General features: G+C 71.4%; 43 protein-coding genes and 3 pseudogenes (1 of these 46 running past the window's edge). 28 read left to right on the top strand and 18 right to left on the bottom strand.

Features of this window, described 5'->3' with window-relative positions:
- Positions 1-2319: the 5' end (the start) of a SpvB/TcaC N-terminal domain-containing protein gene (locus tag POF73_RS19735; RefSeq protein ID WP_272117141.1), read on the bottom strand. 5502 nt of this gene lie to the left of the window's left edge; only the first 2319 of its 7821 coding nucleotides appear in the window; the start codon lies at positions 2317-2319; its stop codon lies off the left edge, out of view.
- A 579-nt stretch (positions 2320-2898) separates the two neighbouring features.
- Between POF73_RS19735 and POF73_RS19730 the strand changes: the two genes are divergently transcribed.
- Together POF73_RS19730 and POF73_RS19725 are read left to right on the top strand one after the other, a co-directional pair.
- Entirely contained in the window at positions 2899-4014 is a 1116-nt protein-coding gene (locus POF73_RS19730) for an XdhC family protein (RefSeq protein ID WP_272117140.1), read from the top strand.
- A 19-nt stretch (positions 4015-4033) separates the two neighbouring features.
- Positions 4034-4642 carry an SRPBCC family protein gene (locus POF73_RS19725; RefSeq protein ID WP_272117138.1) on the top strand — a complete coding sequence of 203 codons (609 nt, stop codon included), beginning with the start codon at positions 4034-4036 and terminating at the stop codon, positions 4640-4642.
- A gap of 221 nt (positions 4643-4863) precedes the next feature.
- Here the strand turns inward: POF73_RS19725 and POF73_RS19720 are convergent, their stop codons facing one another.
- On the bottom strand, positions 4864-5364 hold the full coding sequence (locus tag POF73_RS19720; protein ID WP_272117135.1) for a metallophosphoesterase family protein: 501 nt from the start codon (positions 5362-5364) through the stop codon (positions 4864-4866).
- A gap of 145 nt (positions 5365-5509) precedes the next feature.
- Here POF73_RS19720 and POF73_RS19715 point away from each other — a divergent pair, with 145 nt between their 5' ends.
- Positions 5510-7456 (top strand): glycosyltransferase family 2 protein, encoded by a 1947-nt coding sequence (locus POF73_RS19715; protein ID WP_272117133.1) that lies wholly within the window; start codon positions 5510-5512, stop codon positions 7454-7456.
- A gap of 4 nt (positions 7457-7460) precedes the next feature.
- Positions 7461-8063, top strand: coding sequence for a dTDP-4-dehydrorhamnose 3,5-epimerase (rfbC, locus tag POF73_RS19710; RefSeq protein WP_272117130.1), 603 nt, complete (start codon positions 7461-7463; stop codon positions 8061-8063).
- A 114-nt stretch (positions 8064-8177) separates the two neighbouring features.
- On the opposite strand, the gene POF73_RS19705 is transcribed toward rfbC, so the two are convergent.
- The 5 genes from POF73_RS19705 to POF73_RS19685 all read right to left on the bottom strand — a co-directional run bounded on the left by POF73_RS19705 (position 8178) and on the right by POF73_RS19685 (position 14472).
- On the bottom strand, positions 8178-8984 hold the full coding sequence (locus POF73_RS19705; RefSeq protein WP_272117127.1) for a class I SAM-dependent methyltransferase: 807 nt from the start codon (positions 8982-8984) through the stop codon (positions 8178-8180).
- Positions 8971-9852 carry a dTDP-4-dehydrorhamnose reductase gene (gene rfbD, locus POF73_RS19700; RefSeq protein WP_272117124.1) on the bottom strand — a complete coding sequence of 294 codons (882 nt, stop codon included), beginning with the start codon at positions 9850-9852 and terminating at the stop codon, positions 8971-8973. Before rfbD ends, POF73_RS19705 begins: the two co-directional genes overlap by 14 nt.
- Entirely contained in the window at positions 9849-10838 is a 990-nt protein-coding gene (rfbB, locus tag POF73_RS19695; RefSeq protein WP_272117122.1) for a dTDP-glucose 4,6-dehydratase, read from the bottom strand. The genes rfbD and rfbB overlap by 4 nt, the downstream gene beginning before the upstream one ends.
- On the bottom strand, positions 10835-11902 hold the full coding sequence (locus POF73_RS19690; protein WP_272117119.1) for a glucose-1-phosphate thymidylyltransferase: 1068 nt from the start codon (positions 11900-11902) through the stop codon (positions 10835-10837). The genes rfbB and POF73_RS19690 overlap by 4 nt, the downstream gene beginning before the upstream one ends.
- 116 nt (positions 11903-12018) lie before the next feature.
- Positions 12019-14472, bottom strand: a complete 2454-nt coding sequence (locus POF73_RS19685; RefSeq protein ID WP_272117116.1) for a SpoIIE family protein phosphatase — start codon at positions 14470-14472, stop codon at positions 12019-12021.
- A gap of 200 nt (positions 14473-14672) precedes the next feature.
- On the opposite strand from POF73_RS19685, the gene lanKC reads away from it, so the two are divergent.
- From lanKC to POF73_RS19665, 4 genes and pseudogenes are all read left to right on the top strand, one after another.
- Positions 14673-17279: a class III lanthionine synthetase LanKC gene (gene lanKC, locus POF73_RS19680; RefSeq protein WP_272117114.1), complete on the top strand. Its 2607-nt coding sequence runs from the start codon at positions 14673-14675 to the stop codon at positions 17277-17279.
- Between the two features lie 57 nt (positions 17280-17336).
- Positions 17337-17453 carry a SapB/AmfS family lanthipeptide gene (locus POF73_RS19675; RefSeq protein ID WP_272117111.1) on the top strand — a complete coding sequence of 39 codons (117 nt, stop codon included), beginning with the start codon at positions 17337-17339 and terminating at the stop codon, positions 17451-17453.
- A gap of 185 nt (positions 17454-17638) precedes the next feature.
- Positions 17639-19330: an ABC transporter ATP-binding protein gene (locus POF73_RS19670; protein ID WP_272117108.1), complete on the top strand. Its 1692-nt coding sequence runs from the start codon at positions 17639-17641 to the stop codon at positions 19328-19330.
- A gap of 21 nt (positions 19331-19351) precedes the next feature.
- Positions 19352-21097, top strand: a pseudogene (locus tag POF73_RS19665) (ATP-binding cassette domain-containing protein); the annotation flags it as partial.
- A 279-nt stretch (positions 21098-21376) separates the two neighbouring features.
- Here the strand turns inward: POF73_RS19665 and POF73_RS19660 are convergent.
- The gene (locus POF73_RS19660) at positions 21377-21985 is read right to left on the bottom strand and encodes a response regulator transcription factor (RefSeq protein WP_272117105.1); all 609 of its coding nucleotides are present in this window, start codon (positions 21983-21985) and stop codon (positions 21377-21379) included.
- A 353-nt stretch (positions 21986-22338) separates the two neighbouring features.
- Between POF73_RS19660 and POF73_RS19655 the strand changes: the two genes are divergently transcribed.
- The gene (locus POF73_RS19655; protein WP_272117300.1) at positions 22339-24489 is read left to right on the top strand and encodes a SpoIIE family protein phosphatase; all 2151 of its coding nucleotides are present in this window, start codon (positions 22339-22341) and stop codon (positions 24487-24489) included.
- A 343-nt stretch (positions 24490-24832) separates the two neighbouring features.
- On the opposite strand, the gene POF73_RS19650 is transcribed toward POF73_RS19655, so the two are convergent.
- The gene (locus POF73_RS19650) at positions 24833-26176 is read right to left on the bottom strand and encodes a S1 family peptidase (RefSeq protein ID WP_272117103.1); all 1344 of its coding nucleotides are present in this window, start codon (positions 26174-26176) and stop codon (positions 24833-24835) included.
- Between the two features lie 188 nt (positions 26177-26364).
- Here POF73_RS19650 and POF73_RS19645 point away from each other — a divergent pair, with 188 nt between their 5' ends.
- From POF73_RS19645 to POF73_RS19620, 6 genes are all read left to right on the top strand, one after another.
- Positions 26365-26778: a PaaI family thioesterase gene (locus POF73_RS19645; protein ID WP_272117101.1), complete on the top strand. Its 414-nt coding sequence runs from the start codon at positions 26365-26367 to the stop codon at positions 26776-26778.
- 476 nt (positions 26779-27254) lie between these two features.
- The gene (locus POF73_RS19640) at positions 27255-27470 is read left to right on the top strand and encodes a hypothetical protein (protein WP_030052098.1); all 216 of its coding nucleotides are present in this window, start codon (positions 27255-27257) and stop codon (positions 27468-27470) included.
- A gap of 140 nt (positions 27471-27610) precedes the next feature.
- Positions 27611-28417 (top strand): HlyD family efflux transporter periplasmic adaptor subunit, encoded by an 807-nt coding sequence (locus POF73_RS19635; protein WP_272117096.1) that lies wholly within the window; start codon positions 27611-27613, stop codon positions 28415-28417.
- Entirely contained in the window at positions 28414-30636 is a 2223-nt protein-coding gene (locus tag POF73_RS19630; RefSeq protein ID WP_272117094.1) for an NHLP family bacteriocin export ABC transporter peptidase/permease/ATPase subunit, read from the top strand. The genes POF73_RS19635 and POF73_RS19630 overlap by 4 nt, the downstream gene beginning before the upstream one ends.
- A gap of 1 nt (position 30637) precedes the next feature.
- Positions 30638-33454: an NHLP bacteriocin export ABC transporter permease/ATPase subunit gene (locus POF73_RS19625; protein ID WP_272117092.1), complete on the top strand. Its 2817-nt coding sequence runs from the start codon at positions 30638-30640 to the stop codon at positions 33452-33454.
- Between the two features lie 245 nt (positions 33455-33699).
- Positions 33700-35208, top strand: a complete 1509-nt coding sequence (locus POF73_RS19620) for an alpha/beta fold hydrolase (protein WP_272117090.1) — start codon at positions 33700-33702, stop codon at positions 35206-35208.
- A 6-nt stretch (positions 35209-35214) separates the two neighbouring features.
- Here POF73_RS19620 and POF73_RS19615 read toward each other — a convergent pair whose 3' ends face one another.
- On the bottom strand, positions 35215-35745 hold the full coding sequence (locus tag POF73_RS19615) for an SRPBCC family protein (protein ID WP_272117087.1): 531 nt from the start codon (positions 35743-35745) through the stop codon (positions 35215-35217).
- 111 nt (positions 35746-35856) lie between these two features.
- A pseudogene (locus POF73_RS19610) lies at positions 35857-36168 on the bottom strand (ArsR/SmtB family transcription factor); the annotation flags it as partial.
- Positions 36169-36303: 135 nt separating this feature from the next.
- Between POF73_RS19610 and POF73_RS19605 the strand changes: the two are divergent.
- The 3 genes from POF73_RS19605 (at position 36304) to POF73_RS19600 (ending at position 37148) form a co-directional block, all read left to right on the top strand.
- Positions 36304-36558, top strand: coding sequence for a hypothetical protein (locus tag POF73_RS19605; protein ID WP_272117083.1), 255 nt, complete (start codon positions 36304-36306; stop codon positions 36556-36558).
- Entirely contained in the window at positions 36534-36614 is an 81-nt protein-coding gene (locus POF73_RS46265) for an aldehyde dehydrogenase family protein (RefSeq protein WP_443049563.1), read from the top strand. The genes POF73_RS19605 and POF73_RS46265 overlap by 25 nt, the downstream gene beginning before the upstream one ends.
- Before the next feature lie 123 nt (positions 36615-36737).
- Complete coding sequence (locus POF73_RS19600; protein WP_272117081.1) at positions 36738-37148, top strand: aldehyde dehydrogenase family protein; 411 nt, start codon at positions 36738-36740, stop codon at positions 37146-37148.
- Between the two features lie 27 nt (positions 37149-37175).
- Here the strand turns inward: POF73_RS19600 and POF73_RS19595 are convergent, their stop codons facing one another.
- Positions 37176-38813, bottom strand: a complete 1638-nt coding sequence (locus tag POF73_RS19595; RefSeq protein WP_272117079.1) for a sigma-70 family RNA polymerase sigma factor — start codon at positions 38811-38813, stop codon at positions 37176-37178.
- A gap of 298 nt (positions 38814-39111) precedes the next feature.
- On the opposite strand from POF73_RS19595, the gene POF73_RS19590 reads away from it, so the two are divergent.
- Positions 39112-39534, top strand: a complete 423-nt coding sequence (locus POF73_RS19590) for an STAS domain-containing protein (RefSeq protein ID WP_272117077.1) — start codon at positions 39112-39114, stop codon at positions 39532-39534.
- A 138-nt stretch (positions 39535-39672) separates the two neighbouring features.
- Here POF73_RS19590 and POF73_RS19585 read toward each other — a convergent pair whose 3' ends face one another.
- A complete protein-coding gene (locus POF73_RS19585) occupies positions 39673-40107 on the bottom strand; it encodes a protease inhibitor (protein WP_272117076.1) in 435 nt (144 codons plus the stop codon).
- 337 nt (positions 40108-40444) lie between these two features.
- Here POF73_RS19585 and POF73_RS19580 point away from each other — a divergent pair, with 337 nt between their 5' ends.
- The 5 genes and pseudogenes from POF73_RS19580 (at position 40445) to POF73_RS19560 (ending at position 44757) form a co-directional block, all read left to right on the top strand.
- A complete protein-coding gene (locus tag POF73_RS19580) occupies positions 40445-41014 on the top strand; it encodes a hypothetical protein (protein WP_272117074.1) in 570 nt (189 codons plus the stop codon).
- A 213-nt stretch (positions 41015-41227) separates the two neighbouring features.
- A pseudogene (locus POF73_RS19575) lies at positions 41228-41839 on the top strand (cytosine permease); the annotation flags it as partial.
- Positions 41836-42531 (top strand): alpha/beta fold hydrolase, encoded by a 696-nt coding sequence (locus POF73_RS19570; RefSeq protein WP_272117073.1) that lies wholly within the window; start codon positions 41836-41838, stop codon positions 42529-42531. The pseudogene POF73_RS19575 and the gene POF73_RS19570, both read left to right, overlap by 4 nt.
- A gap of 73 nt (positions 42532-42604) precedes the next feature.
- Positions 42605-43774 carry a lactate 2-monooxygenase gene (locus POF73_RS19565; protein WP_272117071.1) on the top strand — a complete coding sequence of 390 codons (1170 nt, stop codon included), beginning with the start codon at positions 42605-42607 and terminating at the stop codon, positions 43772-43774.
- Positions 43771-44757 carry a 2-hydroxyacid dehydrogenase gene (locus POF73_RS19560; protein WP_272117069.1) on the top strand — a complete coding sequence of 329 codons (987 nt, stop codon included), beginning with the start codon at positions 43771-43773 and terminating at the stop codon, positions 44755-44757. The genes POF73_RS19565 and POF73_RS19560 overlap by 4 nt, the downstream gene beginning before the upstream one ends.
- Positions 44758-44950: 193 nt before the next feature.
- On the opposite strand, the gene POF73_RS19555 is transcribed toward POF73_RS19560, so the two are convergent.
- The 3 genes from POF73_RS19555 to POF73_RS19545 form a co-directional block, all read right to left on the bottom strand.
- Positions 44951-46567, bottom strand: coding sequence for an RICIN domain-containing protein (locus POF73_RS19555; protein ID WP_272117067.1), 1617 nt, complete (start codon positions 46565-46567; stop codon positions 44951-44953).
- 494 nt (positions 46568-47061) lie between these two features.
- Complete coding sequence (locus tag POF73_RS19550; RefSeq protein ID WP_272117065.1) at positions 47062-47439, bottom strand: toxin Doc; 378 nt, start codon at positions 47437-47439, stop codon at positions 47062-47064.
- 3 nt (positions 47440-47442) lie between these two features.
- Positions 47443-47688 (bottom strand): hypothetical protein, encoded by a 246-nt coding sequence (locus POF73_RS19545; RefSeq protein ID WP_015655829.1) that lies wholly within the window; start codon positions 47686-47688, stop codon positions 47443-47445.
- Positions 47689-47897: 209 nt separating this feature from the next.
- Here POF73_RS19545 and POF73_RS19540 point away from each other — a divergent pair, with 209 nt between their 5' ends.
- The 3 genes from POF73_RS19540 to POF73_RS19530 all read left to right on the top strand — a co-directional run bounded on the left by POF73_RS19540 (position 47898) and on the right by POF73_RS19530 (position 51250).
- Positions 47898-48836, top strand: a complete 939-nt coding sequence (locus POF73_RS19540) for a sigma-70 family RNA polymerase sigma factor (RefSeq protein ID WP_272117054.1) — start codon at positions 47898-47900, stop codon at positions 48834-48836.
- On the top strand, positions 48833-50305 hold the full coding sequence (qcrB, locus tag POF73_RS19535) for a cytochrome bc1 complex cytochrome b subunit (RefSeq protein ID WP_272117051.1): 1473 nt from the start codon (positions 48833-48835) through the stop codon (positions 50303-50305). Before POF73_RS19540 ends, qcrB begins: the two co-directional genes overlap by 4 nt.
- A 156-nt stretch (positions 50306-50461) precedes the next feature.
- Entirely contained in the window at positions 50462-51250 is a 789-nt protein-coding gene (locus POF73_RS19530) for an acyl carrier protein (RefSeq protein WP_272117048.1), read from the top strand.
- A 79-nt stretch (positions 51251-51329) separates the two neighbouring features.
- On the opposite strand, the gene POF73_RS19525 is transcribed toward POF73_RS19530, so the two are convergent.
- Both POF73_RS19525 and POF73_RS19520 read right to left on the bottom strand, forming a co-directional pair.
- Positions 51330-53564 (bottom strand): glycoside hydrolase family 9 protein, encoded by a 2235-nt coding sequence (locus POF73_RS19525; protein WP_272117045.1) that lies wholly within the window; start codon positions 53562-53564, stop codon positions 51330-51332.
- A gap of 208 nt (positions 53565-53772) precedes the next feature.
- Positions 53773-56874 (bottom strand): glycoside hydrolase family 2 TIM barrel-domain containing protein, encoded by a 3102-nt coding sequence (locus tag POF73_RS19520; RefSeq protein ID WP_272117042.1) that lies wholly within the window; start codon positions 56872-56874, stop codon positions 53773-53775.
- A 190-nt stretch (positions 56875-57064) separates the two neighbouring features.
- Here POF73_RS19520 and POF73_RS19515 point away from each other — a divergent pair.
- Positions 57065-57671: PAS domain-containing protein (locus POF73_RS19515; RefSeq protein WP_272117040.1), on the top strand; the 607-nt coding region annotated here is incomplete at its 3' end.

Below are 57671 nucleotides of genomic sequence, written 5' to 3'. Positions count from 1 at the left end.
GATCCACGGTGTGCCGGCCGCCCGGTCCGCCAGATAGAACTTGGTGGAGGAGGCGTAGCTGACCACCGTCTCGGCGCCCAGGCTGTTGCGGATGCCGGTCAGCAGGTGGGGCTTGGTCCCCATCAGGTCGATGTAGCGGACCTGACGACGGGCGGCTGAGGGCAGCGGTGAGGACCAGACCAGGCAGGCCGTGCCGTGGCCGAGCAGGTCCACCACAGACACCGAGGCGAGGTCGTCGACGGGCGGTGCCGCCGGCAGCCGTCGGGGCGCGGCCCACCGGTTGCCCAGCTGGTTGAAGTGGAGCTCGATCCCTTCACAGCCCAGGTACAGGAGGTCGGTGGGACCCGTACCGTCCAGGTCGGCAAGCCTGAGGCGACTCGGATCGAACAGGTCCGGGCGGTCGAAGAAGGGCGAGTCGTCCATGACGACCCGGGCCCCGAAGCGCCCGTACCCCAGGTTCGGCCAGTAGCACACCTCGCCGTTGCGGACCCGGACCAGGTCGACCGGTCCATCCCCCGACATGTCCGCGAGGTGCACGGACGTCATGCCGTCGGCGAAGACGAGCCGTGGTCCCGCCGCCTCGTCGGCCGGAACCGGAATGCGGATCCCGGGACCGAATCCCTCCTCGCCGAGCGACGGATACCAGACGAACCCATCCCCGCGAGCGAGCAGCACATCCGCGTGCCCATCGCCGTTCAGGTCGGCGAACCGCAGGTTCGGGTCGGCCCAGTCCAGCGCGGGAAGCGAACGGAACGTACGCAGCGGCGCCCAGCCGCCGTCCGGCACCCCGCCGAGAGCCGCCTCGCCGGGAGAGCCGGCCCGGCCGGTGGTGCGCTCGAAGAAGCCGGGTACCGGGCCGTCGAAACTGACCAGGTCCACCTGGCCGTCGCCGGCCAGGTCGAGGAGCTGTGTCCGGCCGCCGGACAGGGCAGTGGACGGCGCCGACTCCATGGTGCGGACAGGGCCCAGCCGGCCCTCACCGAGGTTTGGGTGGTAGAACCAGGCGCCGTTCTGCTCACTCAGCACCCCGGCGATCGACTCGGCGTCCAAGTCCACCCAGCGGAAAGGCGGCACATCCAGTCCGACGGGAAGGTTGGCCACGCTCTTCGCATCCAGTTCGTGCACCTCGGATCCGAACTGCGCCGAGCTGTAGGTGAATTCCAGCGGTGGCATCGACTCGCAGACATAGCCGTTGGCTCCGTCGGGGCGGTAGCCCGTCAGCGTCGCCGATTCCAGCACCGCACCGGCCCGATCACCGGGCTGAAAGGTGCCGTCGACGCTCCTGCCACCGCGGTAGGTCAGGGCCAGTGAGCGCACCAGGCAGTCGGCGCCGACCTCCGGCTCGTCCTCGAAGTGATGGAACATCAAAATCCGTCGGCAGAGCCGGTAGGACCGCACTTCGAAGCCGGCCCGGTAGGTGGAGAACGGATCGTTGCGGCAGGGCCAGGGAAGCCTGGGCGCCGACGTCGGCCATTGCCGGCCGGGCTCGGGCGCCTCTCCCGGAGGTGGCAGCGCAGCATGGTCGCCGTAGTCGAAGACCAGCTCGAAGTGCCAGCCGCCCGCCGGGTCGCGCTCCGGCGGCGGATCGGCCAGCCTGCTGACCTTGTTGCCGTACCGGACGGACTTCAGATAGCGGTTCGCCGTACGTCCCGCATCCGGCCGGTCGCATTCGTGTGCCGCCGTCCGGTCGACGTTCCGGTCGTCCTCGGACACGTAGCCGTAGACGATGGCGTTGCCCAACGCGTCGTACGACTCGCAGATCAGCCAACTGAACACCCGGTGGTCGGGATCGGCGGGGTCGGCGATCCGGGAGGTGCGGTCCCTCCCGTAGACGGTGGTGATGTTGTCCCGGCTGATCGACCGCCAGTGACTGGTGCCGTCACCGGTGTGGGTCCATCGCTCGATCCTGGCGAACAGGCCCTCGATGCGGGGCCGGTAGCGGGTGACGCGGTACGCGATCCCGTCGACCATCCGCCTCCGGCGCTCCGGGAGGCCATCCCCGCCGAGGACCGGCACGAGGTCCTCGGCACCAGACAGCAGAAACACATCGGACTCACGGGCGTCGTCGTAGGTCGGCATCCCCTTGTCGGTCTTGCGGGTGACCGCCGGGAGCCCCACGCTCCAGCCCAGGCCGAACGGCCCGTGGCCCGCTCCCGAGTCGTAGGTCAGGGACAAGGACGGACCGAAGCCGGATCGTCCCGGGGTCGCGGGGAGGGGGACGGTCAGGGAGCCGGTGCCGGTGACTGGGTTGGCCGAGAACTTCTCCCCGATACCGCGCACCGCGCCACCGCCCTTGGGGAGCGTGATGGCAGGGGGCATCCGGGCGCTGCCGGAAGCGTCAGCATGCTCTGCCTCCCGGCCGACCCCCTGCACCGCGGGGCCGTCGGAAGCGGCAGAATCTGAGGCCTCCGCGCCACCCGTAAAGGCGCTACCGCCGTTCCGCCTCGGCACGCCGCGGCCTAGCCTGGACGCGGGATCGAGCGGCGGACCACGGCTGACGGACCAGGCACACCCAAGTCTCCGTTGCGGGCCGGTTCTGCACGAGGTTCTTTCATGGCGCGGCCTCCCCCTCATCGGCGATGCCGAGATTGAGGAGAGTATGGCGCCATAACTCTGATCATTTCCCCCGATGCGGCTTTTCTTGGTAAAGCCGACTCGATCGACTCAGGGCCAGTGCGCCAGGTGGCTTCAATCATCGATCGACAAGCGCCCCGGTACCTCGTCACAGCTGCGCAGGTGCTCTTCGCTTCCGCAAGGTCGATACTGCCGATAGCACCGTTCCCGCCGAACCGCCTCCGGCTCACCCTCCAAGATCGACCACCGACCTCACCTGGCCCGACCTGCTGAAACGCAGTTCATGAGCCCCTCGGCCAACCTCACCAGGAGGTGCCCACGAGTATGCGTGACATTCTCCCGGCGCTCGCCGGCTGGTACGCGGCCCGCGCGCCGTTCGGGCTCGCCACGGTGGTCGCCACCAGCCGCAGCGCCCCGCGCGATCCAGGGGCCGCGATGGCCGTCGGTCCCGACGACGAGGTCGTGGGGAGTGTGTCCGGCGGCTGTGTCGAAGGGGCCGTGTTCGAGCTCGCGCAGGAGGTGGTGGCGAGCGGGGAGGCGCGGCTTGAGACCTTCGGGTACAGCGACGAGGACGCGTTCGCGGTCGGGCTGACCTGCGGCGGCGAGATCACTTTGCTCGTGCGTCCGGTCACGGCCGCCTCGGATCCCTCCTTCGCCGAGGTCGCGGAGTCGGTCGCGGCGGGCCGTCCGGTGACCGTGGCGACGGTGACCGACGGGCCCGCGCCGCGCGGGGCGGCTCTCGCGGTGTGGCCGGAGCGGGTGGCTGGCACCCTCGGCACGCCCGGCCTGGACGTCGCGGTCACCGCCGACGCGCGCGGTGAACTCGCCCTCGGCGCCACCGGCCTCAGGCACTACGGCCCGCACGGTGAGCGCCGCGAGGACGCGGTCACCGTCTTCCTGCACTCCTTCGCGCCGCCGCCCCGCATGCTGGTCTTCGGCGCGATCGACTACGCGGCCGCCGTCGCCCGCATCGGCGCCTTCCTCGGCTACCGGGTCACGGTGTGCGACGCCCGCCCCGTCTTCGCCACGCCGAAGCGTTTCCCCGAGGGGGTGGAGGTGGTCGTGGACTGGCCGCACCGCTATCTGAGCGGCACCGACACCGACGAGCGCACGGTGATCTGCGTCCTCACCCACGACCCGAAGTTCGACGTGCCGCTGCTGGAGGAGGCCCTGCGGCGCCCGGCGGCGTACATCGGGGCCATGGGCAGCCGCCGTACGCACGACGACCGGATGCGGCGGCTGACCGAAGCCGGGCTCCGCGAGGGCGAGTTGGCCCGGCTGCGTTCCCCGGTCGGGCTCGACCTCGGGGCCCGTACGCCCGAGGAGGTCGCCGTGTCCGTCGCCGCGGAGATCGTCGCGCTGCGGTGGGGCGGCACGGGTGTCCCGCTGACGGCCACGGCGGGCGCGATCCATCCCTCCGCGATCCATCCATCGTCGTAGCAGCCGGTTGGAGGAAGCCATGGAGCTGCACCACGAGTTCACCGTCCCCGTCCCGGTCGACGAGGCCTGGCGCACGCTCCTCGACATCGAGCGCGTCGCGCCCTGTATGCCCGGGGCGAGCGTCGAGGAGTACGACGGCAAGACGGTGACCGGCGCCGTGAAGGTCAAGGTGGGTCCGATCACCGTGACGTACAAGGGCACCGCGGTCTTCGAGGAGCAGGACGAGACGGCGCACCGCCTGGTGCTGATCGCGAGCGGCCGGGAGACGCGCGGGCAGGGCACCGCACGAGCGACGGTGACCGGCACGCTCGGCGAGCACGACGGCGGTACGGCCGTGTCGGTGCGCACCGATCTGACGGTGACCGGGCGTCCGGCGCAATTCGGGCGCGGGGTGATGGCCGAGGTGGGTGACCGGCTGGTCGGGCAGTTCGCCACGTGTCTGTCGCAGCGGCTGGCCGAACCGGCCGGAAGTGCGATGGTGGCCGAGGCAGAGCCCGACGAGCCCCTCGACCTGGTCCGCACGGCCGGGATACCGCTGGCGAAGCGCGCCGCCGCGGTGGTGGCGGCCGTGCTGAGCGTGCTGGTGGTGGCCCGGGTGCTGCGGTGGCGGCGGGCCTGCCGGAAGTAGGCCGAAAGTGGTCGCGAGCAGGGTGCGTCACGGCGTGTAAGGCGGCCGCGACAGGGTAGTCGCCGCTACAGCGGAGGCCTACGTGCCTCCGAAGCAGAGCCTCAGAGCGGGAAGGAGGTCCATGACAGCGCATCGCAGCGCCCGGGCCGCTTCCCTATTCGCGGAGCGGCCCGGTTCTTGTTGCACGGCTTGTCCGGGGCTCTTCTACGGCTGGTACGCCGTCAGCGCGGCGGCAGCCGGTGCAGCTCCACGTCCGTGAGACGGCCCTCGCCGAGGGTGGCGGTCAGGTAGGTGCAGTGCGGCTGGCGCCGCCGGTCCGTCGGGGAGCCGGGGTTCAGCAGGCGCAGGCCTGAGGCGGCGGTGGTGTCCCAGGGGATGTGGCTGTGCCCGAAGACCAAGACGTCCAGGTCGGGGAAGCGGGCGGCGCAGCGTGCCTCGCGGCCCTGGGCGGCGCCGGTCTCGTGGACCACGCCGAAGCGCAGACCACCGAGTTCCACGTACGCCACCTCGGGGAGCCGCCCGCGCAGGTCCGGTCCGTCGTTGTTGCCGTACACGCCGACGAGCCGGGCGCAGCGGCTCTCCAGCAGGTCGAGCGTGGCCGTGTCGACCCAGTCCCCCGCGTGGAACACGACGTCGGCGCGCGGGAGTTCGGCGAGCAGCGCGGCCGGCAGTTCCTTGGCACGCTTGGGTAGATGGGTGTCGGACATCAGCAGCAGACGCACGCCGTCAGGCTAGCCGCGGGGAGTTCGCCGCGCCGGGCACGCCATGGTTGAGCGGTGGACAAATGCCGTGGCAGGGTTAGGATCACGCCACGGGCACCGTAATCTGGCGCAAACGCACAGCGACCCCTAGGGGGCTGGGACCCGCATGCCGGTCAAGGTCAGCGTCGTCGTCCCGGTGTACAACCCCGGGGTCTATATCGAGGGCTGTGTCGAGTCGCTGCTCGGGCAGTCGTTGCCGCCGGACGAGTACGAAGTGATCTTCGTGGACGACGGCTCCACCGACGACACGCCCGCGCTGCTGGACGCGCTCGCCACCGCGGACCCCCGGGTGGCCGTCGTCCACCAGGAGAACTCCGGCTGGTCCGGCAAGCCCCGCAACATCGGCATCGCCGCCGCCCGGGGCGAGTACGTGATGTTCGTCGACAACGACGACCACCTCGGTGACGAGGCCCTTGAGCGGATGTACGACTACGGCGTGGCCAACGGCGCCGACGTCGTGGTCGGCAAGATGGCGGGCAAGGGCCGCGCGGTGCCCGTCGAACTGTTCCGCCGCAACCACCCGCACGCCACCGTCGAGAACGCGCCGCTGATCGACAGCCTCACCCCGCACAAGATGTTCCGCCGCGCCTTCCTCGACGACATCGGCCTGCGCTTCCCCGAGGGCAGACGGCGGCTGGAGGACCACGTCTTCGTCACGGAGGCGTACCTGCGCGCGGCCAACGTCTCCGTGCTCAGCGACTACGTCTGCTACTACCACGTCCGACGCGACGACGCCTCGAACGCCGGTTTCCAGCGCTTCGACCCGAGCGGCTACTTCAAGAACCTCCGGGAGGCCCTGGACGTCGTCGAGCGGTACACCGAGCCGGGCCCCCTGCGTGACCGGCTGTTCCGGCGGTGGCTGCGCGTGGAGATGGTCGAGCGGATGCGCGGGCGGCGTTTCCTCGCGATGCCGGCGGACTGGCGCCGGGATCTGTTCGCGGAGATCCACCAGGTCGTCGTGGAGCGCTTCGGGCCCGGCGTGGCGGCCGGACTGCAGCCGACGCAGCAGGTCGTGGCCGCGCTGCTCACGGCGGACCGGTACGACGACGTCGAGGCGTTCGCCGAGTGGGAGGACGGCATCGCGCTCACGGCCGTCCCCGAGGGCGTGGTGTGGGAGGACGGCACGCTGCGGATCGGTTTCACCGCCGAGTACACGTGCGCCGGTGAGCCGATGACGTTCGCGGCCGACAAGGCCCGTACCCCCCTCGACGGCCCGCCCGAGGACCTGGCCGCGGCCATCGCCTGGGTCGGCGCCGACACCGTGGCCCGGTTCGACAAGGCCACCGCGGACCTCCTGCTGCGCGAGCGCGCCAGTGCCGCCCAGTACTTCCAGCAGGTGGAGTTCGCCCGGGAGGAGGTGCCGGAACCCGGCGCCGCCGGCCAGGTCCGGCTGGTGCTGCGCGCGACGGCGACCGTGGACCCGGCCGCGCTCACCCGTGCCGGCCTGTGGGACGCCCTCGTCCGCGTCAAGCTGGGCGGCTGGACCAAGGAGTGCCGCCTCGGCCCGGCTCCGGTGCAGGACCGGCCCTCGCCCCATGCCGGTCTCGCGGGCGGCCACGTGGTCCTGCCGTACTGGACCGCACCGCACGCCCATCTCGCCCTGGACGTCGACCGCGCGACCCACCGGGTCGGCCTGGGCGCCCTCAGCCCGGACGACGTCACGCTCACCGGCGACCGGCTGTGCGCCCCACTCCCCCTGCACGTCCCCGTCGGCGGCACCGAGGTGACACTCCGCCTCACCTCCTCCGGCATCGCCCAGGACGTGCCCGCCACGCTGTCCCCGCACGGCGCCGGGGCCCAGCTGGAGGCGGTGCTGCCCCTGGCCGACCTGCGGGCAGCGAGGACCTGGCGAGCGGCACTCGGCACACCCGGGCCCCGCTTCCTGGCGCTGCCGCTGGCCCTGCGCACGGGCGTCGGCGGAGTGCGCGTGGTGCGACAGCCCCGCGCCGGTGCGCTACGACACCTCGTCCGCAGGGCCCGACGCCTGCTCGGTACGACGCTGGGCCGCACGGCCACCCGGCTCCGCGCCCGGGTCCGCGCCTGGCGGAGGTGACGGCATGCGGTCCCTCGGCATCGAAGGCGCCTGGGCGCTGGAGCCCAAGGTCTTCCCGGACGACCGGGGCAGCTTCCACGAGTGGTACCGCGGCGAGGAGTTCCGCGAGGCCACCGGCTACGACCTGCCCCTCGCCCAGGCCAACTGCTCCGTCTCCCGCCGGGGCGTACTGCGCGGCGTGCACTTCTCGGACGTGCCGCCCGGCCAGGCCAAGTACGTGACCTGTCTGCGCGGCGCCGTCCTGGACGTCGTGGTCGACCTCCGCACCGGCTCCCCCACCTTCGCCCGCTGGGAGGCCCTGGGCCTCGACGACGACAGCCGTCACGCCCTGTTTCTGGCGGAGGGCCTCGGCCACGCCTTCATGGCCCTGACGGACGACGCCACGGTGACCTACCTGTGCTCGACGGCCTACGCCCCGCAGCGAGAGCACGGGGTGCACCCGCTCGACCCGGAGCTGGGCATCGCCTGGCCCGAGCACATCACGCCGGTCCTGTCCCCCAAGGACGCACAAGCGCCCTCATTGGCCGAGGCCGAACGGGCGGGCCTGCTGCCGTCGTACGAAACCTGCGCCGTCCGCTACGCCCAGGTGCGAAACGGTCGTGCTTAACGCCTGGTTTGGCAACGCCCTCAGGGGCGCGGGACCACATCGATTTTGCGGCTCCGCCGCGTGGACGCGACCAGCCACAACGGCGCCGCAGCCGAACAACAACCCATCGCGGCACTACATACGGCCGCCGACAACCCCCTCAACCGCCTTCCGCAACGGCCCCCACCCCCGAGACCGCCCAACCCGCAACCTCCGAGCTCGCGCCAACGGCCGCCAGAAACCCGCCCCCAGCAAATCCTCCGGCGCCACCGCCCCCGCCCGATCCAGAATCGTCTCGGGCACCTTCTGCGGATCAGGCACCTCGTACTCGGTCACGATCTCCTCGTACCGCTCCCGCAGCACCGTGCTGCGAGGATCCGCGCCGAACACCACGAGCTGCCCGGTGGGCCGGGTGTCGACCAGCACGGACACCAGGTCGGGCCGATAACGACCGAGGATCTCGGCGAGCTTGTACACGTCACCGGTCCACGGCCCGGTGTGCCGGTCCCGCGCCGCCTCGTCCACGTTGCGCGGCAGCATGTCGTCGAAGACGATCACGCTCGTCCAGTCGGAGTGCCGCTCGATGTTCATGAAGTCCCGCAGCGCGTACTCGAACAGATGCATCCCGTCGATGAACGACAGGTCGAGAACGGTCCGGCGCCAGTACGCGAGCGGGCCGCGCCCCCGGCGCAGATTGCGCAGGGGATGACGGCCGCCCTTGAGGTGGATCAGCGGCTTGTCCCGGGCGAAGAAGTCGTCACTGGTGGCCCTGACCAGGTGGACGTCGCAGCGGAACTCCGTGACGACCTTGAAGGCGGGGTCGACGGCGATGGTGGGGACGCGGGAGAGGCGAAGGCTGCGGCCGTCGTTGACGCCTATCTCCAGATAGTTGCGGTTGCCGCTGACCTTGTGCAGTTCCCTCAGGAACTCATGGCGTTTCACGAAGGGTCTCCTTGCGGATCCGGGGCAGTGCTTCGTGCAGGGCGGTGCGCCAGTCGCGGGCCCGCGCGAGGCCGAGTTCCTGCCGGCGGCGGTGCGCGAGGACCGTGTACGCGGGGCGGGGCGCGGGCCGGGGGAAGGCCTCACTGGTGACGGGGTGGACCCGGCCGGGGTCGGCGCCGAGGAGCCGGAACACCTCGCGGGCCAGGTCGTACCAGGTGGCCTCGCCGGAGTTGGTGGCGTGCAGGACGCCGGTCGCGTCGGCGCCGACGCGCGGGCCGAGGTCGGCGATCGTCGTGGCGACGTCGGCGGTCCAGGTGGGCTGGCCGTGCTGGTCGTCGACGACGTCGACGGTGGCGCGGCTCGCCTCCAGCTCGATCATCGTGCGGACGAAACTGCGGCCGTGGGCGCCGTAGAGCCAGGCGATGCGCACGATGGTGCTCGCGGCCGGGAGTTCGGCGAGTACGCCCCGCTCCCCCGCCAGTTTGGTGCGGCCGTAGGCGGTGCGTGGGCCTGGGGGATCGTCCTCGGAGTACGGGGTTCGGGCGTCCCCGGCGAAGACGTAGTCGGTGGAGACGTGGATCAGGCGGGCCTCGTGGGCGGCGCAGGCGCGGGCGAGGAGGCGGGGGCCGTCGCCGTTGACGCGCAGGGCGCGTTCCTCGTTCTTCTCGGCGTCGTCGACGGCCGTGTACGCGGCGCAGTTGACGACCACGTCGGGGTGGTGTGCGGCGAGGGCGCGGTCGACGGACGAGGGGCTGGTGATGTCGAGGGCGGCATGGTCGAGGCCGGTCACCCGCTCGCCGCGGGCGCGGAGTTCCGCGACCGTGTCGTGGCCGAGCATGCCGCCCGCGCCGGTGACCAGCCACTTCATCCGTGCTCCTCGCCGACGCGGCGTTTGAGGGGTTCCCACCAGGCGCGGTGGTCGCGGTACCAGGCGACGGTGGCGGCGAGGCCCGAGGCGAAGTCGTGGCGGGGGCGGTAGCCGAGTTCGGTGCGTGCCTTGGTCCAGTCGACGGAGTAGCGCAGGTCGTGGCCCTTGCGGTCCTCGACGTGCCGCACCCGCTCCCAGCCCGCGCCGCACGCCGTCAACAGCAGCTCCGTGAGGTCCTTGTTGCTGAGCTCGGTGCCGCCGCCGATGTTGTAGATCTCGCCGGGGCGGCCCTGGGTACGGACGAGTTCGACGCCGTGGCAGTGGTCGTCGACGTGCAGCCAGTCACGGACGTTGAGGCCCTCGCCGTAGAGGGGGACCTGCTCGCCGTCCAGGAGGTTGGTGATGAACAGCGGGACGACCTTCTCGGGGAACTGGTGCGGGCCGTAGTTGTTGGAGCAGCGGGTGACGCGGACGTCCAGGCCGTGGGTGCGGTGGTAGGAGAGGGCGAGCAGGTCGGAGGAGGCCTTCGAGGCGGAGTACGGCGAGCTGGGCCGCAGGATGTCCTCCTCGGTGGCGGAACCCGTGCCTATCGAGCCGTAGACCTCGTCGGTCGATATGTGCACGAAGGGTTCGACGCGGTAGCGCAGGGCCGTGTCCAGCAGGGTCTGGGTGCCGACCACGTTGGTGAGGACGAAGTCGCCGGCGCCCGCTATCGAACGGTCCACATGGGACTCGGCGGCGAAGTGCACGACCTGGTCGGCCTCGGCCATCAGCTTGTCGACGAGTTCGGCGTCCCGGACGTCCCCGCGGACGAACTCCAGCCGCGGATGGTCGAGTTCGAGGTTGTCCAGGGTGCCGGCGTAGGTGAGCTTGTCCAGCACCGTGATGCGCGGAGCGTCGGGTGCGTCCGGTGCGTCACGGGCGAGCAGGGTGCGGACGTACGTCGAGCCGATGAAGCCGGCGGCGCCGGTGACGAGGAGGTTCATGTGTGGATCCGCACCTTGCTGTGGTCTCCGAGGACGAGTCGGTGGGCGCTGGGGACGCTGGGCGCGGGGGTGACCTCGACGTGGCGGCCGATCAGGGAGGACTCGATGCGGCCCACGCCGTGGATCGAGGAGTCCCGCAGCACGATGGAGAACTCCAACTCGCTGTCGACGACACGGCAGTTCTCCGCGATGGAGGTGAAGGGGCCGACGTAGGAGTCCTCGACGACGGTCCCGGCGCCGACGAGGGCGGGGCCGACGATGCGCGAGTTGACGATGCGCGCCCCCTCCTCCACCACCACCCGCCCCACGGTCTCCGAGGCGTCGTCCACCTCACCGTCGATCCGGCGTGCGAGGCCCTCCAGGACGGTCCGGTTCACCTCCAGCATGTCGGTGACGTTCCCGGTGTCCTTCCAGTAGCCCTTGATGACCGTGCAGCGCACGTCGGCGCGGGCGTCGATCAGGTGCTGGATGGCGTGGGTGATCTCCAGCTCGCCGCGCCAGGACGGCTCGATGGCGCGGACGGCGTCGTGGATGACGGGCGTGAACAGGTAGACGCCGACGAGGGCGAGGTCGCTCTTGGGGTGTTCCGGTTTCTCCTCCAGGCCGACGACCTGGCCGAGTTCGTCGAGTTCGGCGACGCCGAAGGAGCGCGGGTCCTGCACGCGGGTGAGCAGGATCTGGGCGTCGGGGCGGTTGCCGCGGAACTCGTCGACGAGGTCGGTGATGCCACCGACGATGAAGTTGTCGCCGAGGTACATCACGAAGTCGTCGTCGCCGAGGTAGTCCCGGGCGATGAGGACGGCATGGGCGAGTCCCAGCGGGCGTTCCTGCGGGATGTAGGTGATGTCGAGGCCGAATCTCGCGCCGTCGCCGACCGCGTCCTGGATCTCCGCGGCGGTGTCGCCGACGATCACACCGACCTCGGTGATGCCGGCTTCGGCGATGGATTCCAGCCCGTAGAACAGGACGGGTTTGTTGGCCACCGGGACGAGCTGTTTGGCCGAAGTATGCGTGATCGGCCGCAGGCGCGTACCGGCGCCGCCGGACAGCACGAGTGCCTTCATCTGCTTCACCATAGCCCGGATCCGGCCGATTTGACGGTGCTGGGGTTGGCTTGTTCCTAATGGCCGGGCCGCCTGGCGTTCATCGAAATCCGGCCGCACCCGTGCGGGGTACGGCCTCAGCCGCCCAGCGCGATCTCGCTCCACACCTGTTTTCCGCCACTGACCGGCACCGTTCCCCAGGCCGCCGACATGGCCTCGACCAGGAGGATGCCGCGGCCGCCGGTGGCCTCCCAGCTGATGCTGGTGGGCTTGACCGGCGTACGGGGTGAGGCGTCGGCGACGGCGACGCGCATCCGCTGGTTGACGAGGGTGAGGTCGAGGCGGACCCGGCCGTCGGTGTGCACGAGGGCGTTGGTGACGAGTTCGCAGACGACGAGCAGGACCGCGTCCATGTCGTGCGGCGGCACGCCCCAGGTGCGCAGGGTGCGGCGGGTGAAGCGGCGGGCGTGGCCGACGGCCTCCGGGACGCGCCAGACCGTCCAGCTCTCGCGCAGCGGGCGGACGGCCATGCCGTCGTAACGCATGAGGAGCAGGGCGATGTCGTCGCTGCGGCGGGCGTCCACCAGGAGGGCGTCGGCGACGAGGCCGAGGTGGGCGGGGTCGGAGCGGGCCAGCTCCTGGGCGAGCCGGTCCATGCCGTCGTCGATGTCGGCGTCGGCCGACTCGACGAGGCCGTCGGTGGTCAGGGCGACCACGGTGCCGGGTTGCAGCCCCAGCGGAGTCATCGGGAAGGCGGCCTGCCGCAGCACGCCGAGCGGCGGTCCGCCCTCCGCCTCCGCGATCTCGGTGCTGCCGTCCGGGTGCCGCAGCACCGGCGGGAGGTGGCCGGCGCGCACGCACCAGGCGGAGCCCTCCTCCAGGTCGACGTCGACGTAGCAGCAGGTGGCGAAGAGGTCGGTCTCCATGTCCATGAGGAGGCGGTTGGCGTGGTGGACGACCACGTCCGGCGGGTGCCCCTCGGCGGCATAGGCGCGCAGGGCGGTGCGCATCTGGCCCATGAGGGTGGCGGCGGCCGCGCTGTGGCCCTGTACGTCGCCGATGACGAGGGCCACGTGGTTGTCGTGCAGCGGGATCACGTCGTACCAGTCGCCGCCGACCTCCAGTCCGGCCGTGGTCGGCAGATAGCGGGCGACGGCCTCCGCGCCGGGCAGCCGGGGCAGCCGGCGCGGCAGGAGCTGGCGTTGGAGCATGCCGACGAGTTCGTGCTCGGCGTCGAAGGCGTGGGCGCGCATCAGAGCCTGTCCGGCGAGGCCGGCGGAGGCGGTGAGCAGGGCGCGCTCGTCGGGGCCGAACTCGTGCGGGGTGTCCCAGCCGATCAGGCAGGCGCCGGCCATCCGGCCCCCGGCGGGCAGCGGCAGCACGGCCAGGCCGCCGGGGCCGACCTCGGCGAGGGCGGGTTCCAGCGGGGTGCCGGCCGGCCAGATCTGGGCGCGGCCGTCGCGCAGGGCGGCGGCGAGGGTGGGCATGGCGCGCACGGGCGCATCGGGCCATTCGGTACGCCATTCCAGGCGCCACAGCTCCGGCCAGGACTCGGGTTCGGGCGGGTCGAGGACGGTGACGACGAGCCGGTCGCCCTCCAGCCCGGCGAGCGCGATGCGGTCGGCCCGCAGCGGCTTGCGCAGGGCGGTGACGACGGCGTGGCTGACGTCCCGGACGGTGACGGCGGTGGCGAGGGCGGCGGCGAGGCGCTGGACGCGGGCCACGTCGGTGATCTCGGCGCGCAGGGTGGAGGCGTCGGCGACGGTGCCGACCAGGCGGGCCGGCCGGCCCTCGCCGCCGGGCACGAGGCGGCCGCGCAGCCTGAGCCATCTGGGCGGGCCGGAGGGCTGCAGGACCCGGAACTCCAGCTCGCGGTCACCGATGGACATGTGGTCGGCCTCGACGACGGACATCAGCGACGGCAGATCCTCGGGGACGGTCAGGCCGAGCAGGGTCTCGACCTTGCCGTCGAACTCGGCCGGGCCGAGGCCGAACAGCGTCAGGATGTCCTCGCCGACCTCGACACGGCCGCTGTCCATGGCGAGGCTGAACGCGCCGGGAGGCAGCTCGCCGCCTTCGGCCACCGCGGGGCGGCCGGGGATGGCGACGGCCTCGGCGACCAGCTCCAGGCAGGCACGGTCGTCGGTGTCGAAGCCGCCGGGGCCCTCACTCACGGCCAGCAGACAGCCGCCGCCGTCACCGGGGGCGGGGAGTGCGGCCAGGTGGAAGTCCCGCGACGGCGCCCGTCGGGACTCGGCGGAGTCGGCGAGCTGCGCCGGGGCCAGCCACACCGCCCGGCCGGTGCGGTGGACGTCGGCGACCGGGGAGCGTCCGGTCAGGGCGTAGCCGTCGCGCAGGCCGTACAGGGTGCGGGGCACGCCGACGGCCTCGATCAGGCACAGCAGCTCGCCGTCCTCGCTCGGCGTGTACACGGCGGCGAAGGAGGCCCCGCCGAAGACGAGGGCCTGCTCCAGGACGCGGCGCAGCCGTTCGGGCGAGTCCGGCTCGACGGAAAGCGCCTTCAGTGCGCCTTCGGCGCGCAGACGACTCGTCCTGCGTCCCGCAGCGCCCTCACTCACCACGTCCGCCATTACAGCGCTTGCGGGCCCCGTGCGCAGCCCCTGTGACGGTTCGATGAACCGTCGATGGGGGCCGCGCTCGAAACGTCCCGAACAGTTCTTGACGCATGCGTTCCGCACGGTGATCTCGTGACAGGCATGACTGTCCGTGCCCGTCCGGCCGCTGGAAGGCTCGGCGTCGGGCCATGGAGGGGCTGTACGGAGGGGGACGCATGGACAAGCGGTACGAGGTGTACGCGCTCGCCGACCGGCACTTCTACGAGACGCCCGAACGCATGTCCGTGGGGGCGCGGGACACCGAGCGCCACTACGAGGCGGCGCGACGCGAGGTGCCGGAGGGCTGGGAGGCGGCGCGGATCGGGGACTGGCTGGCGTTCACGCCGCTGGACTCGGACGGGGCGCCGGTGCCCGGTCCGGCGCAGGGCTGGAAGATCCATGCCTCGGCCACCCGGGAGGGCGCGGAGCGGATCGCGGCGATCGTGTGGGACTACTGCGTGCCGCGCCGCATCCCGTTCAAGTTCGTACCGGGCCCGCAGCTGCTGCACCTGCGCAACACCAAGTACGCCGCCCGTGACTCCAGCGGCAAGTTCGTCACGGTCTACCCGTCCGACGATGAGCAGCTGCACGTCGTGCTGCGCGAGCTCGGCAGGCTCCTGGAGGGCTTCGAGGGGCCGTACATCCTCACCGATCTGCGATGGGGCGAGGGCCCGCTCTACGTCCGGTACGGCGCGTTCGCGCGCACCTTCGTCGTCGACGAGCGCGGCTCGCTGGTGCCGGCGGTGCTGGACGGTGCGGGCAAGCGGGTGCCGGACCGGCGGGCACCGTCCTTCCAGGTGCCCGAGTGGGTGACGCTGCCGGCGTTCCTGGAGCCGCATCTGGCGGCACGCAACACGACGACGGTGGGTGAACTGCCGTACCGCATCGAGAAGGCGCTGCACTTCTCCAACGGCGGCGGGGTGTACGCGGGCACCGACACCCGGGACGGGCGGCGGGTCGTGCTCAAGGAGGGGCGGCCACACGCGGGGCTGGCCGCCGACGGGGCGGACGCGATCACGCGTCTGGAACGGGAGAAGGCCGCGCTGGAGCAGGTGGCGGGGACGGGGGTGGTGCCGGAGGTGCGGGACTGGTTCATGCTCGGCGACCACCGGTTCCTCGTCATGGACTTTCTGGAAGGGCGTCCGCTGAACTCGTTCTTCGCCGAGCGGCATCCGCTGCTCACCCCGGACCCCGATCCGAAGGCGGTGGCCGACTACACGGCGTGGGCGGTACGCATCCACGGAGCGGTTCAGCGGGCGGTCGAGGCGGTGCACGCGCGCGGGATCGCCTTCAACGACCTGCATGTCTTCAACATCATGGTCGGCCCCGACGAGGAGTCGGTGTCCCTGCTCGACTTCGAGGCGGCGGCGCCGATCTCCGAGCAGGGCCGGCAGGTGGTCGCCCATCCCGGATTCTTCGCCCCGCCGGACCGCACCGGCGCCGACGTCGACCGCTACGCGCTGGCCTGTCTGAGGCTCGCCCTGTTCCTGCCGGTCACCACGCTGTTCGTGGTCGACCGGGGCAAGGCGGCCCACCTGGCCGAGGTGATCTCCCGTGAATTCCCGGACGTGCCGCGGGAGTTCCTGGACGAGGCGGTCACGGAGATCACACGCGGCACCCCGGTGCCCGCACCGTCCTTCGTGTCGCCCGGCGACTGGCCGTACAGCCGCGACTCCATGGTCAAGGCGCTGCTCGCCTCGGCCACCCCGGAGCGCGACGACCGGCTCTTCCCCGGCGACATCACACAGTTCTCCGACGGCGGCGGCCTCGGCCTGGCGCACGGCGCGGCGGGTGTGCTGTACGCGCTGGACGCGGTCGGCGCCGAGCGCTACGAGGAGGGCGAGCGCTGGCTGCTGGCCCGTACCGCACCGCCTCCGACGGGCACACCGCTCGGCCTGTACGACGGTCTCGCGGGCGTCGCCCACGTCCTGGACCGGCTCGGCCATCGGCAGCGCGCCCTCGACCTGGTCGAGGGGATCCTCGCGGAACGCTGGCAGAACCTCTCCTCCGACCTGCACGGCGGACTGTCCGGACTCGGCCTGGTCCTGGCCGAGTTGGCGGACACGACCGGCGAGCCGGAGCTGCGGGACCGTGCCGCCGAGGCCGCCGACATCCTCGTACGGCGACTCGCGCAGCCGCTTCCGGACACCCCGACACGGCGTCGGGCGGGGCTGCTGCGAGGTGCGAGCGGACCCGCGCTGTTCCTGCTGAGGCAGTACGAACGGACTGGTGATCAGGAGCTGTTGAAGGCGGCCGAGGTCGCGCTGAGGCGGGACCTGGAGTGCTGCGTGACCCATCCGGGCGGCTCGCTGGAGGTCGACGAGGGCTGGCGGACGCTGCCCTACCTCGGTGACGGAAGCGCGGGCGTCGGGATGGTCCTGGACGACTGTCTCGGCCATGCCGACGACCCCGACGGCGAGTTCGAGCGGGCCCGTGCCGGGATCCTGACCGCCGCCACCAGCCGCTTCTACGTCCAGCCGGGTCTCTTCCAGGGCCGCGCCGGGATGATCCTGCACCTCGCCCGCACCGACACGCCCGGGGCGACCCGCGAGCGGCTGGACGGGCAGATCGCCGGGCTCGGCTGGTTCGCGATGGACTACCAGGGCCAACTGGCCTTCCCGGGGCACCAGATGATGCGCCTGTCCATGGACCTGGCCACCGGAACGGCAGGGTGCCTGCTCGCCCTCGGCGCGGCGCACACGCCCCCCGGCGATCCGACCACCGCTCATCTGCCGTTCCTGCCGCCGCTCGGGCGGCCCCCACAGCGCGGTTCCGCGACCTGACGGAGCCGTGATCCAACCCCGTCCCCACGGGTGGACGACACCGAAGGAGGAAACAACATGGCACTGCTCGACCTGCAGGCGATGGAGTCCGAGGAGCGCACCGAAGGCGGCGGCCCCAGCACCCTCAGCCTGCTGTCCTGCGTCAGCGCGGCCAGCGTGACGCTCTGTCTCTGACCAGCGCCGTGCGCCCATGACTCCGGGCGGTCCACTCCCCCGAGGGAGGGGCCGCCCGGGGTCCTGCACACGGCCCGCCGCACACCGAGGTCTTTTCACCGGCTCTGATCCGTTCACCGGCTCTGAGCTCTGATCTGTTCACCGGCTCTGAGGGGCACAGCCGTATGTCTGAGGGGCGCAGTCGTATGACCGATGCCGTCAGGACGCTGCCCGGGCCGCTCGGTCCGGCCCCCGCCCGCTGTCTGACCCTGTGCCTGGTGAGCACCGCCGCGACCGCGGCCGGTCTGCTGCTGCCCGCCGCGCTGGGCCACACCCTGGACCTGCTGCTGACGCGGACCCCGGCGACCCGATGGGTGCTGTACTGCGCCGCGATCGTCGTGCTGCTCGCCCTGCTCGACGCGTGCGAGACCGTGCTGGGCGGGACGGTCGACGCCCGCACCACCGCCTGGCTGCGGGGACGTATGACCGGGCATGTCCTGGCCGTCGGCCCGCGTGCCGCCGCCCGGTTCGGACCCGGCGATCTCGTCGCCCGCCTCGTCGGCAACGCCGCCCAGGCCGGCACGGCTCCCACCGCCCGCGCGGCCCTGCTCGCCGCCCTCGCCGGTCCGGTCGGCGGCATCGTCGCCCTCGCCCTGATCGACCCGTGGCTCGCGGCCGTACTGCTGGCCGGAGCACCGGTCCTGGCCCTGCTGTTGAGGGCTTTCGCCCGTGACACCAGGGACTGCGTGGAGGGCTACCAGCGGGCGCAGGGTCGGATCGCGCAGGCGCTCTCGGAGGCCGTCCGCGGACATCGCACCATCGAGGCGGCGGGTACGGCGGACCGGGAGACGGCACGGATCCTGCGGCCGTTGCCCGAACTGTCCGCGGCCGGGCACCGGATGTGGCGGGTGCAGGGGCTTGCCGCGGGCCGGTCGGTGGCCGTGGCGCCGCTGCTCCAGCTCGGCGTCGTCGCCGTGGCCGGGGTGCTGCTGGCCCGGCACCGGCTGAGCGTGGGCGAGGTGCTCGCGGCCTCCCGGTACGCGGTCCTCGCCACCGGGGTCGGCGTGCTGGTCGCCCATCTCGCCGGGCTGGCCCGGGCCCGCGCGGCCACGGGGCGCCTGCACGAGGTCCTCGCGGAGCCCGCCCCCGGCTACGGCGAACGCGGACTGCCGCCGGGGCAGGGCCGACTGGAGCTGCGCGGGGTGACCGCCCGGCGCGGCGAGCGCGCGGTACTCGACGGAGTCGACCTGGTGGTGCCCGGCGGGACGACGCTGGCCGTCGTGGGCCTGTCCGGCGCCGGCAAGTCGCTGCTCGCCGCGATCGCCGGACGGCTGGCCGAGCCGGACGCCGGAGACGTGCTGCTGGACGGGGTGCCGCTGCGTGAGCTCACCCACGACGCCCTGCGCCGCGCCGTCGGCCACGCCTTCGAGCGCCCCGCACTGCTGGGCGGCACCGTCGAGGAGGAGATCGGCCTCGCCCTGCCGTCCCCCTCCCCGGCCCGCGTCCGGGAGGCGGCGCGCACGGCCCACGCGGACGACTTCGTGCGCCGTCTGCCCCAGGGGTACGCCACCCCCGTCGCCGACGCCCCGCGCTCCGGCGGGGAATCCCAACGCCTCGGCCTGGCCCGGGCGTTCGCCCACGGCGGCCGCCTGCTGATCCTCGACGACGCCCTCTCCAGCCTCGACACGGTGACCGAGGCCCGTATCACCGCGACCCTCGTCAACGACGGCAAACACGACGGCACCCGCCTCCTGATCGCCCACCGCGCCACCACGGCCGCCCGCGCGGACGCGGTGGCCTGGCTGGACGGGGGGCGGGTGCGGGCGGTGGGACGGCACGCGGAGCTGTGGGAGATGCCGGAGTACCGGGCGGTGTTCGCGGACGGGGAGGGGTCGTGACCGGGGCGGGAGGGGGCCGCCATGGTCGAAAGGCCCGGCCGAGGCGGTCGGAGGGGCCGCCATGACCAAGCGGATGACCGAAGCGGTCGGTCGGAAAGCAGCCATGACCAGGGACATGACCGAACCGAGCGGGAAGCAGCCATGGGCAAGGGTGTGACCGAGGGCATCCACCGACGCGGCCTGCGATTCCTGCGGGAGCGGTGGCCGGTCGTGCTGCGGCTCGGTGGCTGGTCCGTGCTGGAGACCGGGCAGACCTTCCTCACCGGGTACGCGCTGGCCCGTGCCCTGGACGACGGGTTCCTGGCCGGGCGCCCCGGGACCGGGCTCGGCTGGCTCGGGTTGGCCGGACTCGGGGTGCTCGTCGGGGCGTACGGCACCGTGCGGGTGTACGGCGCGGTCGCCGCCCTCGCGGAACCGCTCCGGGACCGGCTGGTGACGCGGGTCGTCGCGCGCGGGGTGCGGGAGGCGGATGCCGGGTCGCTGTCCGGGCTGACCCAGCAGGTGGAGATCGCGCGGGACACCTTCGCCGGGCTGGTGATGGTGTCGCGTTCGTTCGTGTTCACGGCGGTCGGTGCCGTCGTGGGACTGGTGTCACTCGACCCGCTGCTCCTGCTGGTCGTGGGGCCGCCGCTCGCCGCCGGTCTGGGCCTGTTCGCGGGGACGCTGCGGCCGCTGGCCCGCCAGCAGGAGGCGTTCCTCGTCGCCGACGAGGCGCTGGCCGACGGGCTCGGCGCCGTCTGCCCGGGACTGCGGGACATCACCGCGGCCGGGGCCGAGGAACGGGTCGCCGCCGCCACGCGGAGCCGCGTCGACGCCGAGCTGCGAGCCGCGTGTTCCCTCGCGCACTGGGGCGTCCTGCGCGTGGCCTCGCTCGCGCTCGGCGGCCAACTCCCTATCGTCCTGCTCCTCGCCTGCGCGCCCTGGCTGCTGGATCACGGCGTCACCCCCGGCGCGCTGGTGGGCGCCCTCGCCTACGTCACCCAGTCCCTGCTGCCCGCCTTGCGCAACCTGGTCCACGGCCTGGGCACCAGCGGCTCGCGTCTGGCGGTGGTGTTGCGACGGCTGACCCGCGAGGCGTCCTCCGGGGCCGGGGCGGAGATCAAAGCGGGTGATTCGTTCGAAGGCGTCGCGGCCGGGGCAGGTGGGGAGACCGGGGCCGGTACGGGCGGCAGGGCCGGCGCAGAGGGTACGGCCGGCAGGAGAGGCGCGACCGGCGCGGAAGCCGGGACCGCCCCGTCCCGGGCCCCGGATCCGGCATCGGCGTCAGCGCCAGCCCCGGCATCGGCCCCGGCATCGGCATCGGCATCGGCATCGGCATGCGAAGCGCCCTCCACCCCGCCCGTCGTCTCCCTCACATCCGTCACCTTCGCCTACGGCCCCGCCGCCACCCCTGTCATCGACGACCTGGATCTCACCCTCCCGCCCGGCACCCACCTGGCCGTCGTAGGTCCGAGCGGTATCGGGAAGTCAACGCTCACCGCGCTGGTCGCCGGGCTGCTGGAACCGGGGCGCGGCACCGTCCGGGTGTGCGGGCACCCAGTGCCCGGGCCGCAGGCCGCCGCGTTGCGGGTGCTCATCCCGCAGGAGGCGTACGTGTTCACCGGCACGCTCGCCGAGAACCTCGGGCTGCTGCGGCCGGACCCGGTGCCCGAGGCGGAGCTGCTCGCCGCGGCCCAGGACGTGGGGCTGCTGCCGGTGCTCGAAGCGCTCGGCGGGCCGGACGCGCCGGTCGATCCGGCGGCGCTCTCCGCCGGCGAGCGGCAGCTCGTCGCGTTGACGCGGGCCTATCTGTCGCACGCGCCGCTCGCCCTGCTCGACGAGGCGACCTGCCATCTGGACGCGGGGGCCGAGGAGCGCGCGGAGCGGGCCTTCGCGGACCGGCCGGGCGGCACGCTGGTGGTCGTCGCGCACCGCATCAGCTCGGCACGCCGCGCCGAACGGGTGCTGATGATGGACGGCCGGCGCACGGCGTACGGCACCCACGACGCACTCCTGCGCCGCTCGGCGTCGTACCGGGAGCTCGTGGGCGGCTGGACGGCCGTGCCGTCACAGCCAGCCCTCGCCCTGCGAGATCCGGATCGCGTCGATGCGGTTGCGGGCACCGGTCTTGCGGGTGATGGCGGCCATGTAGTTGCGCACCGTCCCGTGGGACAGGTGCAGACTCCGCGCGATCTCCGCCACCGAGGCTCCCTCGGCGGCGAGTGATAACACGCTCAGCTCCCGCCGGGTCAGCGGCATCTCGGCGGCCTTGAGGAAGCCGAAGCCCAGCGAGTCGTCGATGAAACGTTCCCCCGCGGCGACCCGCCGGATTCCGTGCACGAGGTTCTCGGGCGAGCCCTCCTTGTCGACGTAGCCGAGCGCACCGGCCTCGGCGGCCCGCTTCAGCAGGCCCGGTCTGTGCGCGCCGGCCAGCACGAGGAGCCGTGGCGGGGTCCGGCCCGGCTCGGGGACGCAGAGGTCACCCAGCGGCGGGATGCCGTAGGCGTCCGTGCAGTCGAGGTCGGCCGCGCAGACGTCCGGTCGCACAGATCGGAGACGGCCTGCCGCGCTGCGCCACGAGGCGTCGAACACCCTGAGGTCCGGCTCCCGCCGCAGCCACTCCGCCAGGACCGACCTGACCAGACACGTGTCGTGCACCAGAAGCACCCGGATCAATTCCCCACCCTTCCACTCGCCCTACACCGGTTCCGTGGTGAAGAGCGCGTGCCCCATTGTTCGCGCCCGGCACCGCCACGGGGCGCGAAGAATCGGCCATCAGGGTGCGCGGGGGCGCACGTGCGGCGCCCGCACGCTGTCTCGCGCTTCGACTGCGGGGGCATGCTCCGGGGCCGACGGGGTACACGGCGGATCTCGCCCTGCCGCGGGTACCCCTGTGCCGGGTCACGCGCCTGCGGGATCGTGTGGTGCGCTCGCCGTGCGCGAACAGGCGTGAGGGGGCAGATTTGAGCCCTGAGGCCCCTGCGCGCGTGAGCGGCTCGGGTCGCCTCGGGGCGGGCCCGGGCGAGGAGGTGGTCGGCGTGTCCGACGGGCAGACGCCCGCCCAGGCAACGGCGGCCGCGCGGACCCGGGTCGGCCGGCCGCTGCTGTCGCTGGCGCTGGCCTCGATGATGGACGAGGTGCACGCGCACTCCGGTGCCGTGTATCTGCTGGCCGCCGAAGAACCCGTACTGGAGATGGCGGTGATGGCGGGCCTGCCCAGGGCGTTCGCGGCGCCGTGGGAGCGGGTGGGGCTGAGCGCGCCGATCCCGGTGGCCGAAGCCGTACGTGAACGGCGGCTGGTCTGGGTCGGGGGCGAGGAGGACATGGCGGCCCGGTATCCGCGGATCGCCGTCGTCCTGCCCTATCCGTTCGCGCTGGCCGCGCTGCCCGTGGCCACCGAGTCCACCGCGTACGGCGCGATCTTCGTGACCTGGCCGGGTTCGCATCCCCCGGAGCTCTCGGACCGCGACCAGGAGCATCTGAGGGCGGCCTGCCGACGGCTCGCGGTGCGGCTGGAACGCGCCATGGAGGACAGCCGTCCGCCGCTGCCGGAGCCAGATCTGCTGGCCGGCCCGGCGTTCAGCGGCGCGGCCGGAACGCTCGGCACGGTGGAGGCGGCGCGGATGGTGGCGCGGCTGCCGTACGGGCTGTGCTCGCTCGATCTGCACGGTCGGGTCAGTTTCGCCAACCCGGTGGCGGCCGAGCTGATCGGTGTCCCGGCCAGCCGGCTGCTCGGCAACCAGCTGTGGGCGTCGGTGCCCTGGCTGAACGACCCGGTGTACGAGGACCGTTACCGGGCCGCGCTGATGAGCCAGCAGTCCACGTCGTTCGTGGCCCTGCGCCCGCCCGGCGACTGGCTGTCGTTCCGTATGTATCCGAGCACCACCGGCCTGAGCGTGCGCATCAGCAGGGCCCGCGCGGTGGCCGAGATGGGGCGCGGCGGGCCCCGGACGGGCGACACGCCGGCCCGGCTGGTGACGATCTCGCAGGTGCTGAGCCTGGCCGGCGCGCTCACCGAGGCGGCCGGCGTGCAGGACGTGGTGCAGCTGGTCGCGGACGAGATCGTCCCGGCCGTCGGCAGCCAGGCGCTGGTCGTCCTGGGGTCACAGGCGGGGCGGCTGCATGTGCTGGGGCACCGCGGCTATCCGGATGCGCGGGTCGTCGAGCGGTTCGACGGGATGCCGTTGACGGAGCGGACCCCGGGCGCCAATGCGCTCACCACCGGCGTACCGGCGTTCTTCGAGTCCCAGCAGGACCTGGAGCGTCTGTATCCGACGCGGCACGCGACCCCCGACGGCTTCGCGGCCTGGGCGTATCTGCCGCTGATCGCCTCCGGCCGGCCGGTCGGCACCTGTGTGTTCGCCTACGCCGAGCCGCATCCCTTCCCGGCGGACGAACGCGCGGTCCTGACCAGTCTGGGCGGGCTGATCGCGCAGGCGCTGGAGCGGGCCCAGCTGTACGACGCCAAGCACCAGCTGGCGCACGGACTCCAGTCCGCCCTGCTCCCCCACTCGCTGCCGGAACTGCCCGGCATCGACGCGGCCGCGCGCTATCTGCCCGCCACGCAGGGCATGGAGATCGGCGGCGACTTCTACGACCTGGTGCCGACGGAGCAGGGGCTGACGGCGGCGGTGATCGGGGACGTGCAGGGCCACAACGTCACCGCGGCCGGCCTGATGGGCCAGCTCCGCACCGCCGTACGGGCGTACACGACCGTCGGCCAGGCCCCCGAGGAGGTCATGCGCAGCACCAACCGGCTGCTGCTCGACCTCGGTGCGGACCTGTTCGCCAGCTGTCTGTATCTGCGCCTCGATCCGGAGCACGGGCGGGCGGTGATGGCCCGCGCCGGGCATCCTCCGCCGCTGCTGAGACGGCCCGACGGACGGGTACGGGTGCTCGACCTCGCCGGCGGCCCGCTGCTCGGCATCGAGGGCTCGCCCGTCTATCCGACGACCGAGGTCGACCTCGCGCCCGGCTCCGTGCTCGTCCTCTACACCGACGGGCTGATCGAGTCGCCCGGCGTCGACATCGAGGACGCGCTCGCCGAGCTGGGCAAGGTCCTCACGGAGGCCGGGGAGCGACCTCTGGACGAGCTGGCCGACCTGCTGGTCCAGCACAGTGCGTCGGTGCGGGAGCGGGTCGACGACGTGGCGCTGTTGTTGCTGCGGGCTCGGGGGTGACGGAAAGTCGGCGTGTTGACGGAAAGTCGGCATGTTGCGGGGACCGGGGCGGTCTGTCGGGGTCGGGGGCGGCGTGTTGCTGATGCGGGTCGGCCTGTCGGAAGTGGGGCCGGCGTGTGGTGGGGCGGGGGCCGACGTGTTCGCGCCGGGCCGGCCTGCTGCGGGAGGCGCCGACGTGTTCGGGGCAGGGCCAACCTGTTGTGAGGCGGACCCCACGGCTCTGAAACGGAGCGGTCCGACCCTCCCGCCGGAGGGCCGGACCACGTGCTCGTCCTGATCACTCGGATCCGTGTATCGGTGTCGGCTCCGGAATCACTCGGATCCGTGCGCCGAGGTCAGGGCGTCAGTTGTTCCCGACGCCGTTGCCGACGATCTCGCCGAGGCCGTTGCCCGTGCCGTCGGCGTTGCCGTTCCCGACCCCTTCGCCTGCACCGGCGTCCTGGCCCGCGCCGGCCTCGTCACCGGCGCCGGCCTCATCACCGGCACCGGCACCGGCACCCGCCTCATCGCCCGCGCCCGCTTCATCACCGGCACCGGCCTCGTCACCGGCACCCGCGCCGCCGCCCGCGGCGTCGCCGCCGAGGGTCGCGCCGACCGCTTCCAGGGCGGTGGTCACCGGCTGGAAGAAGGTCTCGCCGCCGGCCGTGCAGTCGCCGCTGCCGCCGGAGGTGAGGCCGATCGCCAGGCCGTCCTGGGTGAACAGGGAGCCGCCGCTGTCGCCGGGCTCGGCACAGACGTCGGTCTGGATGAGCCCGGTGACCGTGCCCTCGGGGTAGTTCACGGTGGCGTCGAGCCCGGTGACCTGGCCGTCGTTCAACCCGGTGGTGCTGCCCATCCGCAGGACCTGCTGACCGACCTCGGCGTCCGCGGCCTGGCTGATCTGGACGGTCTGCTGGCCGACGTTGACCTCGCTGGGCGCCTCGGTCGCCGGGTCGTCGTACTTGACCAGCGCGAAGTCGCCGTCACCGGGGAAGGTGGCCTGGTCGACGGTGGCGATCGGCTGGCCGCCCTCGGTGTCCGACCACTGCTCGGCCGCGACCCCGCAGTGACCCGCGGTCAGGAAGGCGGGGCTGCCGTCGCCCGCGGTGACGTTGAAGCCCGCGGAGCAGCGTGAGCCGCCGGCGAAGATGGCGTCGCCGCCGGAGAGGAAGGTCTTGAAGGTGCCGGCCGACTTCTTCACGGTCGCCATGCCCGTGCCGAGGCTGTCGACGGTCGACTCCAGCTGGTCCCAGTTGTCGCCGGTGACGGTGCTGTCGGCGGTGACGAGGATCTTGTTCGTTCTGGGGTCGACGGCCCACGCGGTGCCCGGGATGGTCGCCTCGGACTTCAGGGTCTGCGCGCCGGACTTGAGCTCGGCCAGGCTGTTCTCGACCTCGCGGACCTTCGCGCCGGCCTTCTTCGCCTGGACGATCACGTTGTTGTCGTCGCCGGGGACGACGTTGACGACGAGCTGCTGGCTCTCGGTGTCGTAGTACGAACCGGCGAAGGCCTCACCGAGCATGCCCGCAAGCTGCGAGGCGAGGTCCGAGGCGGCTGCCGCCTTCAGGGTCTTGGGGGCCGCGGCCTCGTCCGACGCGCCGTCCTGGGAGGCGTTGGCGTTCGGCAACAGGATCGCGGCCGCTCCGAGCGCCACCACGCTGCCCGCGGCTATCGCGGCCTTGCGCTTCGGAATTCGCTTGTGACTCAAACTTCTCGACCTCCTGGAGGACGGGGTCTGTGCCGCCGTTCGTCCGGCAGCTGTTCGGGGCGCCTGGTTGGCAGTGGGTACGCACGGGCCGGGTGGGGCGTTCAATTCCGTTTACGCGCAACCGAGTCGGGACACCGATTCGGCCAACGAGCGCGTCCGAGGGTCCGGCGCCGGGAACAATCCCCCATATGACGATCACCACCGCCGAAGCCGACAAGATCCTCTCCGCCAACTTCGCCCCCTGGGTGCTCCAGCTGGGCCTGTCCGTCGAGGCGGTGGCGGATGACCGCGCGATTCTGCGTCTGCCCTGGTCGGACGCACTGGCCCGGGAGGGCGGCGCGCTGTCGGGCCAGGCGTTGATGGCCGCCGCGGACACCGCGACGGTGATCGCCGTGTCGGCGGCGCGCGGGGCGTACGGGCCCATGACGACGGTGCAGCAGTCGACGTCGTTCCAGCGCGCGGTGACGGGTTCGGATGTCTTGATCGAAGCGGTCGTCACCAAGCTGGGCCGCCGGATGGCCTTCGCCGACATCACGCTGACCGACGAGGCGTCGGGAGAGATCGCGGCCCGCGCGAGCACGGTGTACGCACTTATGGGCTGACACGATCCGCTACCAATCAGTAACGGTCGGTTGAGAATCCCGAGCGGAATCCAGGCTCCAGGGAATCTGCACATTCAATACTCAACGAAGTCACCGTGGGCCGAGCTTCTGCACATGCGAGCTACCGTCGGTCACCCCCCTTAGGCCGGAGTGTCGGATTCGCCACCGCATCGTCCGGAGGGCCGCCGAGCCGATGCAACAGCCCGCCCGAGCCGATGCTGTGACGCATGTGAAGAAGTCACCGCCAAGACGTGCACACATCTGCACGGATCGAGGTCCCTGGGACCAAAGTGCCCTGGTGAGGCCGAAGTTTGATTGGAAGCCCGTACCCGCAGCGTGCTTTGATCCATCGCATCGCAGGGGCCGTGAACGGCTTCCGGAAACGGGCGCCTGGTGCCTGCGGTCGCGGCCGTCATCTGTCCCCAGAGGGGGCCGCTCCCCCTTGTGAAATACCCATTAGGAAGGGAAGTTCCATCATGAACTCCACCCCCCAGGTTGCGACCGTCGAGATCTCCGACGCCGAGCTCGACAACGTCTCCGGCGGCCTGCAGGTCAACGCCGTGAACGGTGCCCTCGACGCTGTCAACGGCATTGCCCCGGTTTCCGGTCTGGTCGACACGGTCGTCGGCACCGTGGAGGGTGTCACCGGCCTGAACACCGCCCCGGTCTCCGGCCTGGTCGCCGGTCTCTGATCGCGCCTTTTGTACCGCTGAGTCCCGGAGCCGTTCCCGGCTCCGGGGCTCTTCGGGTGCCGGAAAACAATTCCGGCACCGCCTCGCAACACGACACGGCCCACGCGCGCCGGTCTCGACTCATCCTCAGGTGAGGTTCCGTGCAGTTCCGCCAACAGGCCCTCGCCAAGCTCCAGTCACCGGAGGAGCTCGACCTTCCGGTGCGCTTCGCCCGCCCCCAGGGCTGGCTGGTCCTCTCCGTGACGGTGGTCGTCATGTCCGCCGCGTCCGTGTGGGCGATGACCGGCTCGGTCACCTCCACCGTCGGTGCGCCCGCCATCCTCACGCACGGCCAGGGCAGCTACGTCCTGCAGAGCCCGGTCGCCGGCCAGGTCACCTCGGTCGTCGCCAAGCAGGGCCAGCGGCTCCCGGCGAACTCCCCCGTGCTGAAGGTCCGTACCGCGCAGGGCGAGACAGTCGTGCGCACGGTCGCCGCGGGCCGGGTCACGGCCCTCGCCGCCACCATCGGGCAGATCATCTCCACCGGCGCGAACGTCGCCGCCGTGGAGAAGGTGGCCCATGCCAAGGACACGCTGTACGCCACGGTGTACGTGCCCGCCGAGAACGCGGCGTCCATCCCCGACAAGGCGGCCGTGGACCTCACCGTCCAGTCTGTGCCGACCCAGGAGTACGGCGTCCTGCGCGGCCATGTGAAGTCGGTGGACCGCTCCGCGCAGTCGGCGCAGCAGATCGCCGCGTTCCTCGGTGACAACCAGTTGGGCGAGCAGTTCACCAAGGACGGCCGGCCGGTCGCCGTACTGGTCGCGCTGGACCGGAAGGCCGGCACCGAGAGCGGCTACAAGTGGTCGTCCGCGGACGGACCGCCGTTCTCCCTGAACTCCATGACCATGGCCGAGGCCTCGATCCGGCTGGCCGATCAGCGTCCCGTCGATTGGCTGCTGCCGTGAGCGCCGCACCGGAGACGCGGAGCAGGCGCCGCGCCGCTCCGCCGAAGCGTCCCGTGCCCAAGGGCAGGGTGAAGACCGTCCGTACGCCCACCGTGCTCCAGATGGAGGCCGTGGAGTGCGGCGCCGCCTCCCTCGCGATGGTGCTCGGCCACTACGGTCGCCATGTCCCGCTGGAGGAGCTGCGCATCGCGTGCGGTGTCTCCCGCGACGGCTCGCGCGCCAGCAATCTGCTCAAAGCGGCCCGCAGCTACGGCCTGACCGCCAAGGGCATGCAGATGGACACGGCCGCCCTCGCCGAGGTGAAGACGCCGGCCGTCCTGTTCTGGGAGTTCAACCACTACGTCGTCTACGACGGCATGGGCCGCCGTTTCGGCCGCCGGGGCGTGTACATAAACGACCCCGCCAAGGGCCGTCGCTTCGTGCCGATGGAGGACTTCGACGGCAGCTTCACCGGCGTCGTCCTGGTCATGGAGCCCGGCGAGGACTTCTCCAAGGGCGGCCGCAAGCCGGGCGTGCTCGGCGCGATGCCGGCCCGGCTGCGCGGCACCGCGGGCACGATGCCCGCCGCCGTCCTGGCGAGCCTCCTGCTGGTGCTGGTCGGCGCGGCGGTGCCCGCGCTGAGCCGCACTTACATCGACATGTTCCTCATCGGCGGCCAGACCTCCCTGCTGGGCGTGCTGTTCGCGTCGATGGGGACCTGTGTCGCGCTCACGGTGGTGCTGACCTGGCTGCAGCAGGCGAATCTGCTGCGCGGCCGCATCATCTCCTCGACCCTGTCCAGCGCCCGCTTCCTGCGGCATCTGCTGCGGCTGCCGGTGACGTTCTTCTCCCAGCGCAGCCCGGCCGACCTGGTGCAGCGGCTCCAGTCGAACGACGCGGTCGCCGAGACGCTGGCCCGTGACCTGGCGGCGGCGGGCGTGGACGCGGTGGTCGTCGTCCTGTACGCGATCCTCCTGTACACCTACGACCCGCAGCTCACGTTCGTCGGCATCGGCGTCGCCCTGCTGAACGTCGTCGCGATGCGGGTCGTGATCCGCCTGCGCGCCACCCGCACCGCGAAGCTGCGCGCGGACAACGCCCGGCTCACCAACACCGCCTACACCGGCCTTCAGCTGATCGAGACGATGAAGGCGACCGGCGGCGAGGACGGCTACTTCCGCAAGTGGGCCGGTCAGCACGCCACCACGCTGGAGGAGCAGCAGCGCCTCGGCGTGCCGAGCGCCTGGCTGGGCGTGGTCGCCCCCATGCTCGCCTCGCTCAACAGTGCCCTCATCCTCTGGATAGGCGGCATGCGCGCGATCGAGGGCGGCATATCCGTCGGCCTGCTGGTCGCCTTCCAGGCCCTGGTCACCCGCTTCACGGCTCCGATCACCCGCCTCAACGGCGTCGCGGGCCGCATCCAGGACTTCGCCGCGGACGTGGCCCGGCTGAAGGACGTGGAGAACTTCGAGGCGGACCCGCTCTACGGCCGCCCCGGCACCGGCGAGTCCACGCGCCGCCTGCACGGCCACGTCGAGCTCCAGAACATCACCTTCGGCTACAGCCCCCTCGACAAACCCCTGCTCACGGGCTTCGACCTGACGGTCGGCCCGGGTCAGCAGGTGGCCCTGGTCGGCGGCTCCGGCAGCGGCAAGTCGACGATCTCCCGGCTGATCTCCGGTCTGTACGCGCCGTGGGAGGGCGTCATCCGCATCGACGACCAGCGCATCGAGGACATCCCGCGCGGCGCGCTCGCGTCCTCCGTCTCCTTCGTCGACCAGGAGGTCTTCCTCTTCGAGGGCACCGTCCGCGACAACGTGGCGCTGTGGGATCCGTCGATCCCGGACGACGCGGTGGTGGACGCGCTGCGCGACGCCGCGCTGTACGACGTGGTGATGCGCCGCCCCGGCGGCATCCACAGCAGGGTCGAGCAGGACGGCCGTAACTTCTCCGGCGGTCAGCGCCAGCGCCTGGAGATCGCCCGGGCGCTGGTGCGCCGCCCCAGCATCCTCGTCCTCGACGAGGTGACGAGCGCGCTGGACGCGGAGACCGAGCAGGTCGTGATGGACAACCTGCGCAAGCGCGGCTGTGCCTGTGTGGTGATCGCGCACCGGCTCAGCACCGTGCGCGACAGCGACGAGATCGTCGTACTCCAGCACGGCACGATCGTGGAGCGCGGGCGGCACGAGGAGCTGGTGGCGCACGGCGGAGCGTACGCGGCACTGGTCAAGGAGCGGTGAGATGACCTCCGTCCACGAGGGTGACCTCGTCCTCAACGCGCTCGGGCAGATGGGCACGCGCATCGACTGCGCCGGTTTCAACCGTCTGGACCTCGAAGGCCCGCAGGTGCTGTGGCTGGTCGCGTCCGGTGCGGTGGACCTGTTCGCGGTCGACGCCGGTCTGCAGGGCCACTGGCACCACCTCGGCCGGCTGGAGGCGGGCTCGCTGTTGCTCGGCCCGGTCGCAGGACCGCAGCACACGCTGGTCGCCCGTCCCCTCAGGGACTGCGTCGTACACCGCATCGGGCTGCGCGAGCTGTACCAGCCCGCGAACACCCAGACCTGGTCCTACGACGAGTACGGCAACCCGCAGTACGTCCCGCCGCAGACGAGCCCCCTGGAGTACGCCCTCGCCCTGGGCGTCGGCCGCAGCCTCTCCATCCTCTTCCAGGCACCGATGGCCACCGAGCGGGCGGCCGAGATCACCGACGACGACGTCTTCTGGATGCAGGTGCCGCCCGGCAGCGTGCAGTACGGCTCGCTGTACGGCGCGGAGGCGGCCGCCGACCTGCTGATGGACCCGGCGGTCTGGCAGTCCATGGTCGACCAGCAGTACCGCCTGCTCACCACGCTGGACCGCTGGATCGAGCAGCTGGAGCGCACCCACGAGAACCGCACGGCCGAGGGCATCAAGGCCGGTGAGGCGGTGCGTGCCCAGGCCGACCGGACGCTGCTGGCGTCCATCGGCAAGCGCAGCGACAAGCGGACGACGGCCGCCGACGCGGACGCCAGTTACGCGGCCTGCAAACTGGTCGCCGAGGCGGCCGGGATCACGCTGGCCGAGCCCGCGCAGAGCGGCACCGAGAGCGACCGGCTCGACCCGGTCGAGCGGGTCGCCATCGCCTCGCGCGTGCGCACCAGGGCGGTCCGGCTGGACGGCCGGTGGTGGCGGGACAACGTCGGACCGCTCGTCGGCCACCGGGCGCTGTCCGGTGCTCCGGTGGCGCTGCTGTGGCGGCGTGGCGGCTATGTCGCCGTCCATCCGGCGACCGGGCGTGAGACGCCGATCGAGAAGGCCAACGCGGAGGAGTTCGAGCCGCGTGCGGTGATGTTCTACCGTCCGCTGCCCGACCGCGCGCTGAGCCCGCTGCGGCTGTTGCGGTTCAGCATGCGGGGCACGGGCGGCGATCTGACGAACCTGCTGATCAGCGGCCTGGTAACGGTCGCGATCGGCGCGCTGGTGCCGATCGCGACCGGCAAGGTGCTCGGCGAGTTCGTGCCGAAGGCGCAGACCGGGCTGATCGTGCAGTTCTGTCTGGCCGTGATGATCAGCAGTGTCGTGGCGGCAGCCTTCATGCTGCTGCAGAACCTGACGATCCTGCGCCTGGAGGGCCGTATCGAGGCGACGCTCCAGCCGGCCCTGTGGGACCGGCTGCTGCGGCTGCCGACGAAGTTCTTCACCGAGCGCTCGACCGGCGAGCTGGCGAGCCAGGCCATGGGCATCAGTGCGATCCGTCGGCTGATGGCCGGGGTCGGCCCCGTCGTCGCCCAGTCGGTGACGGTGGGCGCGATGAACCTGTCGCTGCTGTTCTGGTACAGCGTGCCGATGGCGCTGGCGGCGATCGGCATGCTCGTCGTCATCGCGGCGGTGTTCCTGGGGCTCGGACTGTGGCAGGTGCGCTGGCAGCGGCGGCTGGTGGTGCTCAGCAACAAGCTCAACAACCAGGCGTTCCAGACCCTGCGCGGACTGCCGAAGCTGCGGGTCGCGGCGGCCGAGAACTACGCTTACGCGGCCTGGGCGGACCGGTTCGCGCGCAGCCGTGAGCTCCAGCAGAAGGTGGGGCGGATCAAGAACCTCACCACGGTGCTGGGCGCGGTGTATCTGCCGGTGTGCACGCTGCTGATGTTCATGCTGCTGGCGGGTCCGGCACGCGGGTCGATGTCGGCGGCGGCCTTCCTCACCTTCAACACCTCGGTGACGATGCTGCTGACCTCGGTCACCCAGCTCACCGGCTCGTTCGTGTCGGTGGTGGCGGCGCTGCCGCTGTTCGAGGAGATCAAGCCGGTTCTTGAGGCCACGCCCGAGGTGCGCACGGCCAGCACCCGGCCGGGCCCGCTCACCGGGTCGATCGAGGCGCGCCGGCTGTCCTTCCGGTACTCCGACGACGGCCCCCTGATCCTCGACGACGTGTCCTTCGACGTCCGGCCGGGCGAGTTCGTGGCGATCGTCGGCCCCAGCGGCTGCGGCAAGTCGACCCTGCTCAGACTGCTGATCGGCTTCGACAAGGCGGTCTCGGGCAGTGTCCTGTACGACGGCCAGGACCTGGCGGCGCTCGACCAGTCGGCCGTCCGGCGGCAGTGCGGGGTCGTGCTCCAGCACGCCCAGCCGTTCACCGGGTCCATCCTGGACGTCATCTGCGGTACGGAGCCGTACACGCCGGAGGAGGCGATGGCGGCGGCCGAGATGGCTGGGCTCGCCGAGGACATCAAGCGGATGCCGATGGGGCTGCACACGATCGTCTCGGGCAGCGGGGCGATCTCCGGCGGGCAACGGCAGCGGCTGATGATCGCCCAGGCGTTGATCCGCCGGCCGCGCATCCTCTTCTTCGACGAGGCGACCAGCGCCCTGGACAACGAGACGCAGCGCACGGTCATCGAGTCGACCAAGGCCCTCAACGCCACCCGCATCGTCATCGCGCACCGACTGTCGACGGTTCTGGACGCCGACCGGGTCATCGTGATGGAGGACGGCAAGGTCGCTCAGCAGGGGCCACCCGCGCAGCTCCTCGCGGACACGAGCGGGCGGTTGCACGAGTTGGTGCGGCGGCAGATGGCGTGAGTGCGGCGCCCGGTGGCGTGAGTGGGTGCCGGATGGCGTGAGTGGGGAGCCGTGACAATTCCGGGTCGGCTCAGGGGTCTCGACGGCAACCCCCGAGGCGTCGCCCTGAGGATGGCCCTGACCACGTCCCTGTGCCTTCCCTGATTCCCGTCCTGTTCGGTTGTGCCCCCGAGTGGATCACTGTCACGTTCGATCTTGCGGGTCTCTCCCGCGATCCGTTTCGCAGGACGCTCGGAAGGAACTTCATGCGGCCACTCATCAGGGCGCTCACCGCAGCGCTCACCGCCGGATTACTCGCGGGGGTGTCGACGCCGGGCATGGCGGCGGCACCCGCCGGCTCACCCGACACAAACGCAGCGCCCCGGCAGACGATCGGCTGGAAACCGTGCGCCCAGGACGCCACGGCGGAATGCGGGACCCTGCGTCTGCCCGTCGACTGGGCGCACCCCTCGGGCGGGACGTTCGATCTCGCGGTGGCCCGGCGCAAGGCGACGGATCCGGATCGCCGGGTCGGGGCACTGCTGGTCAACCCGGGTGGACCGGGTGATTCGGGTGTGGACTTCGCGATCACGCGGGCCAGGTCCCACTTCAGCGAGGACATCCAGCAGAGGTTCGACATCGTCGGGTTCGACCCACGGGGTGTCGGCGGCAGCAGTCCGGTGAAGTGCTCCACGGAGCTGCTGGGCCGACGGCCGTCGGCCTACCCCCGCGACCAGGCGCAGTTCGATCGACTCGCCGCGTACAACCGCGCGCTGCGCGAGGACTGCCGACGGCACACCGGTCCGGTCTTCGACCACGCCGACACCTTGAGCGTCGTCCGGGACATGGACGCACTGCGCGGGGCGCTGGGCGAGGAGAAGATCAACTACTTCGGTCACTCCTACGGCACGCTGATCGGCGAGCAGTACGCGGAGGAGTACGGCGACCGCATCCGGTCCATGGCGCTCACCGCGAACATCGACCACAGCCTCGGCACCCGGGAGTTCCTCCTCTCCTCCGCGACCACCGCCGAGGACTCCTTCCACCAGTTCGTGAAGTGGTGCGAGCGCACCGGCTCCTGCGCGCTGCACGGCCGGGACGTCACAGCCGTCTGGGACGGCTTGCTGAAGCGAGCGGACCGAGGGGAGATACACGACCCCGAGAGGCCGGCGCGGCCCCTCACCGCGAACGACATCACCCTGTTCGCCTTCAAGGCGTTCTACGGCCCCGACTGGGCGGACCTGGCCACTTACGTGGCGGGGCTCGACGCGCAGAAACCGACCCGGAAACCGACGCGGCTACGAGCATCCGGGCAGTCCCGGCAGGCGGAGCCGCAGACGAGGGCGGAACCGTTCCACGCGGTCTTCTGCCAGGACTGGCGCATCCGGCCGAAGGACCACCGCGAGTTCGCCGGGCTGACCCGGGCCGAGCTGCGGGCCGCACCGCACATGCGCGGCTCACCTCGTGTGCATGCCGCGGTGGCCGGCTGCGTCGGCTGGCCCGACGAGGTGAACAATCCGCAGCACCGTCTGCGCATCACCGAGGCGCCCAAGATCCTCATGCTGCATTCGCGGCACGACCCGGCGAACAACTTCGCGTGGGCGGCCCATGTGCACCGGCAGACCCGCGGGACGACGGTCCTGCTGCCGTACGAGGGCGCCGGACACAGCGTCTACGGGCGCAGTGACTGCACACGTGGTGCCGTGGACGACTACCTCACGGAGCTGAGGCTCCCGATATCCGGGACCAGTTGCGTCCCGGCCGGGACGGACTGATCACGCTCAGGCGTCCAGGCCCGGGACCGGGGCGCCGGAGGGGACACCGGCGGCCACATAGCCGTCGTAGAGCTCCTTCCAGGGCGCCTCGGCCCCGGCGTGCGGTCCCTCGAAGCGCTCCCCGCGCGCGTGTGCGTCGAGGGCGGTCAGGCAGACCTCCCAGCCGGCGCTGTTGCGGGCGGCGGTGTTCTCGGCGACGAGGACGTTGGTGAGGGTGAAGCGGGTGCGCCCGTCGTCGAGGGGCTCCAGGTCGAAGTGCAGCTCGTCGCCGCCCCACTCGAAGGACAGGTGCCGGGGTTCGTCGACGGCGATCACGCGGCCCGTGGAGTCCTCCATGTTCGGGTCGCCGCCGAACTTGATCTCGCCGCCGGGGCGCAGGTCGATGTCGGCGCGGGAGGGGAACCAGTGGGCCAGTTCGTCGGCGTCGGTCACGAACTGCCAGACGCGCTCGACGGGGTGGTGGTAGGTACGGGAGAAGCGGACGGCCGGGCGGCCGTCGTCCAAGGTCAGATAGGTGCCGGTGAGGTCGGCGGTCATGGCTGATCAGTCCTTCGTGATGGGTCCCTTGTGGTCGGCGGGTCCCTCGGGGTCGCCCGAGGTGTCGCCGTCCAGGGTGTCGTCGTCCGATGTGCCGTCCGACGTGGCGCCCGACGCCTCGTCGAGGCGGTGGCCCAGGGCGTCCAGGCTGCGGTTCCATAGCTTGCGGTACGGGGCGAGCCAGACGTCGAGTTCGGCGATGGGGGCGGGATCCAGGGCGTAGACGCGGCGTTGGGCCTCCTGCCGCACCCGCACCAGGCCCGCCTCCCGCAGCACCTTCAGATGCTTCGACGTGCTCGGCTGGCTCAGCCCGCATGCCTCCACGATCTCCCCCACGGGCCGCGGCCGCTCCAGGAGCAGCGCGACGATGGCTCGCCGGTGGCGATCTGCGAGGGCACTCCAGAGGGAGGCGTCGTCGGACATGAGACCAATATGCCTCGACGGTTATATGCCCGTCAAGGAATACACGACCTCTGCGACCGTCTGCCGATCTCCCGGACAGGGGATCGGTCCGTCAGTCCGTCGGCACCGCCGCCGGCAGGGTGGGGCGCCGGTTGCGTGGAGGGCGCCGTCCGCGGCGGCCGCGCCGCCGAGGCGGTGACCCGCGTCGGAGTCGCCGACACGGACACGCCGCGGGCCCTGTTCCTCGCGGACGAACTGCCCTCGATCGTGGACGTGTTGTGGCACTTCGCCGGAGCCGCCCGCGATCTGCCGGGTGCCACGGCGGCCGAGTACACGCCGGGCCGCGCCTCCGTCCGGCGCCGGGAGCCGGTCGGGGCTGTGCGCAGATCACGCCGTGGAACCACCCGCTGATGATGGCCGTATGGAAGATCGCCCCGGCGCTCGCGCCGACAACACCGTCGTGCTGAAACCGTCCGACACGACGCCGTCGTCGGCGGTGCTCCTGGCCCGGCCGGCCGCCGAGCGCCTGCCGTCGGGGGTGCTCCGGGACACTCGCGAACGCGGCCCAACTCACCTTGGTTCGCGGCCTGTTGGAGCGGCTTCCGGGGCACGCCGAGGTCGTCACGGGTGGCGTGGTCCTGGACCGGCCCGGTTACTTCCACCAGGCCACGGTGGTCGCCGGAGTGCGGCAGGAGGGCGAGATCGTGCGGAGCGAGGTGTCGGGCCCGGTCGTCACCGTGCAGCCGTTCGCCGACGAGTCCGAGGCGTTCCAGCCGGCGGGCGGAGTCCCGCAAGGGCTCGCGGCGAGTGTGTGGACCCGTGACCACGACCGGGCGATGCGGGCGAGCCGGGTCCTGCGGGCCGGCATCGTGTGGGTCAACACCCACGGCACGACGGTGTCGGAGATGCCGCACGGCGGCGTACGCCACTCCGGGTACGGCAGCGGCTTCTCGCTCACCGGTCTACTCGACTACACGCTGGTCAAGCACGTCATGCTGTGACGGGCGTGCAGCACCGGGCGGCCCGCCCTACTGCTTGGCGCCGAAGGCCTGCGTCCACCAGGGGCCGCCCGAGCCGTTGTGGATGCCGACACCGATGTCCTTGAACGAGCAGTTGAGGATGTTGGCGCGGTGGCCGGGGCTGTTCATCCAGGACTCCATCACCGCTTCCGGGGTCTGCTGGCCCTGGGCGATGTTCTCGCCGTAGGTGGACCAGTTGTACCCGGCGGCGGTGATGCGCTGGCCGGGGTCCTCACCGTCAGGGTTGGTGTGGTCGAAGAAGTCGCGGGCGGCCATGTCGTCGGAGTGGCCCTGCGCGGCCTTGTTCAGCAGGGGGTCCTCCGCGAGCGGACCGCAGCCGGCGGCCGACCGCTCCTTGTTCACCAGCGCGACGACCTGCCCGACGGTGTCGGTCGGGGCCGACTGCGGCTGGGGTGTGCTGGGCGGGGTCTGCGTCGGGGGCGTGGACGGCCGGGGCGTGGGCGAGGGCTTCTTGGTGGGTTGGGCGGATTTGGAGGGGCTTGCCTTCTTCGACGGCGACTTGGTCGGCGAGGGGGACTTGGACAGCGACGAAGAGGTCTCGATCTCGCTGGGCTCCGCCAGGTCCACGGAGGGAGCACCGGCGGCCCGTGCGGCGGCCGTCTCCTCGGTCCCGGTGCCGGGGTCCGTGTCGAAGTACCAGAAGCCGCCGCCCGCGACGCAGGCCGCCACGACGGCGCCGCCGACAGCCCGGCGTTTGATACGCCGCCGACGACGGGCCTCCCCACGGGAGACCGTCCGGCCGCGCACGGCACGGTGGCCGCCCGTCGCGCCCGGTCCGGCGTAGCCCGCCGACGCACTCAACTGGGAGGTCGACGCCACCGCGGCCATTCCGCCGGACGCGGACAGCACTCGCTCCAGCAGTGCGGGCGCCGCGACGACCAGGGCGAGGCCGGCCAGCAGTCCTTCGGCGGGCATCAATCCGCTCCACATACCGGAGCAATACGAGCAACCACGAGCATGACGGGCTATTCGCTTGCGCCACAGCGCCGAGGGCCGGCCGTCCCAGGAGGCCAGCACACCTTGCAGTTCCTCGCATCGGGGCCGGGCGTCGAGCGCCCGCACGACCACCCGGGCCGCCTCCAACTGCGCCTTCATACGCTGCACCCGTACGGCCGTGTGCTGCGGCGACAACTCCAGCGCCTCGGCGACCTCGGCACGGGTCAGCTCGCCGGCGCACTCCAGCCACCACAGGGACAGCAGCCCCCGGTCGTCGGGCTCCAGCCAGCGGGTGGCGCGTGCCGTCTCCTGGCGCTGGCCGGACAACTGGAGCTGCACCATGGTGAGGTCCACGAAGTCGGCGCCCGGGTCCGCGAGATCCTCGGCCTCCTCGACGGCGCCGGGGGCCGACTGCCGGTCGTGCCAGTGAGCCCGGACCTGGTTCATCGCGATCGCCACGAGCCAGGAGCGGAAGCTCTCGGGGGTGCGTAGACCGCCGAGCGCGTCCAGGGCGCGCAGCATGGTCTCCTGCACCACGTCGTCGACGTCGACGGAGCCGTTCAGAGCCCTCCCCACGATGTTGTAGACCAGCGGGAGGTACGCACTGACCAGGGCGTCCTGAGCCTCCGGGTCGCCACTGCGGGCCGCGGTGACCAACGCCGCCAGTTCCCTCGTGCGCTCTGTACTCATCAAAAACTTCCCTGTCCTCGACGGCGAACGAAGCTGTCCGATACATGGGAGATCGATCGATGAGCTGCCGATAACAGTTCTTCGGACGCTTGTTCCACGAGAGACTCACGGGGTCCGCCCGGCGGCGCAATGGAGGGCGTCACATCGAGAGGGGCCGAACTGGCCCACAGTCAATCGCCGCGGGCAAAATTCACCAGGTCGAGTGAACCAGATCTTGCGAGGGGCATCGCAGGGATGCTCAACCTCGCCTCCGGGTAACTACCCGGATCAAATACGCCCTTTCCGAGGTGGAGCGGACATGACGCCGGACGCCGACGACCGCGCCCGCTATCCGACCGAGGGCCTGGCCGCGGACTCCTTCCGCTCCGCGCCGCCCCCGGCGAACACGCATGCCCGCACTCGTAGATGCGGGCCGTTCACCGTGGTCGAGGTCATCGGTGAGATCGATCTGGCTACGGCGACACTCGTCGCCGAGCACCTGGACGCGGCGACGGCGAAGCCGGAGTCGGACGTCCTGGTCGATCTGCGGCGGGTCGACTTCTTCGACTGCTCGGGACTGCGTGCCCTGTGCCGGGCCGAGACACGGGCCAGAGACCGAGGCGGCCGCCTCCGCATCGTCTCCGACGCACCGCGGATACGGCGGCTGCTGGGGAGTGCGGGGCTGTTGGGCCGGTTCGCGCCCCTGTCCGGGATTCCGGGCGAAGACGGCGATTCCACTTAGCAATCCGAGGTGTCGGCCGGGCGGCCCCACTCCGCCCGACCGACCCCCGGTGCGAGATCGCGGGACCCCACGGCACAACCCGCACTCCCCATCTGCGAGCCGCTGCCGTACTGCACGGGGCCGTACGATCCCGGTCCCTTAGAACGCGAAGAGGCTGGTCCCGTAGGAGCTCTTCACGCACTCGTTGGCGAAGGTGCGCTCATAGGAGACGCGCTTGCCCTGCCAGACGCCGTCGACCGTGACGAACACAGGGTCGTACTGCTTGGTACACAGCACGCCGTCCCGCGCCCCCAGGGCCTCGAAGTCACCGCCCACGCCACGTAGTTCGGCGCAGGCCGACATCGCGTCCGGATGAGTACCGGAGGACGTCGGGGCGCAGCTCAGGGTGACCGCGCGCATCGGCGTAGTCATGGTGGCGCTGTCACCGTAGGCCATGGTGAGCACCAGGGCCGAGGGGGCGTACAGCGAGGCGGGGGTGGCGTCGTGGGCGGCCATGGCAGATCCGGTCAGGGGTCCGCAGACGACGGTGGCCGTGAGGCCGAGGGTCGCTGCCCAGCGCGCGGTGTTCCGCATTGTGTGCATCCTTCCGCTTGTGTCGGGGGTGTGCCGGCTCCGGCGCGATCGGTGCCGGAGCGACGAGCGGGAGTCTGCCGAGTCCGTCGCGGAAACTCACATCGACACCACGGGTTTCAGTAACCTTGCGTATTGAATCAGTGGCGTGAAGTAACGGACTTCGAACGTTCCAACGCCGGAAGATGGCGGCTCTTGATCGTTCCAAGTCGCCATGTGGCCGGATTTCGCACACCGATTAATCGGCCTGAAACATTCCGGTTGGGCCCTCCGGTTGCGCTCTCGGCGGACTCGCCGCCATGTGCTTGTGTTCCCGGAAGGGCGGAGTAATCGTGATTACATGATTACCACCGAGCAACGAGAAAAGCTGCGCGGCTGGTTCGCCGGCCGCCTGCCGGACGATCTCTTCGAGGAACTGGCCGAGGTGACGGTCGATCGTGAGGAGATCACCGTGATCGGCCGCATCCCCGCGCCCCACCTGGCCGAAGGTGTCTCGGCCGCCGAGCGGGAGGCGGCCGTGGAGGGTCGGATCCAGGAGTTCCGGGAGCGCACCCGGGAGACCCGGATCGGGGTGGCCCGGGAGGCCGAGCACCGGTTCCGCCGGAAGGTCTCCTGGGGCGTGGAGTGCGGTGCCGAGCGCGCCCTGTTCACGCATATCGCCGCCCCGGTGATGACCCGGCTGCGTCAGCCCGAGCGGCAGGTCCTCGACACCCTGATCGCCGGCGGGGTCGCCCGCAGCCGCAGTGACGCCCTCGCATGGTGCGTACGGCTGGTGCAGCGGCACGCCGACGACTGGCTCGCCGAACTGCGCGAGTCCCTGGAGAACGTCCAGCGGGTGCGGGCACAGGGGCCGGACGCGGAACCGGAGGACAGCCAGGACACACAGGACACATCCGCGGACAGCGACTGATGGAGGTTTCGTCCACCGACGGCACAGAAGATGGATGAACCGTCCTCTGGTGTGGCTCTTGCGCACAGCCGTACCGTCTGCAGATCCCCGAGAGGACGGCATCCACGCTGCCCGCACACCCCAGCGGCAGGCACCGGCCGTCGCCCCCGACGCGCCACAACGCGCTCCACCGCCCCGCCCACGCTGGAGCCCCCGTGTCCCCTGAGCCCCGACGGCATGGCGACGGGCACGACGGCCCTGTACGGGACCGGCCTCGACTTCTCGTCGGTGTTCCCGCGACTGTCGCGGGTGCAGGCGACGCTGCTGGTCGGCGGGCTGTCGATCGCGTTCATCTTCGTCGGGCGGTTCGGGCTCGACCTGGTGCAGTCGATCTCGACCTTCGCGACCATGATCATCACCTGCACCGCGCCCTGGATGGTCGTGATGATGCTGGGCTACTGGACCCGGCGCGGCTGGTACGACCCCGACGCCCTGCAGGTCTTCAACCGCCGTCAGCGCGGCGGCCGTTACTGGTTCGCGCACGGCTGGAACTGGCGGGGCATGACCGCCTGGTGGGTGACGGCGGTGATCGGCGTGCTGTTCACCAACATCCCCGGCCAGTTCGTCGGCCCGCTGGGCGATCTCGCGGGTGGGGTGGACATCAGCCTGCCGTTGTCGCTGGTCGTCGCGGCCGTGCTGTTCCTGGCGCTGCTGCGGGTGTTCCCCGAGCCGAGGGCGGTCTACGGACCCGAGGGGGCGCGGCTGGCCCGCACCGTCGAGGTGCCGGTGCCGCCGATCAGTGGGCCGGCGGCGTTGTCAGTGCCCTCGACTACCTTGATCTCATGACCAATTACGTTCTGGTGGCGGGTGCGAAGCTGGGTGCGTGGGCGTGGGACGAGGTGGTCCCCGAGTTGCGGGCGGCCGGGCACGAGTCGCATGCGCTGACCCTGTCGGGGCTGGCCGAGAAGCGGGGAATACCGGCCGGGCAGCAGACCCATGTGCGGGACATCGTCGAGGAGGTGGAGGGTCTCGACCTGCGGGACGTGGTGCTGGTCGGGCACAGCTACTCGGGCGTCCCGGTCGGGCAGGCCGCCGAGCGGATCGGTGACCGGCTGAGACGGGTGGTGTACGTCGACGCGAACGTCCCGATCGACGGGAAGTCGTTCCTGTGGGGCTGGCCGAGCGACGGGGTGCGGACGGCGATCGAGGCGAACGGCGGCTTCTGGGCGCCCTTCTCTGCCGAGGATCTGGCGGACCAGGGCCTCACGGACGAGCAGATCGCCCGGATCGTGCGCGGCGCGACAGCCCATCCCGGCGCCACGCTCACCGAACCGGCCGTCCTGACCGGCTCGCTCGCCGAGCTGCCGACGACCTACGTCAAGTGTCTGCTGGACTGGCCGGAGCCGAGCGACGAGGTCGCCGAACTCCTCAAGAGCGATCTCTGGAACCTGGTGACCATGGACACCGGCCACTGGCCGATGTTCTCGCAGCCGCGCGAACTGGCCCGCATCCTCCTCGAATCCGTGGCGGCCCCCTGATCCGCTCCCCCGCCTACCGGTCGGTATGGTCGGCGTACAGCGCGTTCTCAGTGACGAGAGGCGGGGCGCAGGCATGGGCAAGCACTGGGCTGACTTCCAGTACGAGATCTATCTGAACGGGATGACGGGCGCCGTACCCCGGCTGCCCACCGATCTGACCCGGCTGGAGGAGCTGACCGAGCAGCGCCTCGGCCCCGGCCCGGTCGGCTATGTGGCGGGCAGCGCGGGCGACGGCAGCACCGCCCGCGCCAACCGGTCGGCTCTGCGCCGACGCCGGATCGTGCCCCGCATGCTGCGGGACGTGCACGAACGGGACCTGTCCGTCGAGGTGCTGGGCCGCACCCTGCCGGCTCCGCTGGCGCTGGCGCCGATCGGCGTGCTGTCGATCATGCACCCGGACGCCGAGTGCGCGGCCGCCCGTGCCGCCGCCGCGCAGGGTGTGCCGTTCACTCTGTCCTCGGCGTCCAGCACCCCCATGGAGCAGGTCGCGGAGGCGATGGGCGACGCCGAGCGCTGGTTCCAGCTGTACTGGCCGAAGGACCCGGAGGTGGCCCGGAGCTTCCTGCACCGGGCGAAGGCGGCCGGGTTCACCGCGCTCGTCGTCACCCTGGACACGCCGATGCTGGCCTGGCGGCCCCGCGATCTCGACCAGGCGTATCTGCCGTTCCTGCACGGCGTGGGCACCGCCAACTACTTCTCGGACCCGGCCTTCCAGGCAGGCCTGGCCAAGCCGGTGCACGAGGATCCGAACGCGGCCGTGATGCACTTCGTCGGCATGTTCTCGGACCCTGCCAAGACCTGGCCCGACCTGGCGTTCCTGCGGGAGAACTGGGACGGCCCGATCGTCCTGAAGGGCATCCTGCACCCGGACGACGCCCGCGCGGCGGCCGACGCCGGGATGGACGGGGTCGTCGTCTCCAACCACGGCGGCCGTCAGGTGGCCGGCTCGGTCGGGGCGGCGGACGCCCTGCCCCGGGTGGTGGCGGCCGTCGGTGACCGGCTGACCGTGCTGTTCGACAGCGGCATCCGCACCGGCGACGACATCTTCAAGGCGCTCGCGCTCGGCGCGAAGGCGGTGCTCGTCGGACGGCCGTACGCCTACGGGCTCGGCCTCGACGGACAGGCGGGGGTCGAGCACGTCGTCCGCTGTCTGCTCGCCGAACTCGACCTCACCCTCGCCCTGTCCGGACACGCCGCCCCCGCCACGATCGGCCCCGCCGACCTCATCGAGGAATCCGCATGACCGCACCGAAGAACGTCCTCGCCGTCATCGCCCCGCACGTCGGCGGCCGTGCCATCGGCGCCGGTCTCGCCACGCTCTTCCCCGAGGGCACGCACGTCACCGTCGTCGAGGCGGCCCGCGAGGACCCGGCCGCGCTGCGCGCCGCCCACGTCGTCATCACCGCGCTCGCCCCGGTGACCGCCGAACACCTCGCCGCCGCACCGGAGCTGGAGCTGGTGCAGTGCGCGAGCCACGGCTTCGACTACGTCGACGTGGACGCGGCACGCGAGCGCGGCGTGCGGGTGTGCAACATCGGCTCCAGCGGCGCCGAGGCACAGAACGTGGCCGAGCAGACCTTCGCCCTCATGCTCGCCCTGGCCAAACAGCTGATCCCCGCCCACACCGCGCTCGTCGAGGCCGACTGGGCACTCCCCCGCCTCCAGCACTCGCTGACCGAGCTGTGCGGCAAGACGCTGGGCATCGTCGGCCTGGGCCAGATCGGGCGGCAGGTCGCCCGCCGCGCGGTCGCCTTCGACATGGACGTCATCTACGCCGGACGACACCGACTGGCACCGGAGACGGAGGCCGAGTTCGGCGGCGCCCGCCATGTCCCGCTCGACGAACTGCTGAGCACCTCCGACTACGTCTCCCTGCACACCCCGCTCACCGACGAGACCCGGCATCTGCTGAACGCCGAGCGGCTCGGGCTGCTCAAACCGACGGCGTTCGTGATCAACACCGCGCGAGGCGCACTGATCGACCAGGACGCCCTCGCCGACGCGCTGGAGAAGGGCGCCCTGGCCGGGGCGGGCATCGACGTCTTCGACCCCGAACCCCCCACCCCGGCCCTGCACCTGCTCCGCGCCCCGAACGTGGTGCTCTCCCCGCACGTCGGCGGCGTCACCCGCGAGACCCTGGTCCGCATCGCCCTGGCCGCCGTGCAGAACGTGACGGACTTCCTGGCGGGCGGGTCGGGCGCGACACCGCGGGACGTCGTGAACTAGGGCCTGTCCGGCGGATCGTGCCGGCGACGCGGGGGGGCGCGGTGTCTCGGGCGGCCCGGCCCGAACGGCAGGCCCCGGGCGGGGATTCGGGCGGGGCGAACCGGCTCCGTTCGTACGCCGGGGCTGCTTCCGCCCCGCCGGGCGCGGCCGCCACCGCACGCGGCCACCGCGCCCGTCGTCCCCGGCGCGGGGGCTACATCTCCTCCCCCACCGCCCGCACGGCCCGCGCCCCCGGCCGTTCACTCTCCTCGCTCGACAGCGACCCGGGGCTCGCCGACGCCACCGGATCGACCGACCAGCGCTGTGCGTCCGACCCATCACGGGCCTTGACCACGATGTCGGCGCCCACGTCCGTCGTGGTCGGCGCCAGGGCCAGCCGGTCGTCCCAGCGGGGCAGTAACTCGCCCTGCACGGTGAGGTCGTAGCGCACGTCGTCGGCACGCTTCGAGTGGTCGTCGGCGCACTTGCCGAGGATCACCACACCGGCGTCGGCATGCGAGTCCAGGCACAGCTCGGGATCCGCCTCGCTGCGCAGCAGGCCGTCCGTCGCGTACGACCACTGCTGGGTGTCGTCGGCCGAGCAGTCGGCCAGCTCGGTCCCGGCGCCGACTTTCGGCTTGCCGCGGATGTCGAGGCACAGGTCGGCTTCGGCGTTGCGCAGCCTGGACTGCCAGGGTGCGTTGGGGAGTTGGGCGGTGCCCGGCGGCGAGGAGGACACCGCCGGCGGTACCTGGGATCCGGCGCCGCCGCCGGTGGCGGAGGCGGCCGGGTCGACGCCGTCGTCGTCGGAGAGCAGGCCGGTGGCGAGCATGGCCGCGATCAGTCCGGCGGAGGCCAGGCCCACGCCGGTGAGCAGCGTCCGTGGGGAGCGCGGTCCGCCGGCGGGTCTGCGAACCTGCATGGGGATGCGCGACAGGAGGCGCCGGCGCCCGCCGCCGTGCCGGGCGAAGCCCCGGGCGCGGGGCTCGCCGCCCGGGGTGCGGCCCGGACGGGTGTCGAGATAGCGGCGCGCGCCCCAGCCGAGTACCGCCTCGGCAATCAGCACTCCCAACCCGCCCTCGAAATGGCTCAGTTGTTCGGCGGCATCACGGCAGTAGCGGCACTCCGTCAGATGCTGCTGGACATCCGGCAACAGCGCCCCGCCCCGGCGAATCGGGACGTCGAGGAGCCGGTTGTAGAAGCGGCAATCCTTCGTCGGCGCGAGTTCCCGATGGGCATGTACACAACCTTCGCGGAATTTATCACGCGCTTGTTCGAGGGCGGCCGATGCGGTAACGGTATCCATGCCCAACAGACCGGCCGGCACGGTTAGCGGCTCGGCCTCGACCTCGGTATGCCACAGCAGGCATCGGGCAAGTCCCGGAAGCGCCTGGAATGACCGATCGGCGAGCCTGCGATTTTCGGGGGTCATCGACTTCGCCGTACGCATCCCGCGACCGCCCGCGGGTTTCGCCAGCTCTGGCAGGACGCCCGCTATTCGTTCCTCGGCGGACCACTGGCGGACCGTGTCCCGTACGGCGACGAGGAGCCGGGGCCGCAGCGCGGCGGCCGGTTCGCCCAGCGCCAGACGGTCGAGGACCTGATGGAAGGCGGCGGCGGTGACCATGTCGGCGACGCCGGTCGGGGCGGCGAGACAGATCACCGCGTATTCGCGGCCCGGTTGCCAGTGCCGCGCCATGAGCAGCGCGACGGACGGAGCGGCCTCACCGTCGGGGCGGCCCCGCAACCGTGCCGCGAGGCCTTCGTCGGATTCCTCGGGAACGCCTCCGGGCGGTGGGTAAGGGGGGCGAGGGGGGTGGGGGGTGGGCACTGAACGGAATCCTTCCCACGCGCAGGTGACTCAGAAGGTCTGGTCGCCGAAAAGGATGAGCGGTCTGATGTGCACCTTTTCGGCGCGAGCGCGGGGAGCACGAATTCACCAACGACCATCCGCGCCGGTTCCCCACGGAACGAATGAGCCCCGGTCTATTCCAACCCCCCACAGGTAGTTCACCCTTGCACAGCACACTCATGCCAACAAGGCACTTGAGCAACATCCGCCCCATTGAAAGAAAGTCAGATACGCCCGCAACTCGCCGCACCTGCGCGACCTTTCCACATTCCATGCGCCCCGTGTGAAACACACGCACACGCCGGAGCACCACGCACGCTCCCCCACGCGCCACCGGCGTAGTCCACTGGAAGCGGCCCCTCGGAAGGCCACGCGTGGGACGGCGGCTCTCCTGCGCGCCACGGGCCGCCGACCCCGTTCCTCCCGCCCTCGGTCGGCGGCCCCGGGGGGCGGGGAACGGGGATCGGCGGGTGTCAGATCTGCCAGGAGCGCAGCCGGTCGGCCGCGCCGTACACGTCGGCCTTGCCGGACATCAGGTCACGGGCGAGGTCGACGAGCGCGCCGTAGGGCGGGTCGATGCCGACACCGCTGACGAACATGTAGGCGACCGCGGCGGAACAGGCGAACCTGGCGTTCGCCGAGGGAAGCGGCTTGAGCTGGGCGAGGGTGTGCAGCAGTGCGGCGGCCCGCCAGGCCGGGTCGGAGTCGATACCCAGGCGGGGCGGATCCACGCGATGACGCGCGACGGCGGCGACCAACGCGGAGAAGTCGTTGATCGTGGGCTGGTCGGGCAGGACCTCTTCGTGCCGCTGGAGCAGCCAGGGCACGTCGATATGGATCACCTGTGCCATCGGTCAGGCAGCCCGTCCCTCGCCCTTGGCGGGCGGTTCGTCGTCGGGGAAGGCGGCCGCGAACTCGTCCGCGTGCGACGAGAAGAACCGGCGGAACGCCTCGGCGCCCTCCTGCAGCGCCCGGTGCCGGGCTATGTCGGCCGCTGCGGCCTCCCGTACGAGCGCCTTCATCGACGTACCGCGTTCCTTGGCGATCTGCCGCAGGTCCTCTAGCTCGCGGTCGCTGAACTCCACGTTGAGAGCTGGCATGACCTCACGGTACCGCTCGGGTACTTACCCGTAAATACATGCAGGTCAAGTGTGATGTACGACGGTACCGAGGGAGGTGCGGAACGCGATGTCGGGTGCCCGGCTGCCGGACGGGTGTGGCGAGACGTGGGTCACATTCGGCCGTGGGGTGTCACATTCCGGCCCGTGCCGGGCCTCGCAGTGGTGAGCGCGCACTGGGAGGCCCTGCCATGTCCGACATCCCCGTATCCGTCACCGACGACGCGACGGCCGTCTTCGTCCAACACCGTGAGCTGATGTTCGGCGTCGTCTACAACATGCTCGGCAGCGTCGCCGACACCGAGGACGTACTGCAGGAGACATGGCTGTCGTGGACGGCCCGCAACGCGGGTCCGCCGCTGGACGGGATCGCCAACCCGCGGGCGTATCTCGTGCGGATCGCCGTCAACCATGCGCTGGCGCGGCGGGCCGCGATCAGTCGCCGCCAGGAGACCTACGTCGGCCCGTGGCTGCCGGAGCCGCTGGTCGCGGACGGCGAGGAGGCGGGCGCGGACGATCCGGCGCTGCGCACCGAGTCCGTGTCGCTGGCGATGCTGGTCGTGCTGGAGTCGCTCACTCCGTTGGAGCGGGCGGTGTTCGTGCTGCACGAGGTGTTCGGGTACCCCCACACGGAGATCGCGGAGATCATCGACCGCAGCCCGGCGGCCGTAAGGCAGCTGGGGCATCGGGCCCGGGAGCATGTGCATGCGCGGCGGCCGCTGTACGCGGCGCATCCGCGGGTGCGGCGGGAGGCGACCGAGCGGTTCGTGCGGGCCGCGGTGGGCGGGGATCTCGCCGCGCTGATGGAGATCCTCGCGCCGGACGTGACGGTGTGGACGGACGCCGGCGGCAAGCGCAAGCGGGCGGGGCTGCGTCCCGTGCACGGGCGGGAGAAGGCGGTGCGGCTCTTCGACTCCTTCGCGCGCCGGGGCGCGGCAGGCGCAGGCGGCGGCCATCTGGACCTGCGCTACCGGCGCGTCAACGGCGACGACGCGGCGGTGCTGTTCCAGGGCGAGGAGCCGTACGCCGTTCTGGTCCTGGACCTGACGCCGGACGGCGAGCGGGTGTCCGGCGTCTATGTGGTGAGCAACCCGGACAAGCTCACGCATGTGCGCAGGGAGGGGGCGTGAGCGCCCGGGAGGTGCCCGCGCCCGGCGGGGGTGAGCGGGTCGCGGACTGGTTCGACGGGCGGCTCGGCATCCACTCCCTGGGCCGGAAGTATCTGCGCAAGGTCTTCCCGGATCACTGGTCGTTCCTGCTCGGCGAGATCTGCCTGTACAGCTTCGCCGTGCTGATCCTGACGGGCGTGTACCTCACCTTCTTCTTCCACCCGTCGATGAACGAGGTGACGTACCACGGCAGTTACCTCCCGCTGAACGGCGTCCGCATGTCCGAGGCGTACGCCTCCACGCTGGACATCAGCTTCGACGTGCGCGGCGGGCTGCTGATGCGGCAGGTGCACCACTGGGCGGCGCTGGTCTTCGTCGCCGGGATGCTCACGCACATGATGCGGCACTTCTTCACCGGCTCGTTCCGCAGGCCGCGGGAGATCAACTGGCTGTTCGGCTGGACCCTGCTGTTCCTGGGCATGTTCGAGGGTCTCTTCGGCTACTCGCTGCCGGACGACCTGCTGTCGGGGACGGGCCTGCGGTTCGTGAACGGGGCGCTGCTGTCCGTCCCGATCGTCGGCACGTATCTGTCGATGTTCCTGTTCGGCGGCGAGTTCCCGGGCCATGACATCGTGGCCCGCTTCTACTCGCTGCACATCCTGGTGATCCCCGGCATCATGGCCGCGCTGGTCGTCGCGCACCTCCTGCTGGTCGTGTACCACAAGCACACCCAGTTCGCGGGGCCCGGACGCACCGAACGCAATGTCGTGGGCGCCCCGTTCATGCCGGTGTACATGGCGAAGGCGGGCGGCTTCTTCTTCCTGGTCTTCGGCACGCTGACCCTGCTCGCGGCGGTGGCGTCGATCAACCCGGTCTGGTCGTACGGTCCCTACCGCGCCGACCAGGTCTCCACCGGCGCGCAGCCCGACTGGTACCTGGGGTTCGCCGAGGGGCTGGTCCGCGTCATGCCGGGCTGGGAGATCACCCTGTGGGGCCACACACTCGTCCTCGGGGTGCTGATCCCGGTCGTGGTCTTCCCCTTGCTGCTGGTCTTCATCGGCGTGTACCCCTTCCTGGAGGCCCGGATCACCGGTGACAAGCGTGAGCACCACCTCCTCGACCGCCCCCGCAACCGCCCCGTCCGCACGGGGATCGGCGCGGCCTGGATCAGCCTCTATCTGGTCCTGCTGGCGGGCGGCGGCAACGACATCGTGGCGACCAGGCTCCATCTGTCGATCAACACCGTGACCTGGACGATCCGCATCGCGGCGCTGGTCGTCCCGGTGGCCGCGTTCGTGATCGCCCGCCGCATCTGCCTGGGGCTGCAGCTCCGCGACCGGGAACGGGTGTTGCACGGGCGGGAGACCGGCGTGATCAAGCGGCTTCCGCACGGCGAGTACGTCGAGGTGCACGAGCGGCTGAGTCAGGCCCAACTGCACACCCTCACCGCACATGAGCGGCCCGGCGAGCTGGTCGAGCACGAACCGTAGGGAAACGGGCGGGCGACGAACAGTCAAACGGCATGTACCGGGCCCGTAACTGCCGACGGCCCCCTACAACCCCCGGTGATGTCGCCGTGTCACACCCCATACCGACACCACCTGTGCTTCGGGCACCACACGACTCACCTCACCAACGGAGTTCACGTGCGCATGCGCTTACCGGCCGCCCGCCCGACCGCCGTCGCCGCTCTCGCCCTGGCTGCCACCGCAGTGGTCGTACCGCCCGCCCACTCGGCGGAGGGCGACGACTACCGGGTGACCCTCACCAGCAGCACCGCCACGACCGACTACAAGAACCGCACGGTGGACCTGACCGGCACCGTGACCCGCCCCGACGGCACGCCCGTCACGGACGCGCCGGTGCAGCTTGAGGAATCGGTTCTCTTCAACACCTGGAACCCGTGGGGCGACCCCATCGACCCGACCGAGTGGGAGACCCGCGGCCTGGGCACCGTACGGACGGACGACCAGGGGCGGTTCACCCTGGAGGACGTGCCCGCCGACCGTGCGGACGCCCGGCCCAGCCCCTACCTCTTCCCGCGTCACCAGGTGATGTTCCGGGCGATCTACGACACCGACCCCACCGACCTCCACATGGCCGCCGCCGACACCACGGTCAAGGTCCGGCCGGTCACCAGCCTCATCACCTACCAGGTCAACAAGACCAGGGTGCGCGAGGGCGACACCCTCGTCGTGAAGGGCAGGATCGCCTGGGCCGGCGGCCACGGCCCGCTCACCGGCACCCGGGTGTTCCTGCGCACGTACTACGAGAGCTCCCAGAACGCGCAGACCACCACCGACGCACGCGGCAACTTCACCGTCCGCGCCGAGATCCGCGACTACGACAACGAGTTCGTGGTCTTCTCCGCGCCGAAGGACTACTACGTCGCGGGCGCGACCAGGGACCTCCCGGTCAAGAACGTCACCCCGTAGCCGGCCGGGCTCCCGGCATGGCGAAAGCCCGCTGCCGTACCCGTCGGCAGCGGGCTTCCCGTCTGTCCCCGAGGGGTGATTATCCCTGATCGGCCACGAAGGAGGCCATCCGGGTCAGCGCGGAGTTCCAGTTGATGGTGTGCTCGTTCGTCGACCACGACTGGATGTCGTCGATGTAGCAGAACTGACCGACGCAGCCCTGGAGTTTGCTCTGTGCGTAGGGGTCCTGAATGCCGGAGTTCGGCCCGCCGGCGAGCGTGCCGGCCGGCGGGTTGGGCTGGCTCGCATCGAGTTGGTGGGCATACCAACGGGCGTGCTGGTTGTGGGAGTTGACCTCGCCGTAGCCGGTCACGTACGACATGTTCAGCGCGTTGCGCCCGAAGAGGTAGTCCATGCTCTGCACCGCTGCGTCGCGGTACTTCGAGGCTCCCGTGATGTCGTACGCGGTGGCGATGACGACGGCGTTGTGCAGGATCTGGTGGTTGGAGCCCCAGTCATAGAGGTTGCCGGTCGGCGCGTAGGGCATGCCGTACGCCTGTGACTTCAGGGTGCCCAGATAGCCGTCCGCACCCTTGATCACCGACTGGCGCACCTTGTCCCGGCCGGGCAGCCCGCTCGGCACGGTCGCCAGGTCCAGCCGGGCGGCCACCGCGGTCCTGGCCCAGTCGTAGCCGAGGGAGCCGAAGATGTCATCGGTGTGGACGGGCGAGTTGAGGACGTGGTCCGCGAACTCCCGCTCCCCCGTGGTCAGATACAGCTCGGCCGCGGCCCAGTAGAACTCGTCGGTGACGTTGTTGTCGGCGTAGGTGCCGCCGCCGACGCCGTCACTCTCGGAGGCGTACCGGTCGGGGTGCGCGAGCGCCGCCGACCATGCCTTGCGCGCGGCGGCCAGCGTCTTCGCCGCGAACTCCCTGTCGTAGGCCTTGTACAGGCGCGCCGCCTGCGCGGCCGTCGCCGCCAGGTTGAGCGTCGCCGCGGTGGACGGCGGATGCAGCTCACGCTTCTGCGGGTCGTCGCTCGGCAGCAGCGGCAGGCCCGTCCACTGCTCGTCGTGGATCTTGTGATGCGCCATGCCGGCCAGTGGCTGCCCCGCGGGCACCTGCATCTTCAGCAGGAACTCCAGCTCCCAGCGGACCTCGTCCAGGATGTCCGGCACCTTGTTGCCGCTCTCCGGGATGGCGAGCGTGCCGTCGCGCAGCTTCCACGGCTCCCCGGTACGGGCCAGCCGTTCGCGCTCGTAGGTGCTCAGCAGCTCCCACACGGAGATGCCGCCGTTGACGACGTACTTGCCGTGGTCGCCCGCGTCGTACCAGCCGCCGGTCACGTCCAGCTTGTAGTCGCACACGCCCGGCTGACAGGGCACCGCGCCGTCGCCCTGGTTGGGTGCGACGCCGACGTGTCCGGCGGGGCGGGCGTAGCCCGGGCGCAGGTCGTCGCGGATCGCGATGCCGCTGCGCTGGGTGTAGTAGTACTTCGCGGCGTCCAGGCGCAGCCGCTCATAGGCGGCCGTTCCGATGTCGAACGGGCGGCTCGCCTCCCCGTCGGCGACCAAGGTGAAGCCCTTGCCCTGCTTGCGGTAGGCGCCGAAGTCGATGGAGTGGACGTTCTGAGCGGAGGAGACGTCGGTGCCGCGCGGCACGGTCGAGCCGTGGGCGACCACGGTCCCGGACGCGTCCTTCAGCTGCCAGGGCAGCTTCTCGGTGGCGTCGGTGACCAGCGTGGCGTTCTTCGGTCCGGCGGGCAGATAGGCGACCTGGTTCACGCGCACGCGCGGCCCGGTGTCGGGTTGGTACACGTCCGGCGGGACGCCGCCGAGCAGTGAGGCGTTGTCCATGCAGAAGCGCCACGCGTCCGCGCTGCCGCCGAGTTGGAAGGCGACCTGGCCCTGCGGGGTGTCGACGGGCGAGGTGAAGGTGTACGAGTAGGAGTTCCCGGAGACGCTCAGCTGCGGTGTCACCTCGAAGTAGGTGTCGTAGGGCGCCGCCGACAGGCCGACGACGGCCCGCACCACGTGCCCCTCGGGCGAGCCGTTGGCGGTGAAGGACAAGCGGTACGACTGCCCCTTCGCCAGGGTGATGTCGTTCTGGCCGACGGCGGCGTCCCAACGGTTGGCGGTGCCGCCGGGCACATCGGCGCACAGCTGCCCGCCGGACAGGCCCGCGGTGACGTTGGTCGTCGCCCACCATGGTGCGGTGGTGGTGTCGAAGGTGCCGTTCTTGAGCTGCTCGACCTCTTCGGCGGCGGCCGGTGCGACGGACAGGCCTGCTGCCAGCAGGGCCGTGAGAGTCAGCAGGGTGGTTCTGCGTCGGTTCACGTCTGGGCTCCTCGGGGTGAGGTGCGTATGACACTCCCGGAGTGGGAGCGCTCCCAACACGGTGGCGGCCCATGCTTGTTGGTGGCATGACAGTTCGTCAACGGTCCGGACGGACGGCTTTTGGCTGCGGCGCCGTCGTGGCTGGTCGCGCAGTTCCCCGCGCCCCTTGGGGGCGTTGGCGAACCGCGCGTCCCAACCGTGATGCGGGTCAGGTGACCGGCACCTCCAGCTTGCTGATGCGTGTTGCCCCTCGGGCCTCCCCCGGGTGGGCGCTGGTCAGGGTGAGCCGTACCCGGGAGCCGCGTACCGCGTCGAAGGTGATGACGCTGGGCGTGTCCGAGGCGGTGGCCCACTCCACGGCCGTTCCCTCGACCGGCGCATACCGGTGACCGTCCCACACCTCGACCGCGACCGACACCGGCCGCGTGTGCGTGGCATCCACCGTGAAGGAGACCTCCACCCGGTCGAAGGTCCGCACCCGCCCGAAGTCCACGGACACCCAGTCCTCCGGCCGGGCTCCGTCGAAGGCGGGCAGCAGGGCCGTCGCCGCCTTGGAGAACCCGTTGGACCAGCCGGTGGCCGGGTTGCCGTCGAGCATGGCCTCGGGGAGGGTGTCGGGTCGGCCCGAGTAACTGGCGTCCGCGAGGGGGTAGTCGAAGGGCGCCGGGTGGTCGGGCCCGAAGTCCGCGGCCGGAGTGAGCGCGGGGGATCCGGCGCGGGTCGTCCGCACGGTCACGCCGCCCGTTCGCAGGCCTTCGGCCCGTGCGGTCACCTTCAAGGGACCCGCCTTCGTGCCGGACCGTACGATCGCCAGCGCCTTGCCGTGGAAGGCGGTGCGCGTACTGGCCTGGTAGCGCTCGGCGCTCTCCTCCCGCCCGTTGTCGAGCCCGGCGAGCGAGCCGCCCGTCACCTCGAAGGAGATCAGATGCTCGGCGTCGGGCACCACGACACCCCGCGCGTCGACGACCTCGGCGGTCACGAAGAGCAGTGAACGGCCGTCGGCAGCAAGGGCCTTGCGGTCGGCGGTCAGCCGTACGGCGTTCGGCGCACCGGCCGTGCGCAGTACGTCGGTGGCGACCGCTTTGCCGCCCTTGCGGGCAACGGCCTTCAACTCCCCCGCCCTGTAGGGCACTTTCCAGGTGAGGTGGAGTTTGCCCGCGCTGCCGTTGGGGCTGGTGTAGCTGCCGGGGTAGGGGCCGTCGGTGAAGGTCTTGTCGTCGCCGGTCGCCTCGGTGGTCTCCAGATAGGCCCGGCCGTCGAGGGTCTTCTTGGTGTCGAACGCCCGGATGCCCAGCGACTTGCCGTTGAGGAACAGCTCGACGGTGTCGACGTTGGAGTACGCCCACACCTCGACCGTGTCGCCGTCCGCATGGTTCCAGGACATGGGAAGCAGGTGAACCATCGGTTCTTCGACCCACTGGCTCTGGAACAGGTAGTACATGTCCTTCGGGAAACCGGCCGTGTCGACCGCACCGAAGAAGGACGCCTTCACCGGGAAGACGTCGTACGGCGTCGGCTCGCCGGTGTAGTCGATGCCCGACCACAGGAACTGCCCGGCGAACCACTTCCGGTCCCGGTCCTTCTTGTGCCCGTACTCGCCGCTCATGGTCCAGGAGGCGAGGTTGTTGTCGTACGACGAGGTCGCCCGTCTGCCCGGCGTGTGGTTCTCGCCGGTGTTGAGGCGTTCGGGCTCCTGGTACGCGCCGCGCGTGGACGTCTCGGAGGACGACTCGGACTCGAAGAGGAACAGGTGGGGGTAGCGCGCGTGCAGGGCGTCCACCGACTTTGCGGTGTTGTAGTTGAGGCCGAGGCCGTCGAGCTTGGCCAGGATCAGATCGCCCGGCGAGCCCGGGGCGGGGACGCTGCGGTGCCGGTGGGAGCCGATCACGACCGGGCGGGTGTCGTCGGAGGCCTTGATGGCGGCGATGAGCCGGTCGGCCATGGCGAGGCCGGAGGTGGAGGTGAACTCGGAGACCTCATTGCCGATCGACCACATCAGGACGGCGGGCGAGTTGCGGGCCGCCAGCACCATCTCGGTGACGTCCTTGTCGGCCCACTCGTCGAAGAACCGCCCGTAGTCGTAGCGCGTCTTGGGCGAGCGCCAGCAGTCGAACGCCTCCACCAGCATCACGATGCCCATCTCCTCGCAGACCCGGATCATCTCCGGCGAGGGCGGGTTGTGGGAGGTGCGGAAGGCGTTGACGCCCATCGACTTCATGATGGTCATCTGCCGCCGGATCGCGTCGGTGCTCACGGCGGCGCCCAGGGCGCCCAGGTCGTGGTGCAGGTCGACGCCCTTGATCTTGCTGTGGGTGCCGTTGAGGTGGAAGCCCTCGTCCGGGTCGAAGCGGAAGGTGCGGAAGCCGAAGGGCGTGCGGTAGGTGTCGGTGGTCGTGCCGCCGACACGCAGTTCGGTCCTGAGGGTGTAGCGGTGGTGCGGGGTCGCGAAATCCCACAACTTCGGCTCGTCAACGGTGAGTTCATGGGTCGCCGTCGCCTTGTCGGTGACGGCGACCGTGGAGGACGTACGGGCGACGGTACGTCCCCCGGGATCGACGACCCGCGAGACGATCTCGACGTCCGTGCCGGCCGCGGAGGCGTTCACCACCGAGGTCCGCACCCGTACGGTGCCCCGCTCCTCGGTGATCTCGGGCGTGGTGACGTACGTGCCCCAGCGCTCCACGTGCACCGGTTCGGTGACGACGAGGCGGGCCTCGCGGTAGATGCCGCTGCCCGAGTACCAGCGGCTGCTGGGCAGCTGGTTCTGCACCTTGATCGCGAGGACGTTCTCGGTGCTGCCGTCGGTGTGCACCAGGTCGGTGAGGTCGAAGGCGAAGCCGGTGTAGCCGTAGGGGTGGCGGCCGGCCTCCTTGCCGTTGCAGTAGACGTACGAGTCCATGTAGACGCCGTCGAACTCCACCGATATCCGCTTCGCCGCGAGGGCGGGCGGCAGGGTGAAGGCGAGGCGGTACCAGCCGAGGCCGCCGGGGAAGAAGCCGGTGCCGCTGGTGGTGCCGTGCTCGGTGGTCGGGGCGAACTCGATGCTCCAGTCGTGCGGCACCGCGACCTCGCGCCAGCCCGAGTCGTCGTGGCCGGGCTCGGCGGCATCGGCGTACGCGCCGGTCGGGTCGGTGATGCCGCCCGGGTTGACCAGGGCGAAGCGCCAGCCGTCGCGCAGCGCAACCGTGCTGCGGCCGGACGCGGCACCGGCGAGTTCCATGGCGGCCTGCGCTGTCGAAGAGCTCATCAGTGCTCCGGCCGCCGGAGCGGCCGTGGAGGCCAGGAGTAACGATCTCCGAGTGACTGTCATGGCGACTCTCCCTCATCAGGGCCCAGAAGTACTCACAACTGATCGTGAACGAACAGATTCTGACGGGCTGACACGGAGATGAGTCAAGGGTGCGCACGAGGGTTCCGGTACGGGCGGGTCGCCGAAGCACTAGGCTGGAGCCCAAGTCACACGCTTGATCACCGTGAGTGTGCGCGATGGAGTGGCGCCCATGAGCCCGGAGTATCCGTTCGACGAGGCCGCGACGGCCCGGGCGGTCATCGACGACAGCGGCGTGCTCGTCGAGTGGAACGCGGGGGCCGAGCGACTGCTGGGCCACCGCGCCGCCGACGTCCTGGGGCACCCGGCCGTGCATCTGCTGGCCGACGAGGAGTACGACCGCCCAGGCGCCCCGCAGGGCGAACGCTGGGACGGCATTCTCAGCCTGCGCCACCGCGACGGCGGCACCGTGTCCGTGTGGCTGCTCGCCCACCGCGTGCGGCCCAGGGACGACGGACCCTACCGCTGGCTCGTGGTCACGCCGATCGAGGGGGACGGCCCCCGGGTGCCCGGTGACCCGCTGGACAACGTCGCGCTGCTCGACTCCCCCTGCGCCATCGCCATCTACGACGAACGGCTCCGGCTGCGCCGGATCAACGCAGTCATGGCCGAGGTCCTCAGCCTCGCCGAGGAGAACATCCGGGGGCTGCGGGCGCCGGAACTGAGCGGCATGGCCCAGAGCCACGACATCGAGCGGCAGCTCCTGCGCGTGCTCACCACGGGCCGGGGCACCGACGTACGGACGTACGTCCCGGTCGGCGGCGACCGGACGTACGCCT

The organism is Streptomyces sp. HD, assembly GCF_028369295.1.
GTDB lineage: Bacteria > Actinomycetota > Actinomycetes > Streptomycetales > Streptomycetaceae > Streptomyces.
The sequence above is the reverse complement of the archived record's forward strand: the minus strand, read 5'-3'. Positions and strand labels throughout refer to the sequence as shown.

Excerpts from the sequence above, each read along its gene's own strand:
- POF73_RS19730 (WP_272117140.1), top strand. The coding sequence starts at position 2,899 with ATGCGTGACATTCTCCCGGCGCTCGCCGGCTGGTACGCGGCCCGCGCG.
- POF73_RS19725 (WP_272117138.1), top strand. The coding sequence starts at position 4,034 with ATGGAGCTGCACCACGAGTTCACCGTCCCCGTCCCGGTCGACGAGGCC.
- POF73_RS19715 (WP_272117133.1), top strand. The coding sequence starts at position 5,510 with ATGCCGGTCAAGGTCAGCGTCGTCGTCCCGGTGTACAACCCCGGGGTC.
- rfbC (WP_272117130.1), top strand. The coding sequence starts at position 7,461 with ATGCGGTCCCTCGGCATCGAAGGCGCCTGGGCGCTGGAGCCCAAGGTC.
- rfbD (WP_272117124.1), bottom strand. The coding sequence starts at position 9,852 with ATGAAGTGGCTGGTCACCGGCGCGGGCGGCATGCTCGGCCACGACACG.
- rfbB (WP_272117122.1), bottom strand. The coding sequence starts at position 10,838 with ATGAACCTCCTCGTCACCGGCGCCGCCGGCTTCATCGGCTCGACGTAC.
- POF73_RS19690 (WP_272117119.1), bottom strand. The coding sequence starts at position 11,902 with ATGAAGGCACTCGTGCTGTCCGGCGGCGCCGGTACGCGCCTGCGGCCG.
- POF73_RS19685 (WP_272117116.1), bottom strand. The coding sequence starts at position 14,472 with ATGGCGGACGTGGTGAGTGAGGGCGCTGCGGGACGCAGGACGAGTCGT.
- lanKC (WP_272117114.1), top strand. The coding sequence starts at position 14,673 with ATGGACAAGCGGTACGAGGTGTACGCGCTCGCCGACCGGCACTTCTAC.
- POF73_RS19675 (WP_272117111.1), top strand. The coding sequence starts at position 17,337 with ATGGCACTGCTCGACCTGCAGGCGATGGAGTCCGAGGAGCGCACCGAA.
- POF73_RS19670 (WP_272117108.1), top strand. The coding sequence starts at position 17,639 with ATGACCGATGCCGTCAGGACGCTGCCCGGGCCGCTCGGTCCGGCCCCC.
- POF73_RS19645 (WP_272117101.1), top strand. The coding sequence starts at position 26,365 with ATGACGATCACCACCGCCGAAGCCGACAAGATCCTCTCCGCCAACTTC.
- POF73_RS19640 (WP_030052098.1), top strand. The coding sequence starts at position 27,255 with ATGAACTCCACCCCCCAGGTTGCGACCGTCGAGATCTCCGACGCCGAG.
- POF73_RS19625 (WP_272117092.1), top strand. The coding sequence starts at position 30,638 with ATGACCTCCGTCCACGAGGGTGACCTCGTCCTCAACGCGCTCGGGCAG.
- POF73_RS19620 (WP_272117090.1), top strand. The coding sequence starts at position 33,700 with ATGCGGCCACTCATCAGGGCGCTCACCGCAGCGCTCACCGCCGGATTA.
- POF73_RS19615 (WP_272117087.1), bottom strand. The coding sequence starts at position 35,745 with ATGACCGCCGACCTCACCGGCACCTATCTGACCTTGGACGACGGCCGC.
- POF73_RS19595 (WP_272117079.1), bottom strand. The coding sequence starts at position 38,813 with ATGAGTACAGAGCGCACGAGGGAACTGGCGGCGTTGGTCACCGCGGCC.
- POF73_RS19590 (WP_272117077.1), top strand. The coding sequence starts at position 39,112 with ATGACGCCGGACGCCGACGACCGCGCCCGCTATCCGACCGAGGGCCTG.
- POF73_RS19585 (WP_272117076.1), bottom strand. The coding sequence starts at position 40,107 with ATGCGGAACACCGCGCGCTGGGCAGCGACCCTCGGCCTCACGGCCACC.
- POF73_RS19580 (WP_272117074.1), top strand. The coding sequence starts at position 40,445 with ATGATTACCACCGAGCAACGAGAAAAGCTGCGCGGCTGGTTCGCCGGC.
- POF73_RS19570 (WP_272117073.1), top strand. The coding sequence starts at position 41,836 with ATGACCAATTACGTTCTGGTGGCGGGTGCGAAGCTGGGTGCGTGGGCG.
- POF73_RS19565 (WP_272117071.1), top strand. The coding sequence starts at position 42,605 with ATGGGCAAGCACTGGGCTGACTTCCAGTACGAGATCTATCTGAACGGG.
- POF73_RS19560 (WP_272117069.1), top strand. The coding sequence starts at position 43,771 with ATGACCGCACCGAAGAACGTCCTCGCCGTCATCGCCCCGCACGTCGGC.
- POF73_RS19550 (WP_272117065.1), bottom strand. The coding sequence starts at position 47,439 with ATGGCACAGGTGATCCATATCGACGTGCCCTGGCTGCTCCAGCGGCAC.
- POF73_RS19545 (WP_015655829.1), bottom strand. The coding sequence starts at position 47,688 with ATGCCAGCTCTCAACGTGGAGTTCAGCGACCGCGAGCTAGAGGACCTG.
- POF73_RS19540 (WP_272117054.1), top strand. The coding sequence starts at position 47,898 with ATGTCCGACATCCCCGTATCCGTCACCGACGACGCGACGGCCGTCTTC.
- POF73_RS19520 (WP_272117042.1), bottom strand. The coding sequence starts at position 56,874 with ATGACAGTCACTCGGAGATCGTTACTCCTGGCCTCCACGGCCGCTCCG.